69 protein-coding genes and 2 pseudogenes are annotated in these 54,679 nt (G+C 42.8%); 32 read left to right on the plus strand and 39 right to left on the minus strand.

The window, feature by feature from the left end:
* The first annotated feature begins 324 nt into the window (after positions 1-324).
* The 6 genes from V7K27_RS31685 (at position 325) to V7K27_RS31710 (ending at position 7,242) form a co-directional block, all read left to right on the plus strand.
* Positions 325-1,185, plus strand: a complete 861-nt coding sequence (locus V7K27_RS31685; RefSeq protein WP_334952588.1) for an alpha/beta fold hydrolase — start codon at positions 325-327, stop codon at positions 1,183-1,185.
* A gap of 446 nt (positions 1,186-1,631) precedes the next feature.
* Positions 1,632-2,735, plus strand: coding sequence for an LLM class flavin-dependent oxidoreductase (locus tag V7K27_RS31690; protein WP_334952590.1), 1,104 nt, complete (start codon positions 1,632-1,634; stop codon positions 2,733-2,735).
* A gap of 164 nt (positions 2,736-2,899) precedes the next feature.
* Positions 2,900-3,715, plus strand: a complete 816-nt coding sequence (locus V7K27_RS31695; RefSeq protein WP_334952592.1) for a hypothetical protein — start codon at positions 2,900-2,902, stop codon at positions 3,713-3,715.
* 593 nt (positions 3,716-4,308) lie between these two features.
* A complete protein-coding gene (locus V7K27_RS31700; protein ID WP_334952593.1) occupies positions 4,309-4,503 on the plus strand; it encodes a hypothetical protein in 195 nt (64 codons plus the stop codon).
* A gap of 126 nt (positions 4,504-4,629) precedes the next feature.
* Positions 4,630-5,976, plus strand: coding sequence for an LLM class flavin-dependent oxidoreductase (locus tag V7K27_RS31705; RefSeq protein WP_334952594.1), 1,347 nt, complete (start codon positions 4,630-4,632; stop codon positions 5,974-5,976).
* Positions 5,977-6,003: 27 nt separating this feature from the next.
* The gene (locus V7K27_RS31710) at positions 6,004-7,242 is read left to right on the plus strand and encodes an acyl-CoA dehydrogenase family protein (RefSeq protein WP_334952596.1); all 1,239 of its coding nucleotides are present in this window, start codon (positions 6,004-6,006) and stop codon (positions 7,240-7,242) included.
* Between the two features lie 355 nt (positions 7,243-7,597).
* Here the strand turns inward: V7K27_RS31710 and metX are convergent, their stop codons facing one another.
* Positions 7,598-8,698, minus strand: a complete 1,101-nt coding sequence (gene metX / locus V7K27_RS31715; RefSeq protein ID WP_334952598.1) for a homoserine O-acetyltransferase MetX — start codon at positions 8,696-8,698, stop codon at positions 7,598-7,600.
* Between the two features lie 127 nt (positions 8,699-8,825).
* On the minus strand, positions 8,826-10,130 hold the full coding sequence (locus V7K27_RS31720; protein ID WP_334952599.1) for an O-acetylhomoserine aminocarboxypropyltransferase/cysteine synthase family protein: 1,305 nt from the start codon (positions 10,128-10,130) through the stop codon (positions 8,826-8,828).
* 783 nt (positions 10,131-10,913) lie between these two features.
* Here V7K27_RS31720 and V7K27_RS31725 point away from each other — a divergent pair.
* Complete coding sequence (locus V7K27_RS31725; protein ID WP_334952601.1) at positions 10,914-11,390, plus strand: hypothetical protein; 477 nt, start codon at positions 10,914-10,916, stop codon at positions 11,388-11,390.
* Positions 11,391-11,495: 105 nt separating this feature from the next.
* Here the strand turns inward: V7K27_RS31725 and aroA are convergent, their stop codons facing one another.
* Positions 11,496-12,776: a 3-phosphoshikimate 1-carboxyvinyltransferase gene (gene aroA / locus V7K27_RS31730; RefSeq protein WP_334952603.1), complete on the minus strand. Its 1,281-nt coding sequence runs from the start codon at positions 12,774-12,776 to the stop codon at positions 11,496-11,498.
* Positions 12,777-13,390: 614 nt separating this feature from the next.
* Here aroA and V7K27_RS31735 point away from each other — a divergent pair.
* Both V7K27_RS31735 and V7K27_RS31740 read left to right on the plus strand, forming a co-directional pair.
* Positions 13,391-14,353, plus strand: coding sequence for a hydrogenase small subunit (locus V7K27_RS31735; protein ID WP_334952604.1), 963 nt, complete (start codon positions 13,391-13,393; stop codon positions 14,351-14,353).
* A gap of 222 nt (positions 14,354-14,575) precedes the next feature.
* The gene (locus V7K27_RS31740) at positions 14,576-16,171 is read left to right on the plus strand and encodes a nickel-dependent hydrogenase large subunit (protein ID WP_334952605.1); all 1,596 of its coding nucleotides are present in this window, start codon (positions 14,576-14,578) and stop codon (positions 16,169-16,171) included.
* Positions 16,172-16,664: 493 nt separating this feature from the next.
* Here V7K27_RS31740 and V7K27_RS31745 read toward each other — a convergent pair.
* The 4 genes and pseudogenes from V7K27_RS31745 to V7K27_RS31760 form a co-directional block, all read right to left on the minus strand.
* Positions 16,665-16,922: pseudogene (locus tag V7K27_RS31745) on the minus strand (ParE family toxin-like protein).
* The gene (locus V7K27_RS31750; protein ID WP_334952606.1) at positions 16,919-17,125 is read right to left on the minus strand and encodes a hypothetical protein; all 207 of its coding nucleotides are present in this window, start codon (positions 17,123-17,125) and stop codon (positions 16,919-16,921) included. Before V7K27_RS31750 ends, V7K27_RS31745 begins: the two are co-directional and overlap by 4 nt.
* A gap of 65 nt (positions 17,126-17,190) precedes the next feature.
* Positions 17,191-17,373, minus strand: coding sequence for a hypothetical protein (locus tag V7K27_RS31755; RefSeq protein ID WP_334952607.1), 183 nt, complete (start codon positions 17,371-17,373; stop codon positions 17,191-17,193).
* A 184-nt stretch (positions 17,374-17,557) separates the two neighbouring features.
* Positions 17,558-17,935 (minus strand): hypothetical protein, encoded by a 378-nt coding sequence (locus tag V7K27_RS31760; protein ID WP_334952609.1) that lies wholly within the window; start codon positions 17,933-17,935, stop codon positions 17,558-17,560.
* A gap of 121 nt (positions 17,936-18,056) precedes the next feature.
* Here V7K27_RS31760 and V7K27_RS31765 point away from each other — a divergent pair, with 121 nt between their 5' ends.
* Complete coding sequence (locus V7K27_RS31765) at positions 18,057-18,479, plus strand: hypothetical protein (protein WP_334952610.1); 423 nt, start codon at positions 18,057-18,059, stop codon at positions 18,477-18,479.
* 82 nt (positions 18,480-18,561) lie between these two features.
* On the opposite strand, the gene V7K27_RS31770 is transcribed toward V7K27_RS31765, so the two are convergent.
* Together V7K27_RS31770 and V7K27_RS31775 are read right to left on the minus strand one after the other, a co-directional pair.
* Positions 18,562-18,975 (minus strand): type II toxin-antitoxin system VapC family toxin, encoded by a 414-nt coding sequence (locus tag V7K27_RS31770; RefSeq protein WP_334952612.1) that lies wholly within the window; start codon positions 18,973-18,975, stop codon positions 18,562-18,564.
* The gene (locus V7K27_RS31775; RefSeq protein WP_334952614.1) at positions 18,972-19,247 is read right to left on the minus strand and encodes a hypothetical protein; all 276 of its coding nucleotides are present in this window, start codon (positions 19,245-19,247) and stop codon (positions 18,972-18,974) included. The genes V7K27_RS31770 and V7K27_RS31775 overlap by 4 nt, the downstream gene beginning before the upstream one ends.
* A gap of 302 nt (positions 19,248-19,549) precedes the next feature.
* Here V7K27_RS31775 and V7K27_RS31780 point away from each other — a divergent pair, with 302 nt between their 5' ends.
* The 5 genes and pseudogenes from V7K27_RS31780 (at position 19,550) to V7K27_RS31800 (ending at position 21,444) form a co-directional block, all read left to right on the plus strand.
* Positions 19,550-19,774: a DUF433 domain-containing protein gene (locus tag V7K27_RS31780; protein WP_334952616.1), complete on the plus strand. Its 225-nt coding sequence runs from the start codon at positions 19,550-19,552 to the stop codon at positions 19,772-19,774.
* A gap of 2 nt (positions 19,775-19,776) precedes the next feature.
* The gene (locus V7K27_RS31785) at positions 19,777-20,028 is read left to right on the plus strand and encodes a DUF5615 family PIN-like protein (RefSeq protein ID WP_334952618.1); all 252 of its coding nucleotides are present in this window, start codon (positions 19,777-19,779) and stop codon (positions 20,026-20,028) included.
* 160 nt (positions 20,029-20,188) lie between these two features.
* Positions 20,189-20,512, plus strand: a pseudogene (locus V7K27_RS31790) (XisH family protein).
* An 80-nt stretch (positions 20,513-20,592) separates the two neighbouring features.
* Positions 20,593-20,952 carry a XisI protein gene (locus V7K27_RS31795; RefSeq protein WP_334952620.1) on the plus strand — a complete coding sequence of 120 codons (360 nt, stop codon included), beginning with the start codon at positions 20,593-20,595 and terminating at the stop codon, positions 20,950-20,952.
* Between the two features lie 18 nt (positions 20,953-20,970).
* Entirely contained in the window at positions 20,971-21,444 is a 474-nt protein-coding gene (locus V7K27_RS31800; RefSeq protein ID WP_334952622.1) for a hydrogenase maturation protease, read from the plus strand.
* A gap of 83 nt (positions 21,445-21,527) precedes the next feature.
* Here the strand turns inward: V7K27_RS31800 and V7K27_RS31805 are convergent, their stop codons facing one another.
* Genes V7K27_RS31805 through V7K27_RS31815 form a run of 3 tightly spaced genes read right to left on the minus strand, consistent with a single transcriptional unit; the run spans position 21,528 to position 23,658 of the window.
* On the minus strand, positions 21,528-21,902 hold the full coding sequence (locus V7K27_RS31805; RefSeq protein ID WP_334952623.1) for a hypothetical protein: 375 nt from the start codon (positions 21,900-21,902) through the stop codon (positions 21,528-21,530).
* 18 nt (positions 21,903-21,920) lie between these two features.
* Positions 21,921-23,207 carry a nitroreductase family protein gene (locus V7K27_RS31810; protein ID WP_334952625.1) on the minus strand — a complete coding sequence of 429 codons (1,287 nt, stop codon included), beginning with the start codon at positions 23,205-23,207 and terminating at the stop codon, positions 21,921-21,923.
* Positions 23,170-23,658 carry an ankyrin repeat domain-containing protein gene (locus V7K27_RS31815; protein WP_334952626.1) on the minus strand — a complete coding sequence of 163 codons (489 nt, stop codon included), beginning with the start codon at positions 23,656-23,658 and terminating at the stop codon, positions 23,170-23,172. Before V7K27_RS31815 ends, V7K27_RS31810 begins: the two co-directional genes overlap by 38 nt.
* A 698-nt stretch (positions 23,659-24,356) precedes the next feature.
* Between V7K27_RS31815 and V7K27_RS31820 the strand changes: the two genes are divergently transcribed.
* Positions 24,357-24,566, plus strand: coding sequence for a TOBE domain-containing protein (locus V7K27_RS31820; RefSeq protein ID WP_334952627.1), 210 nt, complete (start codon positions 24,357-24,359; stop codon positions 24,564-24,566).
* Positions 24,567-24,701: 135 nt separating this feature from the next.
* Here the strand turns inward: V7K27_RS31820 and V7K27_RS31825 are convergent, their stop codons facing one another.
* From V7K27_RS31825 to nifB, 20 genes are all read right to left on the minus strand, one after another.
* On the minus strand, positions 24,702-24,962 hold the full coding sequence (locus tag V7K27_RS31825) for a FeoA family protein (protein WP_334952628.1): 261 nt from the start codon (positions 24,960-24,962) through the stop codon (positions 24,702-24,704).
* Positions 24,963-25,066: 104 nt separating this feature from the next.
* Positions 25,067-25,366, minus strand: coding sequence for a 2Fe-2S iron-sulfur cluster-binding protein (locus V7K27_RS31830; RefSeq protein WP_334952629.1), 300 nt, complete (start codon positions 25,364-25,366; stop codon positions 25,067-25,069).
* 266 nt (positions 25,367-25,632) lie between these two features.
* Complete coding sequence (locus V7K27_RS31835; RefSeq protein WP_334952630.1) at positions 25,633-26,004, minus strand: HesB/IscA family protein; 372 nt, start codon at positions 26,002-26,004, stop codon at positions 25,633-25,635.
* A gap of 134 nt (positions 26,005-26,138) precedes the next feature.
* A complete protein-coding gene (locus V7K27_RS31840; protein WP_334952631.1) occupies positions 26,139-26,945 on the minus strand; it encodes a HesA/MoeB/ThiF family protein in 807 nt (268 codons plus the stop codon).
* 10 nt (positions 26,946-26,955) lie between these two features.
* Positions 26,956-27,273, minus strand: a complete 318-nt coding sequence (gene nifW, locus V7K27_RS31845; protein ID WP_334952633.1) for a nitrogenase-stabilizing/protective protein NifW — start codon at positions 27,271-27,273, stop codon at positions 26,956-26,958.
* Complete coding sequence (locus V7K27_RS31850; protein WP_334952670.1) at positions 27,270-27,470, minus strand: CCE_0567 family metalloprotein; 201 nt, start codon at positions 27,468-27,470, stop codon at positions 27,270-27,272. The genes nifW and V7K27_RS31850 overlap by 4 nt, the downstream gene beginning before the upstream one ends.
* Before the next feature lie 84 nt (positions 27,471-27,554).
* The gene (locus V7K27_RS31855) at positions 27,555-28,031 is read right to left on the minus strand and encodes a NifX-associated nitrogen fixation protein (RefSeq protein WP_334952634.1); all 477 of its coding nucleotides are present in this window, start codon (positions 28,029-28,031) and stop codon (positions 27,555-27,557) included.
* The gene (gene nifX, locus V7K27_RS31860) at positions 28,028-28,441 is read right to left on the minus strand and encodes a nitrogen fixation protein NifX (RefSeq protein ID WP_334952635.1); all 414 of its coding nucleotides are present in this window, start codon (positions 28,439-28,441) and stop codon (positions 28,028-28,030) included. The genes V7K27_RS31855 and nifX overlap by 4 nt, the downstream gene beginning before the upstream one ends.
* Before the next feature lie 42 nt (positions 28,442-28,483).
* The gene (gene nifN / locus V7K27_RS31865) at positions 28,484-29,821 is read right to left on the minus strand and encodes a nitrogenase iron-molybdenum cofactor biosynthesis protein NifN (protein ID WP_334952636.1); all 1,338 of its coding nucleotides are present in this window, start codon (positions 29,819-29,821) and stop codon (positions 28,484-28,486) included.
* Positions 29,821-29,979 carry a hypothetical protein gene (locus V7K27_RS31870; RefSeq protein ID WP_334952637.1) on the minus strand — a complete coding sequence of 53 codons (159 nt, stop codon included), beginning with the start codon at positions 29,977-29,979 and terminating at the stop codon, positions 29,821-29,823. Before V7K27_RS31870 ends, nifN begins: the two co-directional genes overlap by 1 nt.
* The gene (gene nifE / locus V7K27_RS31875) at positions 29,979-31,358 is read right to left on the minus strand and encodes a nitrogenase iron-molybdenum cofactor biosynthesis protein NifE (protein WP_334952638.1); all 1,380 of its coding nucleotides are present in this window, start codon (positions 31,356-31,358) and stop codon (positions 29,979-29,981) included. Before nifE ends, V7K27_RS31870 begins: the two co-directional genes overlap by 1 nt.
* A gap of 129 nt (positions 31,359-31,487) precedes the next feature.
* Positions 31,488-31,835: a Mo-dependent nitrogenase C-terminal domain-containing protein gene (locus V7K27_RS31880; protein ID WP_334952639.1), complete on the minus strand. Its 348-nt coding sequence runs from the start codon at positions 31,833-31,835 to the stop codon at positions 31,488-31,490.
* 125 nt (positions 31,836-31,960) lie between these two features.
* The gene (gene nifK, locus V7K27_RS31885; protein ID WP_334952640.1) at positions 31,961-33,496 is read right to left on the minus strand and encodes a nitrogenase molybdenum-iron protein subunit beta; all 1,536 of its coding nucleotides are present in this window, start codon (positions 33,494-33,496) and stop codon (positions 31,961-31,963) included.
* Positions 33,497-33,720: 224 nt separating this feature from the next.
* A complete protein-coding gene (gene nifD / locus V7K27_RS31890) occupies positions 33,721-35,232 on the minus strand; it encodes a nitrogenase molybdenum-iron protein alpha chain (protein ID WP_334952641.1) in 1,512 nt (503 codons plus the stop codon).
* 150 nt (positions 35,233-35,382) lie between these two features.
* On the minus strand, positions 35,383-36,276 hold the full coding sequence (nifH, locus tag V7K27_RS31895; RefSeq protein WP_292793127.1) for a nitrogenase iron protein: 894 nt from the start codon (positions 36,274-36,276) through the stop codon (positions 35,383-35,385).
* A gap of 340 nt (positions 36,277-36,616) precedes the next feature.
* Positions 36,617-36,973 (minus strand): globin domain-containing protein, encoded by a 357-nt coding sequence (locus tag V7K27_RS31900; protein WP_334952642.1) that lies wholly within the window; start codon positions 36,971-36,973, stop codon positions 36,617-36,619.
* A gap of 257 nt (positions 36,974-37,230) precedes the next feature.
* Positions 37,231-38,130, minus strand: coding sequence for a Fe-S cluster assembly protein NifU (gene nifU, locus V7K27_RS31905; protein ID WP_334952643.1), 900 nt, complete (start codon positions 38,128-38,130; stop codon positions 37,231-37,233).
* Positions 38,131-38,258: 128 nt separating this feature from the next.
* Entirely contained in the window at positions 38,259-39,467 is a 1,209-nt protein-coding gene (nifS, locus tag V7K27_RS31910; RefSeq protein ID WP_334952644.1) for a cysteine desulfurase NifS, read from the minus strand.
* Positions 39,468-39,493: 26 nt separating this feature from the next.
* Positions 39,494-39,844, minus strand: coding sequence for a 4Fe-4S binding protein (locus V7K27_RS31915; protein WP_334952645.1), 351 nt, complete (start codon positions 39,842-39,844; stop codon positions 39,494-39,496).
* A gap of 126 nt (positions 39,845-39,970) precedes the next feature.
* Positions 39,971-41,422: a nitrogenase cofactor biosynthesis protein NifB gene (gene nifB / locus V7K27_RS31920; RefSeq protein ID WP_334952646.1), complete on the minus strand. Its 1,452-nt coding sequence runs from the start codon at positions 41,420-41,422 to the stop codon at positions 39,971-39,973.
* A gap of 1,162 nt (positions 41,423-42,584) precedes the next feature.
* Here nifB and V7K27_RS31925 point away from each other — a divergent pair.
* Complete coding sequence (locus V7K27_RS31925) at positions 42,585-43,163, plus strand: Uma2 family endonuclease (protein ID WP_334952671.1); 579 nt, start codon at positions 42,585-42,587, stop codon at positions 43,161-43,163.
* A gap of 33 nt (positions 43,164-43,196) precedes the next feature.
* Here the strand turns inward: V7K27_RS31925 and V7K27_RS31930 are convergent, their stop codons facing one another.
* Together V7K27_RS31930 and V7K27_RS31935 are read right to left on the minus strand one after the other, a co-directional pair.
* Positions 43,197-43,538: a XisI protein gene (locus V7K27_RS31930; protein WP_334952647.1), complete on the minus strand. Its 342-nt coding sequence runs from the start codon at positions 43,536-43,538 to the stop codon at positions 43,197-43,199.
* Positions 43,520-43,942: an element excision factor XisH family protein gene (locus tag V7K27_RS31935; RefSeq protein WP_334952648.1), complete on the minus strand. Its 423-nt coding sequence runs from the start codon at positions 43,940-43,942 to the stop codon at positions 43,520-43,522. The genes V7K27_RS31930 and V7K27_RS31935 overlap by 19 nt, the downstream gene beginning before the upstream one ends.
* A gap of 257 nt (positions 43,943-44,199) precedes the next feature.
* On the opposite strand from V7K27_RS31935, the gene V7K27_RS31940 reads away from it, so the two are divergent.
* The 3 genes from V7K27_RS31940 to V7K27_RS31945 are packed head-to-tail and all read left to right on the plus strand — an operon-like array spanning position 44,200 to position 45,515.
* The gene (locus V7K27_RS31940) at positions 44,200-45,159 is read left to right on the plus strand and encodes an NAD(P)-dependent alcohol dehydrogenase (protein WP_334952649.1); all 960 of its coding nucleotides are present in this window, start codon (positions 44,200-44,202) and stop codon (positions 45,157-45,159) included.
* A gap of 10 nt (positions 45,160-45,169) precedes the next feature.
* Positions 45,170-45,295 carry a DUF6888 family protein gene (locus V7K27_RS36625; protein ID WP_442947662.1) on the plus strand — a complete coding sequence of 42 codons (126 nt, stop codon included), beginning with the start codon at positions 45,170-45,172 and terminating at the stop codon, positions 45,293-45,295.
* Positions 45,285-45,515, plus strand: a complete 231-nt coding sequence (locus V7K27_RS31945) for a DUF6887 family protein (RefSeq protein WP_334952650.1) — start codon at positions 45,285-45,287, stop codon at positions 45,513-45,515. Before V7K27_RS36625 ends, V7K27_RS31945 begins: the two co-directional genes overlap by 11 nt.
* A 235-nt stretch (positions 45,516-45,750) precedes the next feature.
* Here V7K27_RS31945 and V7K27_RS31950 read toward each other — a convergent pair whose 3' ends face one another.
* The 4 genes from V7K27_RS31950 to V7K27_RS31965 form a co-directional block, all read right to left on the minus strand.
* Positions 45,751-46,335, minus strand: coding sequence for a Uma2 family endonuclease (locus V7K27_RS31950; protein ID WP_334952651.1), 585 nt, complete (start codon positions 46,333-46,335; stop codon positions 45,751-45,753).
* A 166-nt stretch (positions 46,336-46,501) separates the two neighbouring features.
* On the minus strand, positions 46,502-46,900 hold the full coding sequence (locus V7K27_RS31955) for a type II toxin-antitoxin system VapC family toxin (RefSeq protein ID WP_334952652.1): 399 nt from the start codon (positions 46,898-46,900) through the stop codon (positions 46,502-46,504).
* 1 nt (position 46,901) lies between these two features.
* Positions 46,902-47,180, minus strand: coding sequence for a prevent-host-death protein (locus V7K27_RS31960; RefSeq protein ID WP_334952654.1), 279 nt, complete (start codon positions 47,178-47,180; stop codon positions 46,902-46,904).
* A 59-nt stretch (positions 47,181-47,239) separates the two neighbouring features.
* The gene (locus tag V7K27_RS31965) at positions 47,240-47,344 is read right to left on the minus strand and encodes a 4-Cys prefix domain-containing protein (RefSeq protein WP_334952656.1); all 105 of its coding nucleotides are present in this window, start codon (positions 47,342-47,344) and stop codon (positions 47,240-47,242) included.
* A 163-nt stretch (positions 47,345-47,507) separates the two neighbouring features.
* Here V7K27_RS31965 and V7K27_RS36630 point away from each other — a divergent pair, with 163 nt between their 5' ends.
* The 9 genes from V7K27_RS36630 to V7K27_RS32005 all read left to right on the plus strand — a co-directional run bounded on the left by V7K27_RS36630 (position 47,508) and on the right by V7K27_RS32005 (position 50,799).
* Positions 47,508-47,699, plus strand: a complete 192-nt coding sequence (locus V7K27_RS36630; RefSeq protein ID WP_442947663.1) for a DUF6888 family protein — start codon at positions 47,508-47,510, stop codon at positions 47,697-47,699.
* Positions 47,683-47,928 (plus strand): DUF6887 family protein, encoded by a 246-nt coding sequence (locus V7K27_RS31970; protein ID WP_334952658.1) that lies wholly within the window; start codon positions 47,683-47,685, stop codon positions 47,926-47,928. Before V7K27_RS36630 ends, V7K27_RS31970 begins: the two co-directional genes overlap by 17 nt.
* A gap of 23 nt (positions 47,929-47,951) precedes the next feature.
* Entirely contained in the window at positions 47,952-48,182 is a 231-nt protein-coding gene (locus V7K27_RS31975; RefSeq protein WP_229464048.1) for a hypothetical protein, read from the plus strand.
* The gene (locus V7K27_RS31980; RefSeq protein WP_334952661.1) at positions 48,175-48,435 is read left to right on the plus strand and encodes a type II toxin-antitoxin system RelE family toxin; all 261 of its coding nucleotides are present in this window, start codon (positions 48,175-48,177) and stop codon (positions 48,433-48,435) included. Before V7K27_RS31975 ends, V7K27_RS31980 begins: the two co-directional genes overlap by 8 nt.
* A 2-nt stretch (positions 48,436-48,437) precedes the next feature.
* On the plus strand, positions 48,438-48,665 hold the full coding sequence (locus V7K27_RS31985) for a type II toxin-antitoxin system HicB family antitoxin (RefSeq protein ID WP_334952662.1): 228 nt from the start codon (positions 48,438-48,440) through the stop codon (positions 48,663-48,665).
* Positions 48,666-48,697: 32 nt separating this feature from the next.
* Entirely contained in the window at positions 48,698-48,952 is a 255-nt protein-coding gene (locus V7K27_RS31990) for a hypothetical protein (RefSeq protein WP_334952663.1), read from the plus strand.
* Between the two features lie 9 nt (positions 48,953-48,961).
* Positions 48,962-49,405 carry an HNH endonuclease gene (locus V7K27_RS31995; RefSeq protein ID WP_334952664.1) on the plus strand — a complete coding sequence of 148 codons (444 nt, stop codon included), beginning with the start codon at positions 48,962-48,964 and terminating at the stop codon, positions 49,403-49,405.
* Positions 49,406-49,495: 90 nt separating this feature from the next.
* Entirely contained in the window at positions 49,496-49,972 is a 477-nt protein-coding gene (locus V7K27_RS32000) for a hypothetical protein (RefSeq protein WP_334952665.1), read from the plus strand.
* Between the two features lie 605 nt (positions 49,973-50,577).
* Positions 50,578-50,799 carry a hypothetical protein gene (locus V7K27_RS32005; protein WP_334952666.1) on the plus strand — a complete coding sequence of 74 codons (222 nt, stop codon included), beginning with the start codon at positions 50,578-50,580 and terminating at the stop codon, positions 50,797-50,799.
* Positions 50,800-50,921: 122 nt separating this feature from the next.
* Here the strand turns inward: V7K27_RS32005 and V7K27_RS32010 are convergent, their stop codons facing one another.
* Positions 50,922-52,268: an NAD(P)/FAD-dependent oxidoreductase gene (locus V7K27_RS32010; protein ID WP_334952667.1), complete on the minus strand. Its 1,347-nt coding sequence runs from the start codon at positions 52,266-52,268 to the stop codon at positions 50,922-50,924.
* A gap of 682 nt (positions 52,269-52,950) precedes the next feature.
* Here V7K27_RS32010 and cysE point away from each other — a divergent pair.
* From cysE to V7K27_RS32025, 3 genes are all read left to right on the plus strand, one after another.
* Positions 52,951-53,691, plus strand: coding sequence for a serine O-acetyltransferase (gene cysE, locus V7K27_RS32015; protein ID WP_334952668.1), 741 nt, complete (start codon positions 52,951-52,953; stop codon positions 53,689-53,691).
* A 66-nt stretch (positions 53,692-53,757) separates the two neighbouring features.
* Complete coding sequence (locus V7K27_RS32020; RefSeq protein ID WP_334952669.1) at positions 53,758-54,003, plus strand: Asr1405/Asl0597 family protein; 246 nt, start codon at positions 53,758-53,760, stop codon at positions 54,001-54,003.
* Between the two features lie 275 nt (positions 54,004-54,278).
* On the plus strand, positions 54,279-54,476 hold the full coding sequence (locus tag V7K27_RS32025) for a DUF2949 domain-containing protein (RefSeq protein ID WP_292768755.1): 198 nt from the start codon (positions 54,279-54,281) through the stop codon (positions 54,474-54,476).
* The last annotated feature ends 203 nt before the right edge of the window (positions 54,477-54,679 follow it).

Consider the following 54,679-nt stretch of genomic DNA (forward strand, 5'->3'; position numbering starts at 1 on the left):
TTTACGAGTCAGAAACTTGATTTACGAGTCAGAAACTTGATTTACGAGTCAGAAACTTGATTTACGAGTCAGAAACTTGATTTACGAGTCAGAAATGCGATCGCATCGCCGCATCACCTAATAAACATATCTGTGACAAAATAATATTGTTATTTTATAGGCAATGTGATGCCTTCGGTGGTCACTAGCTACCAGAAAATAGGACTTTGGAATAGCGCTTCCAGAAGCGATGTCTGACGACAAGCCGAAAAAGCGTCTACGCGTCCTCTCAAAAGATAACGGGAAAAGTCAGATATATTAAAGTGATTTTATACAATCCCGAAAATGCGAGCGAAAATACGAGATACAGAGATTTTCTTTGATGTGGAAGGTTCTGCATTAGTGGTGGATGGCGCGAGCATCTGCTCTAAACCTGTCGCCTTTCTAATTCATGGGGGACCTGGTGCGGATCATACTTCCTTCAAACCAACCTTCTCGGCTTTAAGCCGAAAACTACAACTAGTCTATTTTGACCATCGCGGTCAAGGAAGGTCAGCTCGTGGACCTAAAGAAACCTATACTCTAGACAATAATGTTGAAGATATGGAAGCGTTGCGCCAACACCTTGGGCTGGACAAAATTGTTGTGATTGGCGGTTCTTATGGTGGTATGGTGGCTCTAACTTATGCAGTTCGCTATCCTCAGAATGTCTCTCATCTGATTGTGATTGCCACGACAGCCCATAGTGGCTTTTTAGAACGGGCTAAAGAAATCCTAGCATTAAAGGGAACTGAGGAACAAAAAGCAAGCGCTCAACGACTTTGGGATGGTAACTTTGAAAATGAGGAACAGCTAAGACAGTATTTTCAAGTGTTGGGACCAATGTATTCGCTAAGATATGATCCCACCACATCAGGCATTGCTTGGCAGAGGAATATTCTCTCAGTTGATGCGATTAATGTTGCTTTTGGCGGTTTCCTCCGCAACTACAATATTCTTGACCAGTTACACAAAATTACCGCACCCACTTTAGTTATTGCAGGTCGGTATGACTGGATTTGCGCCCCAGAATTTTCTGAAGAAATTGCTCAGGCAATTCCTAATGCCGATTTGAGAATTTTTGAGAATAGCAGTCATTTGATCCGCGCTGATGAGCCAGAAGCACTTTTGGATGTGATTACGGGTTTCTTGGTTTACAACTCGTGATGGGTAAAGCCCCTGTCATTTATGCCGGGGATATAAGCCAATACGGTTCAGTTAGGGGTAAAACTCTTTGTCAAAGTCAATTTTTTTAACGAACCGCAAAGGACGCAAAGGAGAGGCAGCGCGTTGCGGGGGTTCCCCCCGTTGTAGCGACTGCCGTCGCAAAGGACGCAAAGGAAGAGAAGGAAGAGAAGGAAGAGAAGGAAGAAATGCTTAACTGAACTGTATTGGGATATAAGCGAGTAACCGAATTTATTCGGTCAGCTTTTTACACCGATCGCCTGCGTTCATAACTAGCATCAATCGGTTCATCTGGCGTATTGAGAGGTTTTTTATCCTCACCTATGCAAATATCAGAATATACAGTCATAAATCTACCGATTTACCGTAGAATTATTCTAAGTGGAAAAATAAAGTTTTAGTGCCGACTACAAGGGTTCTAGAAAACTATGTCTGAACCACGCTATGGGATTTGGATTCCTGTTTACGGCAACTGCGGCGTGATGAATCATCCTCTTGAACCTCGTGATGCTAGTTACTCACGAGCCAAGAATTTAATCCAGTTGGCCCAAAGGTGCGGATTTACCACAACTTTAATCGCGCAACATATTATCAATCCCAGGAACCAAGAACTTGACCAGCTAGAAACCTGGACAGCAGCAGCAGCACTTGCAGAAGCAACAAACTCTATCGAGATTATTGCAGCTGTTAAGCCATTACTGTTTCATCCCGCCGTCTTAGCAAAGATGGCCTTAGGTATTGATGCAATCAGTGGTGGACGTTTTGCGATTAACTTAGTAAGTGCCTGGTTCAAGCCAGAAATGGAAAAAGCGGGGATAAATTTCCTTACCCATGATGAGCGTTATCGCTATTCGGATGAATGGATTAAGGTCGTAAAAAGTTTGTGGAGTGGAGAAAAAGTCAACTTCTACGGTGAATATTTTCAGATCAATGATTTGAAGTTCAATCCCCCACCTATAGCCAAACCACATCCGCGTGTATATATAGGAGGAGAATCAGAACCAGCCCAAGAACTAGCTGCAAAAGAAGCGCATACATTTTTCCTCAATGGTCGTCCGATTGAAGTCATCCGCGAAACCATTGCGGCTGTTGCTCAAAAAACTAAGTTTCGCTCTCAACCTCTGGGCTTCGCCATGTCAGCTTTTGTGATTGCTCGACCGACAGACGAAGAGGCGGAAGCGGAATATCAAAACCTCAGAGCAATGATACTAGCACAAGACGATCGCTCAGAATTACTCAAAGGAGTAGATTCTGAAGTAGTTATGTTCAAAAACATGGCTAAGTACCCTGGTGTGGGGAGCAATGGCGGTACAGCAGCAGGATTGGTTGGTAGCTATGAAACTGTAGCCCATCGGATTGCTGAATTTACCAAAGTAGGAATTGGTACTTTCATGCTGCAATTCCAGCCTTTTGCCACAGAAATGGAGCGTTTTGCTGCGGAAATTATACCAAGAGTGCAAGCATTAACGGTAGATAGTGAAGCGATGTCTGCGACGGTCACTGAGCTTGCCGAAGTGCGGGCTGTTCGGTGACGCCAACTTGAAAATAGGAGCTAGCTAAGAATTTTAGATTTTGGACTTCGGCTTCTCTCCGAGACGCTACGCGAACGCTCAGTCGAACGATTTTGGATTTTGGATTGTAGATTGAAGTTGAAACCAAAATTTTTCTCCACTTCCCACTAACCAAAGGAAACTTTATGACTACAACTCTAACTCGTCCAGCTTGGACTACTGATTTAGAACTGGAAATTTTTGAGAAACTGCTTGAGAAATATGCTCTCCATATTCCGAAAAAGCGATTGCAAGAACCTAGATCGCCGGAAACCGAAGAGGAAAGAGAGAATTTCTACCGCTTCCGTGTGGCTGGTGCAGCCCATGACCTGTTTATTGTGCAAGTCTGTGCTAAGATAATTGACTCCTTTGCTGACCCAGAATTACAGCTATTTTTGAGTAGACAAATCGGTGATGATGGCGCACACGCTCAAAATACTCGTTTAAGAGCGCAGGCTATATCGGGACGTGACCCAATTGAGGATATCCAAAAGCAGGTGCAGAAGCATTGGGATTATATGGGTGATTTACCCATTCGTAATTGGCAAGGCTTTTTAGCATTTGAGTTGCATTACGAACTTCATATTGTGGCTTTATTATTCATCAATAGCCGTACCAGCAAAATCAACGACCCAGACTCAGCCAAGTTTGCGGCAGAAATAATCCTGCCAGATGAAGCAGTTCACCGCCTGGGAGTTGTAGAGTGGTGGCAACGTAAATTTGATCTAGCTTCACCCGCAGAGAAAGAGGATTTGATCGCACAAGTCATAGAAGCAGATGAAGAAGGTCAACGCCGACGCAATCCTTACCTTCAGGATTATTGGCTGTTGAGTCAAAAAGCTATTGGTATTGAAATTGATGATTTGCCAGTACTTTATGATGCTTGGCGGCGAGAGGTTCTTTCTTACTTCTTGGATATCCCGATATCTAGATTGCCCAAACTTGTGAGTGTGAATGATTGATGATCAAAAAACCGCCCTTTGAGTTTTAATTTGAAACAAGCTCCCAAAAAGGAACGATTAACCTCTGGGGTTTACCGTGGTAATACATTGGTTTTTCATATTTTACCAGATTTTAAATGTTACTAATTTATTGATGATTAGTAACATTTCTGGTTAATGAATTAATTTAATAATATTTAATTTAGCCTTGTTAGCTATGATTAATTATTTATCGATTTTAGTCGTCAAAAACACTATAATTTTTAGGTTAAAGGTGTATGATATTTTATCGAACAGAATTCAGGGGTCAGGAGTCAGAACTCAGAATGAATTCTGAATTCTGGATTCTGCATTCTTCTTCAACTAATAACAGTAATGTTTTGGAAATAATTCGATATTAAATTTGAGCTATAGGTTTGTTTTGGGAGATATAACCCAATACGGTTCAGTTAAGGCTAGCACTCTTTGTCAAAGTCATTTTTTTTTACGAACCGCAGAGGCGCAGAGAACACAGAGAGAAGAAAGAGAAGGAAAAAATTTCTTAACTGAACTGTATTGAGATATAACCTCGATTTTAAATTCGGACTAAAAAATGCTAAAAGGCAAAAAAAAATATGTTAAATAGATTGATAAATCAGTTGTTAGTCGCTGTTAGCGATCGCATCTATTCTTTTCGCCAGTTGTACACCAAAACTATACAATCAAAAACGAATGATCCCAACATCCAAAAACTAAATCAATTAGTCGTTGATCCCGAATTGAAGGATTATATCAGAATTCAGAATTCAGGAGTCAGAATTCAGAAGTAAAACAGCTTTTACACCAGGGTTTGAGACTTTGGTTGTGTACCTCACTTTCCTTGAAATGCGCTGTATATCAACAACTATCTCAAGGGGGCGATCGCCCCTGCATTCTAAACATGATACGGAGGGCTAATGAGCAAATCGAAGCAATTAAAACTGGGTGCGATCATGCGCCCGGTAAGTATACATACAGGCGCTTGGCGCTATCCTGGGGCTTTGCCTGATGCTAATTTCAACTTCCCAGCGCTGAAAAGATTCATCCAGAAACTAGAGCAGGGCAAGTTCGACGCATTCTTTATGGCCGATCACTTAGCGGTGCTAAATATGCCAATCAACGCCCTCAAGCGCAGCCATACTGTCACATCCTTTGAACCATTCACCCTGCTTTCTGCCCTCGCGGCCGTCACCGAACATATCGGACTGGTAGCCACCGCTTCTACAACCTATGACCAGCCTTACCACATCGCTCGCCGCTTCGCCTCTCTCGATCATATCAGTGGCGGTCGCGCTGGCTGGAACATCGTCACCACAGCCAATCCAGACGCAGCGCTTAACTTTGGATTAGAAGAGGAAGTAGAACATGACGAACGCTACATGCGGGCTAGGGAATTCTATGATGTCGTCACGGGTCTTTGGGATTCCTTCGCTGACGATGCGTTCATTCGAGACGTGGAGTCAGGGATTTATTTTGATCCCGCAAAAATTCACGTTCTCGGTCATAAGGGAAAACATCTCTCGGTGCGGGGGCCATTGAACATCGCTAGACCTGTCCAGGGTTGGCCAGTGATTGTCCAGGCGGGAGCCTCTGAAGCCGGGCGGCAATTAGCTGCCGAAACCGCCGAGGTCGTATTTGCACCTGCTGGTAATCTGGAGGCAGGTAAGACCCTCTTTGCCGACATTAAGGGGCGGGCGCGGGCGATTGGACGTGACCCAGATAGCATCAAAATTCTTCCAGGTGTCTTGGTGATCGTGGGTGAAACCGTCGCCGAGGCGCGTGCCAAGCGTCTTCATTTGGATAGCCTAGTAGATTATGACAGTGCGATCGCCAGCCTGAATAGCGCACTTGGCTATGACGTTTCGCGCTTTGACCCGGACAGCCCCTTGCCGGAAATCCCGCATACTAACACCGGACAGTCCTCACGAGAACGAGTGATCGCGCTGGCGCAACGCGAGAAGCTGACCATTCGACAGCTAGCTCAACGCATCGGCAGTTACGGTGGGCTGGCCTTTGTCGGCACACCGCAAACGATCGCCGATGATATGGAACAATGGCTGACAGAGGAAGGGTCTGACGGCTTCAACGTCATGTTCCCTTTTGTTCCTGAAGGGCTGAATGACTTTGTGGACAAAGTTGTGCCAGAACTCCAACGGCGTGGGATTTTCCGCCACGACTATGAGGGCAAGACGCTGCGCGAAAATCTGGGATTGGCACGCCCCGCCAACCGCTTTTTCCAGACCACAACTGCTTCAGTCAGCTAAATACGGGTAAAAACAAAGAGAAAAACAATGACTCAAATTGAAGAAAAAGTTATAGATTCTACTTTCGAGTTCTCATCTCCTGTCACAGCGAAATCTCCCGAACTGCAAACTCTGTTTGATTTCATTGCTCTGGGAGCATCTGAGCGCGATCGCGATCGCATCCTTCCTTATAATGTGGTTGAATTGATCCGGCGTTCTAGATTAGGTGCATTGCGAATCCCCGTTGCCGAAGGTGGTGGTGGTAGTACCGCGCGCGAACTATTCGAGGTCGTGATTCGGCTGGGGGATGCTGACCCCAACGTGGCTCATATTGTACGGAATCATTTCTCTGTGACGGAGCGAATTTTGCGTTCTGAGCGCACCCAAAGGAATCGTCGCTGGCTGAAAGCCGTCGTCGATGGCGCGATTATTGGACTCGCTTCGACGGAACTAGAAGCCAAGCGATCAGGTGGTCGCCAAGTCGTGAATACAAAATTAACACCTGATGGCGACGGCTATCGTCTGAATGGAAGGAAATATTACAGCACTGGCAGCCTTTATGCAGACTTGATTTTTGTGCGTGTGTTAGCACCAGATGGCTCTATAGCGTTTATACTCATTCCTACTAACCGCGAGGGTCTTGAACTGGTGGACGACTGGGACGGCTTCGGACAAAGACTGACAGGTACGGGAACGACTACCTTCACCAATGTCCGTGTAGAAGCTGAAGAAGTAATTTTTGAGACAGATACAGACAAAGACGACCTGCCCTACAACATCGTCCCACAATTATTCCTGACTGCCATCAACGCCGGTATTATTCGCAGCGTTCTACGTGATGCGACAGCCCTCATCCGTAACAGACCCCGGACTTTCTACCATGCTGTATCGGAGCAAGCCTCAGAAGACCCAATGTTGCAACAGACTGTCGGGCAGATTGCCGCCAATGCCTTTGCTGCCGAAGCGATCGTTTTAGCGGCAGCTGATGCTCTCGATCGCCTCCCTGCTGCCCAAGCCCAGCGTGAAGAGGCAGAAACGGCTGCGGCGCTGGTAGCTTCTTTGAGTGCAGCCAAAGCTAAATTGATTGTCGATGACCTGGCTCTACGTTCAGCTACCTTGCTGTTTGAAGTTGGTGGGGCTTCTACAACGAAACAAAGTTCCAACTTTGATCGTCATTGGCGCAACGCCCGCACCTTGTCCTCACACAATCCAAATCATTTTAAGGCTCGTGCGATCGGGGACTACGAGATCAACGGTACACCATTGCCGCAACGAGGATTCTTCTAATTTTCAGGACTTACGCAAAAATCGCCAAAAAGCTTAATTTATCGAACTGCCATCCCTGCGAGACGCTACGCAATCGCGCAGCGTCTCGCAGAGAAGATTTCGTAGAGTGTGCGTAAGTCCTATAATTTTGGGGGTTTACAGCTATCTTCAGGTAAATAGACTACGCACTAGGGGCACAGAAAAAGCTCATGCGTGTCAACTTACAGCTATTTTCAGCTAAATAGACCACGCGGTAGGGGCACAGAAAAAGCTCATTGGTGTCAACTTAACGTGAAAGCCTTTTAAAACCTCGTTTCCAGCCTCTGGCTGGAAATGCTGCTCGTTGCGGCTCTGCCGCAAGTCTTGAGGCGGAGCCTCAATGAGGGGCATTCCCAGTCGGAGACTGGGAACGAGATAAGGAGACAATCTCTAAAGCTTGCCGAAAGTTAATTAGTAACTGATTAAGTGCTGCTGTATCAATCAAAAATGTATCGTGGCCGAAGGTTGACTTCAGCCAAACTAGTTGAGCATTAGGGATTAAATCTGCTAGTTCTTGTTGTTCTACTGGGGGATAAAGAATGTCAGAATCAATGGCGACAACTAAAGCAGGTTGTTTAATGCTTTGCAAAACAGATTCATAGTCTTGACCTTGGGCAATATCATGACTATCCATCGCTTGGGTGAGAGTGATGTAAGTATTGGCATCAAATCTCTCTACTAGCTTTTGACCATGATGTTGTAAGTAGCTAGCGATCGCAAATTGGTCAGCAGATGCATCATACTGTCGTCCAAAACGTTCTGTAAAGCTGTGCCAAGAACGGTAAGTACTCATCGCCATCATCCGCGCTACAGCTAATCCTTGGGTTGGCGGCTGTTCAACTGTGTAGTTACCCCCTAGCCAGTTGGGATCAGCATAGATAGCCTGTCTTTGGGCTTCACTTAATCCAATACACCAAGCTGAATGTCTGCCGTCCGTGGCAATGGGTGCGATCGCTTTGACGATTTCTGGATATAATAAAGCCCACTCTAGTACTTGCATCCCACCAAGTGACCCACCAATTACTAGTTGTAGAGATTTAATTCCTAGATATTGAATCAGTGCAGCTTGTAAGCGAACCATATCCCGAATTGTAATTGCGGGAAATGATGCACCGTAATGGATTCCAGTCTGTGGATTGATGCTAGTCGCTCCTGTAGTGCCGTAACAACTTCCCAAAATATTGCTACATACAATAAAATTGCGATCGCTATCCAGTGCTTTTTTTGAACCTAACAAACCTTCCCACCAGTCATCAGCATCAGCCGAACCAGTTAAAGCATGACAAATTAGCACTCCATTGTCGCCTTCTAAGTTTAACTTTCCCCAAGTTCGATAAGCGACCTGAACCCCAGTTAATACTTCGCCTCCTTCTAACTCAAACGGCTTCGAGAGATGGTAATACTGAGTTTCTGGTGAAATGAAGTGCTGATAATTCATCTAATACTAATTGAAGAAGAATGCAGAATCCAGAATCCAGAATTCAGAATTTTAGATTTGGGGAACATGAGCGAAAGACCAATGACAAATGACCAATGACAAATGACCAATGACCAATGACCAATGACTAATGACTAATATATTGAAATGCTTGCTCAAAATCTTCTTTGATATCGTCGATGTGTTCAATACCAACTGATACGCGCACTAAATCAGGTGTCACGCCTGCGGAAAGCTGTTCAACATCACTTAGCTGTTGATGAGTTGTGGAAGCAGGATGAATGACGAGAGTTTTAGCATCCCCAACGTTTGCTAGATGACTCGCCAATTTGACATGATTAATAAAGGCTTTACCTGCTTCTAGTCCGCCTTTGATGCCAAAGTTTAAGACTCCGCCAAATCCATGTCTGAGATATTTTTTGGCTCGCTGATGATGGGGGTGATGGGGAAGTCCTGGATAATTGACCCATGCTACTTGTGGTTGCTGTTCTAACCACTGGGCTAATTCTAAAGCATTGCTGACATGGCGCTCTACACGTAGAGAGAGAGTTTCTAAACCTTGTAATAACAGAAAGGCGTTAAATGGACTCAAACAGGGACCGAAATCCCTTAACCCTTCTACTCTGGCGCGGATAATGAAGGCAATATTGCCGAAGGGACTACCTACACCAAATACTTCTTGAAAAACCAGCCCATGATAACCAGGGGATGGTTCAGTAAAGACGGGAAATTTACCATTACCCCAGTCAAATTTACCAGAATCGACAATTACGCCGCCGATAGAGGTGCCGTGACCACCAATCCACTTAGTTGCAGATTCTACTACAATATCTGCACCGTGTTCAATCGGTCTAGCCAAATACCCGCCTGCCCCAAAGGTGTTATCCACAATTAGGGGAATCCCATTTTCGTGGGCAATGTGGGCTAGGGCAGCAAAGTCCGGGATATTGAATTGGGGATTACCAATGGTTTCAACATACAATGCTTTTGTGCGATCGTCGATCGCCTGACGGAAATTTTCTACTTCGTCTCCTTCGACAAATTTGACATTTATCCCTAAACGTGGTAAAGAAACTTTAAATTGGTTATAAGTTCCCCCATATAAAAAACTGGTAGAAACAATATTATCCCCAGCCTGAGCGATCGTAGTTAAAGTCAAGAATTGTGCAGCCTGACCACTAGCGGTTGCTAATGCTGCTATACCCCCCTCTAAAGCAGCAATTCGCTTTTCAAATACATCCGTTGTCGGATTCATGATCCGAGTGTAAATGTTGCCAAACTCTTGCAGCGCAAACAACCGCGCCCCATGATCCGCATCGTCAAAAACGTATGACGTTGTTTGATAAATTGGTACAGCGCGGGCATTAGTTCCGACAGCTGGTTCTTGCCCAGCATGGACTTGCAAAGTTTCAAAGCGATATTTTTCAGACATAGAAAATTGTGTGAATCAAATATATTTTTGAAGTAGTGCTGGCAGAGATTTACTCTAAGTCTATCGATTTTTAGTATTTTAACAAATTCCGTGGGTTTAATTCCCCCGCAACTAAGAGGATGTTTGAAAAGTCCTCTTGTCGGCATCAAAAGTTTTAGATCCCCCTAAATCCCCCTTAAAAAGGGGGACTTTGATTCTGGTTCCCCCCTTTTTAAGGGGGGCTAGGGGGGATCAATAAGTGCCTAAAATCACAGCAAACTACTTTTAAAACATCCTCTAAGGAATAAGAATTAAATAACATACAATTTATGTCCCTGGCTTACCTCACCCTCAATCCCTCTCCTTATAAAGGAGAGGGAAGCTAGAGACAGGATGAAGTTTTGCTTTTTATTTAATCCACGTTCCTAAGAAGCGGCAAGTTTTGTGTTGGGGTTAAATTCTATCGGGAGCATCTCAGTGAAAGCAAATACACTACACCATAGGAGAAAGAAGATTCCTGCTCCCTCTCCTTACTAAGGAGAGGGCTGGGGTGAGGTTTAGGCTTTCTACGAAAGTGAGATGCTCCCAATTCCATCGAACTCACCTTAAAATAATCAAGGGAATCAAAAGTACTAATCATTTCATATTTATTTGACGCACTTATGACAAACTTATAACAAAAGTATGACCGGAGATTTTGACTGAACAACCTGTTTAAAATCAGGAAATGAAAGAAACTTATCCAGATGAATAATGGTCATAAAATTTTGACAATCAAGACTCATAAATGAGGAAATTTATTATATGAATCGGCTTTTTTCTAAGAGCTTATTGGGGCTAGCAGGTATATCATTTTTACTTTGTTCGTCTCAATTAGCAATGGCACTTGTGCCCAATAACGTTGCGATTATCCTTAATAGTGGCTCTACCAATACGATTGGATACCGCATTTACGTATCACCATCTGGAGAAGTTAATTATGTTGATGGCAAAGGGTCTAATCAAGGCAAATTGTCCCAAAAGTTGACGGAAAACTTTTTCCGTGACCTGAAAATTGCTGAACCTTTATCTAGCTTGCCAAAACAAAGTTGCGTCAAATCTGTTTCTTTTGGTACAACTACTACTATTAGGTTAGCTGATCAGCAGTCGCCAGACATTAGCTGTCCTGGCAATGTTAAAGCTCAAAGCTTGGATAATGACATTATTGCAATTGCCAAAGCTTTAAACGTAGTTAATGTTCCTAAGAGCCAAGGAAAACCACTGCCACCCCAAAACTTTTAGTCGATTCACCGATTTGACTGTTTTTAGCTGGGGTTAGAGATTCTGTGCAAGATAAAGCTGCTCTGGATTTGCACCAGAGCAGTTTTAAAAAAAAGCATTTCAGTGTCAATGTTCTAACATTTGGAAGAATCGGGTAAAGTAATCTGGGAACGTCTTCGCTGTACAGCCAGGATCTTTAATTACAATCCCTGGAACCTTCAAGCCAGTGACAGCAAAAGCCATCGCCATTCGATGATCGTGATAGGTTTCAATCGCCGCCGGGGTAATGGGGCTAGGCTCAATCTTCAGTCCATCTGCAAATTCTTCAACTTTGACTCCCAGGCGACGCAACTCGGTGACAACGGCGCGAATGCGTTCGGTTTCTTTATATCGAATATGTTCTACGTTCCGAATGGTAATCGGTGAACTAGCAAAAGGCGCGATCGCTGCTAATGTTTGCACCAAATCTGATATATCATTCATATCAATGTCGATGCCTTGCAATTGCTTCGGCCCCGTCACTTCGGTGTAATCATCGGCGTGATTAATTTGGCAACCCATCTGTTCTAAAACATTCAGCCAGAGAATATCACCCTGACAAGATTGTTTGGTCAAATGTTTGACACGCACCCGTCCACCCGTGACGGCGGCGGCGGCAAAAAAGTAAGAAGCATTTGACGCATCGGGTTCTACTGTATAATGTCGAGCTTGGTAACGTTGACCCGCTTTGATCTGAAATTGATTATCGCCGATTTGAATCACCTGTACGCCAAAATCCGCCATTAGGCGACAGGTCATTTTGATGTAAGATTGAGAAACTAATGTCCCCTCAACTTCAAAAATCGTATCTTGTTGAGCATAAGGCGCAATCATCAGCAATGCCGAAAGTTGCTGACTTGTTTGGTTGGCTTTCAAGCGAAAATTTCCGCCAGCGAATCCCTGGCTATAGAGGGTGTAGGGCATAAACCCGGAGTTTCCCTCAAAGTTAATGGTTGTTCCACTCGCTTCCAGCACCGTCAACAAGTCGCCCATCGGTCGTTCTCGCATCCGGGGAACGCCATCTAGTCGATATTCGCCGTTCCCCAGTGCCACTAGCGCCGAAATAAACCGTGCTGTAGTACCTGATAAACCCACAAATAAATCTGCTTGTTTAGCTGGGATGTCGCCTCCCCTTCCCGCCACTTGGATTTGTGCTAGATGAGGATTCAGAGCGATCGCAATGCCCAATTGCTCTACGCATTTGGCAAAATACTCGCTGTCTTCACTAAATAAGGCATTTTCTAAAATGGAGTCACCTTGTGCTAAAGCAGCGACAAGCAACGCGCGATTGGTAAGACTTTTAGAACCGGGAATTTCTACCGTGGCATCCACTGGCCGATTTAAAGCAGGAATTGCAATGGTATCCACGTTAAACCTCTACGTAGGCGATCAGCTACAACCTTATATATTGCCATATGGTGAGCAAAAGAGGCAGAGGAGGCTGGGAAAAAGAACTATTGAATCCGCGTTACCCCACCCTAACCCTCCCCTTATAAAGGGGAGGGAACTGGATTTTCTTGTTTCCCCCCAATATATCGGGGGGATTAAGGGGGGTAAAACGCCTGTGGGATAAGCGTTTGGGCTTAAGTTGACACCAATGAGCTTTTTCTGTGCCCCTACAGCATGGTCTATTTACGATCGCAGGATAATTAATAAAAGCCTGAAACAAGCTATTTTAGCGAGTGCATATCATGATGCATTTGTACACTGCGTAAGTCCTAATTACATACAGCAGATTTCAAGGAAAGTGAAGTACACAACGATTCGTCCCAAGCCAAGTATAAACCCTGTTTTACTTCTGAATTCTGACTCCTGAATTCTGACTCCTGAATTCTTCTTCAATGATTAATTCTTTTTTAATGAAAGTGAATTAAACAAAAAAATATCTTACCATTGAAAAATAAATATTGATAAACAGGTGAGACTTTACAAGCATTATCACCTACATCATGCATGGGAAACAATAGAAAAACGCATAGCCGATGACTAACGTACTATGGCTACAGGGTGGTGCTTGTTCAGGCAACACCATGTCATTTCTCAACGCTGAAGAACCGACAGTCTGCGATTTGATTGCCGATTTTGGTATCAAATTACTTTGGCATCCTTCCTTGGGATTGGAATTAGGTAACAACTTGCAAACACTGCTACGAAATTGCATTTCTGGCACAATTCCCCTAGATATCTTGGTATTTGAAGGCAGTGTTGTCAACGCCCCTAACGGCACTGGCGAATGGAATCGTTTTGCCGATCGCGCCATGAAAGATTGGTTAGCAGACCTTGCCAAAGTTGCTAAATTTATCGTCGCGGTGGGAGATTGTGCCACATGGGGAGGAATTCCCGCCATGTCACCCAACCCCAGCGAATCGGAAGGTTTGCAATTTCTCAAGCGTCAAGAAGGCGGCTTTTTAGGTAAAGACTTTCTGTCGCAAGCCGGATTACCTGTAATTAATATACCTGGATGTCCCGCCCATCCCGACTGGATAACGCAGATATTAGTAGCGATCGCTACTGGACGCATAGCAGACATTGCTTTCGACGAACTAAATCGTCCCCAAACCTTCTTCAACACCTATACCCAAACAGGTTGTACCCGCAACGTCCACTTTGCCTACAAAGCCTCAACCGCCGAATTTGGTCAGCGTAAAGGCTGCCTATTTTATGACTTAGGTTGTCGCGGCCCCATGACCCATTCTTCCTGCAACCGCATCTTATGGAACCGCGTCTCTTCCAAAACCCGCGCCGGAATGCCTTGTTTAGGTTGCACCGAACCAGAATTTCCTTTCTTTGACCTCAAACCCGGAACCGTATTTAAAACCCAAACAGTGATGGGAGTTCCCAAAGAATTACCGCCAGGGGTGAACAAAAAAGACTACGCCTTACTCACAATGGTCGCCAAAGACGCCGCACCACCTTGGGCAGAAGAAGACTTTTTTACAGTTTAGTCATTGGTCATTAGTCATTAGTCATTAGTCATTAGTCCTTTGTGTTTCGCCAATGACCAATGATTGAATGGCACTGAGTTAAGATATAGCCCTTGATCAGAGGCAAAGCCTCTCGGAATATATTCCCAGCCTGGAGGCTGGGAACAAGGCAAATGACAAATGACAAATGACAAAGGACAAATGACCAAGGACAAATAACAAATGACAAAGGACAAATGACAAATGACAATTCAATCATTAGATATATCGCCCGTTGGTAGAGTTGAAGGCGATTTAGATGTTCGAGTTGATATTGAGAATGGGCGGGTAGTCAACGCCTGGACACACGCCGAATTATTTCGCGGATTTGAAGTTATTCTACGCGGTAAAGACCCCCAAGCCGGATTAATTGTCACGCCTCGGATTTGCGGCATTTGCGGCGGTTCTCACTTAACTTGTGCATCTTGGGCATTAGATACAGCTTGGGAAACAGAAGTTCCACGCAATGCGATTTTGGCGAGAAATCTCGGTCAGATTGTCGAGACAATCCAAAGTATACCCCGCTATTTTTATGGTTTGTTTGCCATTGATTTAACCAATAAAAAATACCGCCATAGTCGCTTTTATGACGAAGCAATTAAACGCTTTGCCGCATTCACTGGTAAATCTTACGAACTAGGCATCACAATTTCCGCTAAACCTGTAGAAATTTATGCCCTATTGGGCGGACAATGGCCTCATTCTAGCTACATGGTTCCCGGTGGCGTGATGTGCGCCCCAACTTTAACAGACATCACCCGCGCTTGGGCGATTCTAGAATATTTCCGCACCAATTGGTTAGAACCAGTTTGGTTGGGTTGTTCATTAGAACGCTACGAACAAATCCAAACTTATGATGACTTTAGAAATTGGTTAGATGAAGACCGAAATCATCGAGATTCAGACTTAGGTTTTTATTGGCGCATGGGTTTAGATATCGGTCTAGATAGATATGGCGCTGGTGTTGGTAAATATGTCACTTGGGGATATTTAGCCCATGAAGATAAATACCAAAAGCCGACTATCGAAGGACGAAATGCGGCGATGATTATGAAAAGTGGAGTGTATGACAGCTTCGCAGACACTCACACTTTAATGGATCAGTCATTTACCCGCGAGAATACAACTCACTCCTGGTACGATGAAGGAACAGCAGACATTCACCCTAGCGATCGCACCACTAAACCCACTGCAATTAATACCAAAGACTTCGATAACGCCTACTCTTGGTCGAGTGCAGTTCTTCACAAAGACTTCGGACGTTTAGAAACCGGCCCCTTAGCGCGTCAATTAGTTGCAGGTGGTAAACATGGCGAATCTTGGCAACACTACGACGGATTAATTCTCGATGTCTTCAAACAAATGGGTGGTGCTAGTATTCATGTGCGTCAGCTAGCACGAGTTCACGAACTTGTCAAGTTATATCGGCAAGCTGAACATTGTTTACGCGAATTCAAATTAAACGATCCTTGGTATATCAAACCCAAAGAAAGAGATGGACGCGGTTGGGGTGCAACAGAAGCAGCACGCGGTTCCTTATCTCACTGGGTAGAAGTGGAGGGCGGTAAGATTAAGAATTACCAAGTCATTGCACCAGGTACTTGGAATATCGGCCCTCGTGATGGTGAAGGTATTCGCGGCCCGATTGAAGAAGCTTTAATTGGGACACCCATTTATGATTCTAGCGATCCGGTGGAAGTTGGTCATGTGGCGCGATCGTTTGATTCATGTTTAGTTTGTACAGTCCACGCGCATGATGCTAAAACAGGTGAAGAGTTAGCGCGTTTTCGGACTGCGTAATTAGTTTAGGTGCGTTATTCGTAATTTAACGCTTCGCGGAAGTCCCCAGTGCCTGTTAGAGGATGTTTGAAAAGTCCTCTTGTCGGTATCAAAAGTTTTAGATCCCCCTAAATCCCCCGATAAATTGGGGGACTTTAAGAAGTTTCCCCCCCTTTTTAAGGGGGGCTAGGGGGGATCAAGAGGTGCTGAAAATCACAGCTAACCACTTTTCAAACAACCTGTTAGACACGATCGCACAAAATAACTACCACAAGCCAGGGCTATTTCATTCTAGACAGAAACCGCCCTGAACTGAAGTTCTTTGGCTTTTAGCTAAAGTCCGTTAAAACGGACTATAACCTATAATCTTTTCTTAGTCGTCTTTAGACGAATGAGTGCTATTAGACTCAGAATTCATTCTGAGGCGGACTAGATGAGAATGAAATAGCCCTCACAAGCGATCGCTTTGAGAAAACTAACAAGCGCGTAGGCGTAGCCAGCCGTAGGCATCGCCCTATTGTCCTAAAAGTTTGTCATATTCTGAATGTGAACCAATCCAGAACCAAACTATGTTGTTATCTTCTCGAACAGCTACTGCTCGATAGTGTAAGCCAATCCGTGCTGACCAAAACTACCCTACTTTCTTAAAATGCAGCGATGGATACCGAGGGTCTTGCTTCAGCAAACCATAACACTGATCAGAAAGTTCCTGAATATCGCGTGGTAATTGTCGATAGTGATACCAGAAGTCGGGCGTTGCTCTGTGTCTCAAAGATCAGTACAGCGTCCTTCCCGCAGATGTTGTAATGCCCTTTCTGCAAAGGCATTAAGCCGCCCCGCTTCTACATCTGCCTCAAATTGTTTATCCCAGTTAGCTGCATCAAATTCTGCAAACCAGACACGGAAAGCAGATAGTTCCTTTTCTGAAAGTTGACTAACAGCACGTTCAATTTCTTGCAAGGTATTCATATTCATAGACACCAGATTTTTGCTTATAGCAACTCAGCTTATAGTTATAGATTTTAAAGAAAAATATTTAATTATTCTACAATGGCATAGCGATCGCTTACGGTAATTTGAGGGAAGTAATTCCGAAAAGACTGGGGTGAGTGTGCGTCATTAAGGTAGTGCATGAATTGGTACAATGTGATGCGAGTACCTGCGATTGTGAGTCCTCGTTCTGTACGAATAATTTGCGATCGCTCATTTGATGCCAAAGCCATAGCCTCTTGGAAACTAATTTTATAGTACTCTACGAAAAAAGTAAGGTGAGCGCAAGCTACCCTACCTATTCAAACCCAAGGCTCTCCAGGAAAACCAGGGACATAGCCAATATAGAACTTAGTATCAGGATCTCTTTCAACGATCGCAGTAAAAGTTTTCATATCACAATCATGGACAACCCACTTACAGCTTACTGGAGCAGTTATCTACCTGTGCGACTCCATTAGTTACTTCGGCGACTCCATTAGTTACTTCGGCGACTCCATTAGTTACTTCAGCGACTCCATTTGTTACATCGGCGACTCCATTAGTTACTTCAGCGACTCCATTTGTTACATCGGCGACTCCATTTGTTACATCGGCGACTCCATTAGTTACATCGGCGAACCCATTTGTTATTTCGGCGAACCCATTTATTATTTCGGCGAACCCATTTATTATTTCGGCGAACCCATTTATTATTTCGGCGAACCCATTTATTATTTCGGCGATCGCGCCACCAACTATTTTAACTGGGGAGTGAAGAGTGGGGAAAATGAGGGAGAAATAACCTATTCCCAATGCCCTATTCCCAATGCCTCATATTCAAAACTCGTAGCGTAACACACTAAAACTTATAGAAACAGTGCGTTAGGCTTGCGTTAATGCACTTGCATAAAACAGAAATTTACACGGTAAGCTTGTGTCTGATTTAGCGCTACATGAATATCTCCCTCGCGTTCCCGATGCTGCATTGCAAGAATTCATCGAATGGTGTGTTTTAGAGCAGGCAAAAGCCGCAGAACTTAACTTTACTCCAGATAGAAGTAAGTTAGATAACTTGCCGCCAGCAGACTACATTCCGAAACTTGTTGATCAGTTCATGAAAGTTAAACCAGACCCAATTAAAGCTGGTTTGGTAGCAGCGATCGCTGGTAAGGAAGCAGACAAACATGCTTTATCTGGTTTAGCGATCGTAGCCGATTTTGTATCTCTTTATGTCAAGTATTTAATTCCTAAAGAGGGAAGTACTAGAGAACAGGCTGAAGAACTCTTGACTAAAGCATCACAACATCAGTCTGAGAAACTTACCGAAATTGCCAAGAAACATGGTGTTGAGTTATAGTTTCCGGCTGATAACTTAGTTATTCAGAGGCTTTGTCTGTATTATTAGTCAAAGCCTCTGGTGTAACCCTATATTTTGCAGATTACGGCAATAACTCGAAGTAATCACAGTGTCTCGGACGAACAAAACCAAAGTCACGACGGTCAAGCGTCAAGATGCGAGTGATGTTGTCTCTTTCTGCAAGTGCAACAATCGTTGCATCTGTAAAGTCAAGCTGACTATCAGCATACTGCTCCAGAATTTCATTAACTCGCTCCAAGTCTTCAGAGTGAAGTGATTCCAGTTGAATATCGCTAGTTGCAAGTTCAATTAAAAAATGACGCATGACCGGATGTCCGAGTCTAGACGAAATTAGGTAACAAATTTCGGGAAGGACAGAGGTTGGTAAAATTAAGGGTTCACTTAAAGTCTTTGCGACAGTAAAAACACGAGAGTGATTGCGGTCGCCTTTGTCAGTAAGTGCAAACAAGAAACTTGTATCCAGGATCGCTGTCATGTAGGATTATCTGCTTTCAGACCCCAACCACGCACAGGATCAATCTCATTTTTTAAGATATCTTCATCCAGTTCTGAAATGTTGCTTTCAGTAGAAGCTCCTAATCCTGCAATAGACATCAGAAAAGAAGATTTATGATTGTCTACCTCTTTTTGCCTTGTCGATTTATATTGAAGATATTCAACAAAGCTTGCCAGTTCAATTAATTTTTCATCTGGGAGAGCATTAATTACCTCAATTAATCTCTGCCTATCTGTAGTCAAAGTATCCATATGCTTGACAAAAGGAAAGAATTACCTTGACTTATTGTAATTCTTCTTGACAGCAGGTAGAAGCGTGATGATGAATTGTTCCTAGTCTTATACCTTTACTATCACGTTAAGTTTTAAAGTATGCTTCACTGCGTTTATAGATGCAGCGCGACTGATTATTTTATAATTTAGGAAACATATTATAGCGGTTCTCGTTTACGTGAGGTACACCCGTAGGGGCACGGCACTGCCGTGCCCCTACACCTCGTAATATAATGTTGTACCGCATCTGAGTGGGAACCGCTATATTAGTTTATAGTTATATGGACAGAATCGTAGTTAACTCTCACATTCATTTTGGTAAACCTTGTGTCGCAGGTACACGCATCACTGTACAAAGCATTCTTGAACTACTCAATGACGGACTTTCATTTGAAGAAATTATCCGAGACTACTATCCAGACCTACAAATTGAAGATATTCGTGCCTGCTTACGATATGCGATCGCTCTAGTAGCAGCTGAAGACATTCGCCTAGTATCTATTTAAGCATGAGATTTTTACTGGATCAAGATGTATATGCTGTGACAGCAAGATTTCTAGTTGATGCCGGACATGACGTAGTTCTTGATGCCCAGATTGGTCTTTCGCAAGCTAGTGATGAAGAAATTCTTAAAATAGCACAGGAACAAAACCGTATTCTCATCACGCGAGATAGAGACTACGGAAATCTTGTTTTTGTTAATGATGTTGGGTCTTATGCTTCGACCCAACCGACAAAATTAATTCCCGTTAATTGTTAAATTGCGATCGCTCCATAGACAAATTTACACTTAGACTCCAAGTAGAGGAATACGAGTTAAGTGCTGGAATGTCTTCACGACGCTCGTCTCACCAGCAACCTCACAATTACATGTCCACTGTAGTATTGCTAGAATATACTTACTATAATTTTGTGACTCTATGCCCGCTAGGGATTTCTACCATAATGCTGTAAAAGCAGCCCTCATCAAAGACGGTTGGATAATTACAGCTGACCCTTACATTATCAAGTATGAAGATACTAAGCTATTTGCTGACCTAGCGGCTGAGAGAACACTTGCAGCTGAACGCAACGGAAGTAAAATTATTGTTGAAGTTAAAAGCTTCTTGGGAAAATCGCCAATAAATGACTTTGAAAATGCTTTAGGTTAATATATTCTTTATCGTAATCTGATTAAGGTTACAGAACCTCAATATCAACTTTATTTAGCAATCAAGCAAAGCACTTATGAAAACTTTTTCTAGCTAAAAGCAATTACATTAGTAGTTCAGCAAAATCAACTATTATTAATGGTTGTAGATGTCGAAAGTGAGGTTATAATTCAATGGATAAACTAAGTCACTACAGAAATATTATTAAAAATATTCTCATAGAATATGACCGCCTCTGTAATAACTCACCTGATGATGACGTAGAGAGCCTTTTAGCACTTGATGGTGAACGGGATCAATATCTATGGTTTCAGATTGGCTGGCAAAAAAATCGCCGAATTAAAGGCATTACTGTACATATTCGGATTAAAAATCACAAAATTTGGATCGAAGAAGATTGGACTGAAGAAGGTATTGCCACTGAATTATTAAACGCAGGGGTTCCCCAAAGTGATATTGTGTTAGCTTTCCATCCTCCAAGCGATGCCTACGGCGGTAAACTACGCGCTTTGACTGAATTTGCAACTGCTTAAACAATTAAATCTCATCCGATGCTAACTATTATTGGTTGCGGTAATCTCAATCGCAATGACGACGCAGTAGGCGTAATCATCGCCCAACGCTTACAAAAATATCTCGCTGAAAACCCTCATCCTCATGTGCGCGTTTATGACTGTGGCACAGCCGGGATGGAAGTAATGTTTCAAGCTAGAGGTAGTAAACAATTAGTGATTATTGATGCAAGTTCAACTGGTTCTGAACCAGGTGCTGTGTTTAAAGTTCCAGGAAAAGAACTGGAAGCTTTGCCAGAACCTAGTTATAACTTGCACAATTTTCGCTGGGATAATGCTTTAGCCGCCGGACGAAAAATCTTTCAAAATGACTTTCCCAAAGAGGTGACAGTTTATTTAATTGAGGCGGCAAATCTTGATTTTGGACTGGAGTTAAGTCCTATTGTCAAGCATTCTGCTGATTTGGTCTTTGAAGAAATAACCGCACTTATCAGCCAGAATAATGAGTCGTAATTTTAAATTCTTAACTTTTGTACAGACGCGATTAATCGCGTCTCTCCAAACTCCTGTACAGACGCGATTAATCGCGTCTCTACTTAAGCCCAATCCCGATAAACCGAAAGTTCATCTACCCTCATTTCAAAAGGTACGCCTTGACTCTCTGGCGGACAAACACGGATTTTAGCACTGCTGACAATTTCATATAGCAATGTCCCCATTGGTACAATTTTTTGCAAAATACGCCAATTAGTAACTTGATCGGGACATTCAATTACTAATGTTAGAGCATTGGCATGGGTTGTGACATACCACCGACAATTAGATAGGAGATTTTGAATGCTGCGATCGCAAGCATCATAAAAGTATCTACTAATAGAATACTCTAGTTGTTGCCGCAATATAATATCCGCCGATGTCGGTTGCATAGGATGTGAGTCATCACTATTAAAGTAATACATCTTTCTAGCCATCTCTCTTTAGCTTACTGCTTATATTCCAATCACCATTGCATAAAGTACATCTTTATTTGTTTCTAATAATTCCTGGGTTTCTTCATCATAATAAGCACCGATTCCACTACACTGAATTCCCAAATAATTACTAGTTAAATAAAGTCTCTGTCCGATAAAACCAGCTATTTGCATAGCAGTTTGATAATTTAAATAATCTGACACAAAAAATAAAGTTACAGCGCTATCTTTAGCAATAGCCTGATTAATACATAAGTAACCCGTCTTTTCACTAAAATTACCCGTCTTAACCAGATATGTACCTTTATATAACCCTGATGTCATTCCCTCTACTCGATGTACCACTGAGTAAATTTCTATTTCCTCATAATTTTCTGTGGGTATTGGCTGCTGAAGTTGCTGCACTATATATAAATAATCTTCTTGAAAAATAGACTCTTTCCGGAAACGTCTAATAGAACGTCTATTCCAAACAGTTTGATAAAATTTATCCTTGTCAAAGTCAAATTGAGGATACTCTAATTTCTGCTGACGGCTCTTTTGTAGAGTAGTTGCTTGATAGGCATCTTCAATAAATTGATTAGATTCAAAGTAATCTGTACCGCAGACAAAAGGAACTTTCAGCCTTAAGTGTCTGATTTTCTTGTCTTGTAGTTCTCCTGACACCGCACAATTAGTGATAAACTCTTTATTCTCAAATCCCAAATCTGAATTGAGTGCGAGTTTATCAAAGTCGAAAATTAATTGTATATCTCGGTTGTGGAGAAAAGCTGAAGCTGCAACAGCACCTAAATGGTGTCCGCTATCTAATAAGCAATATCTCATGCTTCTATTTTGATATTTCCAGCTAGACCTATAATAAACACAACTAATTAAAAAGATGAATCCGTTGATACTTTTCCCTGGTATAATATAACTCTCTAACCCATCATCAATTAATTCATAGATGAGAGTTAGACAATTATTCTCAACTTCTAGATGATATATACCATCCACTATTCCCTCAATACCGCGAACCTGTACGTAAACTTCCGTGGGATACAGAGCGCCTGCTGATGGATTCACTCGCAGTTTATCCAGACCATCTTTATACACTTTCTCCAGGGTTATTGTACTGGTTAACGAGATAAAAGAATGAACAGGATTATTGAGATTTAATTTCACTCTCCGATAAAATTTTGGATAAACTTTAAATGGAGATGGCTGTGTTGAAGCATCTACATAATTTGGATCAATTTGTACCGATAAGTAAGAATGCTTGGTAGCTTCATGATAGGCTTTGCCCGATATTTGACTTTGTGGCATTTTTAAGTATCCTTAACACTTCTACATTGCTGGCAAAATCGATAGCTTTATAGTCGTCTAAGTTTTTCAAATCTAAGTTAGGATGATGTGGTAAAAGTAACTTGACGACTTCTGTCTTTCCAGATGAAGCTGCATACATTAAAACAGTTGCGCCGTTATCATTTTGATTGTCAATATTAATGTTGACAGCCAGCAGTAAATTAATTAAATCGTAGTGATTACCAAAACAAGCAAACCACAAAGCATTGTTGCGATCGCTATTTTGAGCATTAATATCCGCACCTGCATCAATCAGTTCTTTGACGACTGCATAAACTCCCTCTCTTGTAGCTTTCATCAAAGCTGTATCTCCATTTTCACCTAGCTGATTTAAATCCCCAGGATTATAGCCTTTTGCTATTAGCCATTGGGTTGTTGCTTCACTCAAATATTGCCTACTTACTTGACTCATAATTCTTCTTTAATTGTCACAAACGTAAGTTATTTATCAGCATAAACTTGCTTAGTTATATATTATCACTCTCATAAATTTAAATTATGAACCATTTATAAAGATCCCCAGACATATCTAATAAAAAATCTTGAAATACACTGAAAATGCAGTATATCTTGCAATTTTATTTCATCATCTAGACTAATAGCAAATAAGTGATATATAGCAATTCTGAATCATTCTTAAGAAACAAGATCCCCGACTTCTCAAATAAGTCAGGGATCTGCGCTTTATTTGATGTAACCTTTTGATTGAATCTTGTGTTTAATCAAACAGAAATATTATATAGGAATCATATTTGATTTCTGAACAAATCTCGGTAGTCTTGTAGTGGACCCTCTTGGCTAAAATGTTGCAAAAAAATTGTCGGTTGGGTGGAGGCTTTGCGTAACCCAACATCCTGATATATGTTGGGTTGCGCTCCGCTCCACCCAACCTACGTCTAATGCACTTCTCAAAGAAGTCGGGGATCTGCGCTTTGTTTGATGTAACGTTTTCATTGAATCTTGTATTTAATCAAACAGAAATATTACACTGAAATCTACTTTATGTCACTGAAAAATATTAAGAAATATCAACTAATTTACTTTCTTAACCAAAATGTGCTTCAAAGTGTGCTAGTTTATTTTAAGTATTAAGTAAAACAGAGACAAAAAATGGAAATTAGCGCTCGGAATTCTCTCAAAGGTACTGTCAAAAAAGTTGTGCATGGTTCAGTTAACACTGAGATAACTTTAGAAGTGGCACCAGGAGTAGAGTTAGTGTCAATCATCACAAAATCATCTGCGGAAAAGCTGGGACTTGTAGAAGGTAAGCAGGCTCATGCCGTGATTAAATCATCAGATGTGATAGTTGCTGTTGAATAAAAAATAGGCAAGTTGGCTTTTCTTGCAAGCGGCTCTATCTCTAATACCAAATTGTATTGATATCTATTAAATGACCTCACTCCTGAGATTAATTAGGAAAGGAGTGAGGTGAAGATGATATTATTTATATAGATGTTAACTAATTAAATTATCAATAATCCGAACATAAATAGCGCGAACACTTTCTATATCTAGTGCCAAATCTGTGTTCCCAATTTTGATAATTAAAGAGGGATAGTGTTGTTTTAAAGTGATAGTAGTTCCTGGTGTTACTCCTGTTAATATAAGTTTTTTTAAGATTCTTTCATCCTGACTTTTGCAGAAGGTGACGATTCCTCGCTCTCCCGTTCTCAATAATTCTAATGAACAGCCAGTCACACTAAAATCGGTAAACATTTGAATTATAAATTAGGAATTGTGAAGGGAAGAAGGAAGTATATTTTCATCCTTCATCCTTCATCTTTTATTTGGTCGCCAAAGGCAGCAAACAAAGCAATAGTTTAGACGAGATACGCTTCTTGATGAGTCTTAATTGTGCAATTAGAACGAGGATAAGTGACACAAAGTAGAGCGAATCCTTTAGAAATCTGCTCGTCATCTAGGAAGTTTTGATCTTCTTGATTAATTTCACCTTCAACAACCTTGCCAACACAGCTAGAGCAAGAACCTGCTTGACAAGAGGCTGGCAACTCAATACCATTTTCTTCTGCTGCATCTAAAATTGTGGTTTCTTCATCAACTTCAATTGTGGTGTCGAGGTCTTCTTTTTTGTTGATTAATCTAACTTGATAGGAAGCCATTTTCCGATTCTCCTCAAACGTTATACAGTTGGTCTAATTTCCGAAGTTTTTGAGCAACCTATCCTACTTTTTGCTTCCCTTCTTCTTACGGAGAAGCTACGCTTTAGCTAGTTTCTCTATAGGGGTAAGGAATACAACGCGAACGAGAAGCCACCTCAAAGCAGGGCGATAAGCCTGCGGCATGGCTTCTCTACGAGACGCTCCGCGAACGCTTACCGCATTTATAGAAAGCCTCTACAATCAGACTTGGCGCTAACAGAATGATGTTAGCTGCAAGGTACACCAGTAGGCGTACAGTCGCCTGCTTTGAAGGACTTTCCACAACCGCAGGTATCAGTTGCATTGGGGTTGATGAACTTAAAACCGCTTTCCATCACTCCCTCAACGAAGTCAACAATAACTCCGTCTAATAACGGCGCACTTTTGGCATCAACGTAAACTAGCACTTTGCCTTGCTGACTTACCAAATCATCTGGTTGGGGTTTGCTAGTGATATCGATCGCATATTCATAGCCACTGCAACCACCATCTTTTACAGAAATGCGGACACCTTTAGTTGCGCCATTAGCGTCAGGTGCGGAACCTTTGAGGAATGCCCGCAGACGAAATTCTGCTTTTTCTGAGAGAATAACGGCCATTAAGTCTCCTGATTTGTAGCGATTAGTTGTTCTGATTTCAGGTGTGGGTGTGGGTTGTCATTTGTCAGTTGTCCTTTGTCCTTTGTTTTTTGTCAATTGTTATTCACTAATGACCAATGACCAATGACCAATGACTAATGACTATTTTGTACAATACCCGTGGGTTCCATCGAATTGGATGGCGCGTGTCTCCAAGGCGCACTATTACCGCATACTGGACAAGAGCGATCGCGGTGAGAACGGCGTTTAGCAAATTCCATCCGATTCAAGTCCATTGTCAGCAATTGCGACAATAGCGGCTGACTAAACCCGGTGATCAGCTTGATTGCTTCCAAAGCCGTTAGACAAGCTAGTGTCCCAGAGACAGCGCCTAGAACTGAAAAGCCGCGCTGATCCCAATCAGGCTTTTCGGGAAACAGACAGGACAAACAAGGAGTCACACCAGGAATAATCGTCGTCAGGTAAGCCTCCATCCCATTCATTGCGGCTTCCACCATTGGCTTACGCGATCGCACACAGGCTTCATTTAACAAATTGCGCTCTGTAAAATTGTGGGCGCAATCAAGAGCCATATCAGCAGATTGCACTAACGAATCTACATTTTCCGGGGTGATGTAATCATGAACAGCTTCCACTTGAACATCAGGATTAATTGCATCCAGAGTTTCTTTAGCTTTGAATACCCTTGGCTTACCTACCCAATCATCAGTCATGAGAACCTGACGATTCATATCATCTAGCCGCAAGTCACCACCCCGGACTAGGATTAGCCGCCCAACGCCCGCTACTGCTAAGTAAAGCGCCGCCGTACCGCCTAATCCCCCCACACCTGTAACCAGAACCGTCGCTGACTTCAGGCGCTTCTGTGCTGTTTCGCCAAAATTCGGAAGCATCATTTGGCGACGATAGCGTTCTAATTCGGTAGGCGTCAGGTTAACCAATTTATACCTCCTAATCAGAAGTGATTTCTGTCAGTGTGACTACATTTTTCGGCTTGTCGTTAAACACTTTGAACAGCTTTTGTTCATGGGGTGTCGATTCGATAAATACCTGATAGGCTTTTTGCAAAGCCAAAGAATATTGATTTAATTTCTCTTCTTGACTCAAGTCAGGAGAATTATCATCAATTTCTTGGATGTATTGAGAAAACTTTTTCAGAATATGTAGACGATTTACATTCACAACTTCTAGATCGTAGGACATATTAAAGAATTTAAAAAATTCTTCTGCATCTACGAGCTGCTTGAATTGATCAATAGTTCCAGTCATTTAGCATTCTCCAATTTTTTCAGATGTTGCTTAAGTTCATCTAACTGGCGATAGATTTCATAAGTTGCAGCTGCAACATCCATAAGTTGTGTGTAATCTGTTGGTAGCCCTTCAGCTAAATCATGCAGATCCATTTTCATTTGACCCGCTTTGCTGTTAAGCCGTCTGATTTGTCCTTGTATTTCCTCAATTGTCATTTGTACTTTGTCCTTCGTCCTTTGTCCTTCGTCATTAGTCATTTGTCTTTTACTAATGACCAATGACCAATGACTAATGACTAATTAAACTTTGCCAACTTCAGGAAAGCGCTTCGCCAAATCAAGTCCTTTTTTGACGTAGTTTTCTCCCTCTTCTGCTAATTTATCCAGCGAGTCAAAGCCAAAGCGTTGAGCATCTCGCAAGGTTTTCACAGTTAGCAAAAGACGGCCAGAAAAAACTAGCGCCCAGCCAAATCCTTCATGACTCAAATCAACTACAACCTGAGATATCAAACCTGTTTCCTGTTCAATCCCAGCAGCTACGGCTCGAAAAAATGCCATAATCCGAGCTTGAGTTATCGGATCAACTTCGCCCTCAACGGAGATTTCCCGTTTCTTTTGTTTGGTGACAATAAAGGGTTTGAGAATCAACTCATCCGACCAACTCCGATAAACTCCATAACTGTCTTGACCACGGATTTGTTTAATTAATACCTTCAGGAAAGGTGAGTTCAAGACTTCAGTTGTAGCAGTTCCGTTAACACTATTATTTGTGGTCATACTGTTGCTTCGTCTTCAATTTCATCGGCAAAATTTGTGGATTTTGGCTGTAAAGCTTTACGCAACCAAGGTGGAGGATTACCTTTGAGGGTTTTCACAAGCTTATTTAGCACTTCACTAATTTCTTCTTCTTCCGATCGCGCCTTCACTGGGGTGACACCTTTCTTGATTAACCGAGCCGCGGCGCTACCACCAATTGCTATTACATAAATAATTGTGCAGTCCTCTAGAGCCTCAAGTTTTGGTGCGAGTCTACTCTCATTACTCTCTTCTTGAAGCTGATCATCAAAGTTAAGAGTCTCTAGGAATCTATATCCTTCATCCGAGACTTCATAAACATCAATTTCATCTGCCGCTCCAAAATGAGTATTAATATGAACTCGGTCGCTCGTCGTGAAGGCAATTTTCATTGTAATTCTCCTCTCTAAAGTTTTGAATTTTGAAGTGTTAATTCAAAACTCTGCGCTCACAATTCCTAACTCTTGCAACTGCTTAACTCTCGCTTCTTCTGCCTCTAAAAACAGGTTGCCGATGCCAAACACAAGTTCCATCGTGCCTCGATAGCCAACTTTGGTAAATTGACCATTACCTAAGCGGTCATAAATAGGCAACCCTAGACGATAAAGAGGAATCGAAAGTCGTTTTGCGATCGCACCGACATTCGAGTTACCAATCAGCAAATCAGAACCGTCTGCTAAACTCTCAAAGTCTTCCAAATCGCCGATGGTGACGCTTTTAACCGGGAGTTTTTCTAAGAGGTGCGATCGCGTGGTTGTCACCGCCGCATGAATTTGCGCTCCCATCGATTGCAGAAAATGCACTGTTGACCACAGCAAATCTGGTTCCAGCGCTAGGGAAACTCGTTTTGCACCGAAGTAAAAGTGGGTGTCCAGCATCGCATCTTGCAACTGACGACGTTGGCGGCGGTATTTTTCGGGTACACTGTTACCGCTCAGAATCGCCAATGCTTGGATAAATTCATCTACTGGTTCTAATCCCGTCAGTTCGCCAAACACCTCGTAAGGTGTGTCAAAGCGTTCCTCCAGAATCTTTGCAGCCCCCCGCATACTTTCACCCAATGCCAGGGTAAAAGCAGAACTACCTACTTCTCGTAGCTGTTTTAAGGTAGTCCCACTGACTGTAACTGCACTGTAGCTATCTTCTAAGTGTCCATCTAGAGAAGCGCCAAGGTCAGGTACAAAGATCGGCACTAGCCCGAAGTCCGTGACTATCTCTTTGATTTCTTGTACATCCCCTGGTGTGAAGGCAGAACCAGCCAAAATCGTCACTTGTTCAGTTCTGATTCCCCCTGGTTGAGGAATTTCCTGAACTATGCTTTCCACAGCAACAGCAAAGCCATCTTGCAACGCACCTTTAAAATCTGGGGTAGGTGCAAAAACGATCGCCAAATCATTCAATTCAGGATGGCGATCGCGGATTTCCTTAAGAAAACCCTCGATGTCATCTCCTCTAGTTTCAGTCAACCCAGTGCTACATAAACCAATAATTTCTGGGTTAGACTTTTCCACCAAAGTGAGAATTGCTTGCTCCACATTCTCTTCACCACCTAAGATAGTAGTGACTTCCGTCATCGCTGTGGTAGCTAGGGGAATCGCTTCCCGGAAATGCCGCACTAGCACAACTTTGGCGAAAGCAGTACAACCTTGAGAACCGTGGAATAAGGGCATTGTCCCTTTCAATCCCAAAAAGGCTAAGGTTGCACCCAAAGCTTGACTTTGTTTGAGGGGATTAACTGTCAGTGATTTATTAGAAACGGTAACGATCGCCATTAAACTACCTCCTCATTCCACAGGGCAGACTTTCTCGTTCCCTGGCTCCGCCGGGGAATGCTGACAGTGAGGCTCCGCCTCATCTGCTTTAAGAAGAAGGCAGAGCCTTCAGGAATGCGTTCCCAGCCGGAGTCTGGGAACGAGGGTACAGCCACCATTAAACTTCCTCCTCGTCCCAAGGAGCCGGTTTGCGTATTTGTTCCCAAATCGGGCTATACAGAGCTTCGTACAGTTCCCGCGCCATCTCAATCATTCCCACATAACCTGCATAAGGATGGTGGCGTTCTTGGTTGATATCAAGGAAAGGAATTCGAGCTTTCAAAGCTGTGTATTGGTTACGACCACCAGCAATCAGCATATCTGCGCGAGTGTCTTTAACCACTTGTAGCAATTCTTTAGCGTTGCCTTTCTCCAACATAATGCCATCGTTGCCGAGCAACTTCTTGATTTTGGCTTTATCTTCCTCAGTGCTTTTCCGAGTACTGGTAGCAACTACTTCAATGCCCAAGTCCCTTGCAGCCGAGATAATCGACCAACTCTTGACACCACCAGTATACAAAACAACCCGCTTACCTTTGAGTCGAGCGCGATAAGGAGCTAGTGCCAAATCTAAAGCAGCCGTTTCTTCTGCAATTAGCTTTTCTGTACGCTCCTGCAAATCAGGATCACCTAATTTAGCAGCGATATTTCGTAGACAACGATTCATATCATCGATGCCGTAGAAAGACTCTTCAATGTAGGGGATGTTGTAACGCTCCTCCATCTTTCTCGCCATATTGAGGAGCGCTCGTGAGCAGATCATCACGTTGAGCTTGGCGCGGTGGGCGTAGCGAATTTCATTGTAGCGAGCATCGCCCGTAATTTTAGACAAAATACGAATGCCTAATTTTTCTAACAGTGGTGTTACTCCCCACATTTCCCCGGCGATGTTGTATTCACCGATTAAGTTAATATCATAAGGCGTTGTCTGTTCCGGTTCTGCTGTGCCGACAACATATTCTAACAAAGCTTCACCGCCAAAACGGTTGCCCAGATTTTTACTGCCAATGAATCCTGGTGCAATAACGGGAATAACAGGAGTACCAATCTTTTCAGCAGCAGCTTTGCATACAGCATCAATATCATCACCAATTAAGGCTGTCACGCAAGTAGCGTACACGAATACAGCTGCTGGTTGGTAGCGCTCTTTGAGTTCCAGAATCGCTTTGTAGAGTTTCTTTTCGCCACCGAAGATGACATCATTTTCACCCAAGTCAGTCGTAAAGCCCATCTTGTAGAGTTGAGGGCCAGAGGAGAGACTACCACGACTACCCCAGGAATTACCAGCACAGGCGATCGGACCGTGGACTAGATGCGCTGCATCTGCGATCGGCACTAGAGCAATCATTGCACCATCAAAGGCACAGCCCCCTTGAGCCGCGCCAGGTTGTGCCTGTTGAGCGCATGACTTGTTTTTCTTTTCGGATTGTTTTTGCTGATTATGCTCGCATCCTGTCTCAGTCAGCAGCTCGTTGATTTTGCCTTGGGTGCTTTTCATCTCTCTTCTCGTACTTAATTGTTAATTGTCCTTTGTCATTTGTCATTTGGATTGACTATTGTACAGACGCGATTAATCGCGTCTCTACCAATGACTAATGACTAATGACCAATGACTAATGACTAATGACTAACAAATGTATTTTGTGACATCCTCTCCACATACATCAGCGAGGTAAGATAGAGCGCGAAAACGCAATCCTACAAATTCGTCATATAAAGGATTGAGTTTACATAGTGGTGGGATATCAATAGACTTCCCAAATAATTTAATTTGTCGCTCAAAGGGACAACAACAAGGAATTGTTTGGCAAATTAGATGAGCGATGCGATTATTTTTAACCTGAATTTCATCCACCACACGGCGCAACGGATTAAGAAGATTGTGGAACCACCCTGGTTTTTTATGGTTAGGTGGATGGTAGTTAGGATGAGGATGAGTGTGAGTGTGTTCGTGAGTGTGATTGATGGTTTCCATTTATAGATACCTTGGGTAAATGCTAGAAAGAAAAAGGGGAAAATAATTCATAATTACGAATTACGAATTACGAATTACGAATTATTTTCCGCCCTTAATTAACACGTTGTGTTTCTACGCAATTTCTAACGAATCAAGTCGTAGGAAATATCTGTCTTAGAAGGAATGTTGGTGTTGCGATCGATTTCTTCAAACAGGGTATTTACAACCCAATTGAGCAGGTTGATTATACCTTGATAACCAATGGTGGAGTAGCGGTGTAAGTGGTGACGATCCATAATGGGGTAGCCAATTCTCACTAAGGGAGTCTTGGTGTCGCGCCACAGGTACTTACCGTAGGTGTTACCAACCAGGAAGTCTACGGGTTCGGTGAACATCAAAGAACGCAGATGCCACAAGTCTTTACCAGGCCAAACAGTTGCATTCTTACCGAAGGGGCTAGAAGCAAGCAGTTCTTTCATTTCTGCTTCAAATACTTCGTTGCTGTTGTGAACCAAGATATGCACAGGTTCAGCACCCATTTCTAGCATAAAGCCAACTACGCTGTATACTAAATCTGGTTCGCCGTAGATAGCGAAGCGCTTGCCGTGAATCCATGAGTGAGAGTCAGTCATGGCATCAACTGCGCGACCGCGTTCAATTTCCAATTCTTGAGGAATGGGTATACCACTCAGTTCGCTGAGTTTCATCAAGAACTCATCAGTACCTTTGATACCCCAAGGACGGGAAACTGAGGTTGGTTGCTTCCACTCTTTTTCAATATACTCGCGGGTTTTGAGGGTAGAGTGTGATTGCAGAGCGATCGTCGCTTTCGCATTGATTGAATCTTCTGCATCTTCCAGCTTTGTACCACCTGGGTACATATCGAACTCACCTGTGTTTGGTGAATCCAAGTAGTCGCTGTTGTCGGCTAGAATTGTGTAGTCAAAACCGAACAAGGAAGCAATCCGCTTGATTTCGCGGTTGTTGCCTACATAGGTGTCAAAACCTGGGATGAAGTTGATTTTACCATTGCTGGTTTCTTTCTTATGACCTGCTGTCAGGTTAGAAAGAATTCCCTTCATCATGTTGTCGTAACCGGTGATGTGGGAACCAACAAAGCTAGGGGTGTGAGCGTAGGGTACTGGGAAATCTTGAGGAACTGAACCAGCTTCCTTGGCGTTGTTGATGAAAGATTGCAAGTCATCACCAATTACTTCTGCCATACAGGTGGTGCAGACAGCAATCATCTTAGGCTTGTAGAGTTGGTAAGAGTTCGCCAAGCCGTCAATCATGTTTTGCAGACCACCAAACACGGCTGCATCTTCAGTCATTGAAGAAGATACACCAGAGAATGGTTCTTTGTAGTGACGGGTTAAGTGGGTGCGGAAATAAGCAACGCAACCTTGAGAACCTTGAACAAAAGGTAGAGTACCTTCAAAACCAACAGCAGCAAAGATTGCTCCTAATGGTTGACAACCTTTAGCAGGGTTGACGGTTAAAGCTTCACGAGCGAAGTTCTTTTCACGATAATCCCAACCCTTCGTCCACTCTGCAACCCGTGTTACTTCTTCGGGGTCGTGACCGTTTTCAAACTGCTTTTTGTTTTCAAATAGCTGTTGGTACTCAGGTTGGTGGAATAACTCGACGTGATCTTGAATTTTTTCTGGATTCTGAGGCATTTCTGGATCTCCAAGCTTACTGAATTCTTTAATAATTGAAATGGGAGTGGGTAGAGAGACGCGATTAATCGCGTCTGTACAAGGGAGTGGGAATATGATTCAAAATTCAAAATGCAAAAATCAAAAGAAATTTTTAATTTTTCAGTTTTGAATTTTGGATTCCCAACTCCCCCCTGGGGTTTTAGCCCCAGGCTTATCCCTACTTATCGCTCTCTCCCATTTCCCTAGACCGCAGCCTTAGCCTTAGCTTCAGCCTTCTTAGCCTGAGCTTTTTCATTCCAAGGAGCGCCAATTAATGACCAGGTTGGGCTGTTAAGTGCCAAGTCCATGTCGCGTGCGAAGATGGCGAAGCCGTCATAACCGTGATAAGGACCGGAGTAATCCCAAGAGTGCATTTGACGGAAAGGAAGACCCATCTTTTGGAAGACGTACTTCTCTTTCACACCAGAGGCTACAAGGTCGGGCTTGAGGGCTTTGATAAATTCCTCGAATTCGTAAGCGGTAACGTCGTCATAAACGATGGTGCCGTTTTCGATGTAGCCAGTGGTACGTTTGTAGTCGTCATTATGAGCGAACTCATAACCAGTACCGATCATCTTCATGCCCAAGTCTTGGAAAGCTGGGACAACGTGGCGAGGACGTAGACCACCAACCATGATGGCAACGGTCTTACCTTCCAAGCGGGGGCGATACTTCTCAAGAATCGTATCCATTGTGGGCTGATACTTGGCGATGACTTTCTCAGCATTTGCTTGGATTGTCTCGTCAAACTTAGAAGCGATTTCCCGTAAAGATTCAGCAATCTTGGTGGGGCCGAAGAAATTGTACTCAAGCCAGGGTATACCATAAGCTTCTTCCATGTGACGGCTGATGTAGTTCATCGACCGGTAGCAGTGGATGAGGTTCATCTTCACATTGGGGGTCATCAACATTTCGTTGATGGTGCCATCACCTGACCACTGAGCGACTACGCGCAAGCCGAGTTCTTCTAACAGGATGCGGCTAGCCCAAGCATCACCACCAATGTTATAGTCACCGATAATGGCTACATCATAAGGAGTACCTTCAAACTGAAGTGTACCGTCTTTCTTAGCTTGGTCGGATCTGGTGAATACCCAGTCACGAACCATGTCGTTAGCAATGTGGTGTCCCAAAGATTGGGAAACACCCCGGAAGCCTTCGCAACGCACAGGTACAACTGGCTTGCCAATTTCTTTCGATGTCTTCCTAGCAACAGCTTCGATGTCATCCCCAATTAGACCGATGGGGCATTCAGATTGAATGGAAACACCACGGTTGAGGGGGAAAAGTACATCAAGTTCTTGGATGAGCTTGGTAAGTTTCTTGTCTCCACCAAAAACGATATCTCGTTCTTGGAAGTCGGAGGTGAAGTGCATGGTACCAAAGGTATCAATACCTGTGGTGCCGATGTAGTAGTTACGACGACCAGACCAAGACCAGTAACCGCAACCTACAGGCCCGTGGCTGATGTGGATCATGTCCTTAATAGGACCCCAAACCACACCTTTAGAACCGGCGTAAGCACAACCACGAGCGGTCATTACCCCAGGAAGGGATTTGATGTTAGACTTAACGCCGCAATCGGACTTACCTTCTTCGTATACGTTTAAATGCTTTTCGCGCTTTTTAGCAGCTTTTTCAGGATAAGCACTGAGAACTTCTTTAATTAGTTCTTTTCTTTCTTCGATGATGTTTTTGTTTTCTGGAGGAGTCATACTTAGCCTCTGTGACTTGTAAGGATCGGGGCATAGGGGGACTAGGAGTCCCCTCTAAGGTTAGGGGGGAGATGTAGGGGAGAGGGTAAAAGGGAAGATATGGAACTCTTCCTTTTTCCTTGTGCTAAAGCGTTATTTATTAGCAGCGAATTATACTACAGGAGCTTCAGCAGCACTCTTACCAACCAGCATTGCAGTATTTTCGTCGCTTTCGAGAATACCGAATTCAATCAACAATTCTTCTAGTTCTTCCATTTCGATGGGTGTAGGAATAGCTAGATTTTTGTTGTCGATAATTTTCTGAGCCAATGTCCGATATTCGTTAGCTTGGTTGCTTTCAGGTGCGTATTCGTTAACAGTCATCCGGCGTAATTCTGCGTGTTGAACGATGTTGTCACGGGGTACGAAGTGAATCATTTGGGTGTTCAACCGTTTTGCCAAGGTTTCGATTAGTTCGATTTCCCGGTCAGTGTTACGGCTATTACAAATCAAACCACCCAAACGCACGCCACCAGTGTGAGCATACTTAAGAACACCACGAGCGATGTTGTTAGCAGCATACATCGCCATCATTTCACCTGATGTAACGATGTAGATTTCTTGGGCTTTACCTTCACGAATAGGCATTGCGAAACCACCGCACACAACGTCACCTAATACGTCGTAAGATACGAAGTCTAGGTTTTGGTAAGCACCGTTTTCTTCTAAGAAGTTGATGGCGGTGATAATACCACGACCGGCGCAACCTACACCGGGTTCTGGCCCACCAGATTCTACGCAACGAACGTCACGGAAACCGGTTAGCATTACTTCTTCGAGTTCGATATCTTCTACTGCACCACGTTCTGCGGCGAGGTGAAGAACGGTTGTTTGAGCTTTGCTGTGCAGCATCAAACGGGTGGAGTCAGCTTTGGGGTCGCAACCAACGATAAGGATGCGTTGACCCATTTCTGCCATAGCTGCTAAGGTGTTTTGGGAAGTGGTAGATTTACCAATACCGCCCTTACCGTAGAAAGCTATCTGTCTAATCTTTTCTTCAGTCATGATCCGTGTTTCCCTGCAATTGGTTGGTTGGTGGGTATGCGCGTTTGTCAGTTGCGTTCACGCCAGTTGAGCGACAGTAGTGAGCGCGTGTAGAGCATCGTTGGTACCGTTGGCATAAATGCCTGCCGGGGGCGATCGCTCCACAGCTAAAATGATCGAAAGTAAGTACATATATTTCCTGGCTAAATTTTTTTTCTTTTGTCCCTAGTCATTAATCATTTATTCTGACTAATGACTAGGAGATTACGCAATTTACAAATACGCCATAATGTGTTTCAGGTTGAAAGACTCAATAGGACTTGATGTTGCTATTTGTCAACAATCAATACCATTCGTCCTATTACTTGTTCAAAATAGCGCCCTTCATATTTGTGACGCGCTCTAGTGCAGCTTTGGTGTCTTCTGGCGACTCTCCACGCACAGCCATTGCTTCACCGAGATGCTTGGCGATCGCATCGAAGTGTGGTTGCTGTAGATTCATTCCGGCGTGGGTTTTGTCCATTGGACGACCGGCGTATTGCTTTGGCCCCTCAAATATCTGAGATAAGAAAGCAACTAGATGATTACGTTGCTTGGGCATATCTGTACCAGCAAAAATGGGATTGAGGAGGCTGTCTGTCGCAATGCGTTTGTGGAGTTCATCTACTATTTGTTCAATAGCTGGTTGTCCGCCAAGTTTGTCGTACAATGTACTCATATTCTGTTCCTTTGAAGCGAGTTAGATGATGAAAGAAAGCAAGTAGGCGCTTAATCTATGAAGCCTATATGCTGTTAGCCGTAATAGTGGTAGGATTGATACCAATTCGTAATTCGTAATTCGTAATTCGTAATTAAGAAAGAATTGGTATGAAGCATTGAGTGGAGACAATGATTCGGTTCAAATCCTACTTTCTGTTTCTGGCTGAATGCATATTAGGGCGTATTTGTAGAGTACGTTAAGTCCTACAGCAATTCCTAAACTGCTTCGACTACAAGGCTCTTGCTGACACGATCTTGTAATCTGGCTTCGATCGCAATTTTCAGGGTTGCTGTACTACTAGAACAGGAACCGCAAGCACCTTGCAGCACAACTTTCACGCGATCGCCTTCGACATCATAGAGTTCTACGTCTCCCCCGTCAGCGATGAGTACGGGTCTGACTTCTTCATCGAGAACCTTTTGAATTAGAGCAATCTTTTGGACGTTGGTTAGCGATCGCTCTTTAGACGTAACAATTTCTGTGGCAACTTTTACGCCGTAATCGTTGAGAGCAGGTGAGGCGTATTCCTGTTGAACTGATTTGATTATATCATCAATGTTCGCCAAACAGGAACCGCATCCGCCACCAGCTTTCACATAATTTGTTACTTGTTCAGCACCAGTGAGATGATTTTCTAGAACCACGCGACGAATTTTAGATTCGCTGATCCCAAAGCAACTGCAAATTAACGCACCTTCGTCATCATCATCATGGGTAGCTAGAGGAATGCCACGATAATTATAGATAGCGGCTTCTAGCGCTTCTTGTCCCATGACAGAGCAGTGCATTTTAGCTTCTGGTAAACCACCCAGGTAATCTGCAATGTCTTTGTTGGACACTTTTAAGGCTTCATCTAAAGTTAAACCTTTGATCATTTCGGTTAATGCACTAGAAGATGCGATCGCACTAGTACAACCAAAGGTTTGAAAACGAGCATCTAGAATCTTATCAGATTCTACTTCAACTTTCAGGTGCAATCTCAGAGCATCACCGCAAGCAATGCTACCGATTTCTCCCGTTGCAACCTTAACCCCAGGTTCGCTCGTTTCTTCAATTGCTCCCTGATTTTTGGGGTCGTAAAACAGTTCTAATACTTTATCAGTGTAGTCCCACATAATGAATTTTAGATTTTAGATTTTGGATTTTAGATTGGGGGAGTGGGGAGTGGGGAGTGGGGAGTGGGGAGTAGTAAATTCTTTATTCCCTATTCCCTATTCCCTATTCCCTACTCCCTATTCCCTAATTAGCGATGCGCCAGTGCTTGTTCTTGTTCTTGCAGCCAACCTGCATCATCATTTTTGAAGGGTGAGAGGGCGCGTAAACGTTCTACAATACTGGGCATTACCTCTATCACTTGATCGATTTCGGCTTCTGTGGTGTAACGACAAAGGCTGAAGCGAATGGAACCATGCAAAGTTGTGTAGGGTAAGCCCATCGCCCGGAGGACGTGGGAAGGTTCCAGTGAGCCGGAGGTGCAAGCAGAACCGGATGATGCACAGATACCGTATTTATTCAAGGATAGTAAGATAGCTTCACCTTCAATATACTTGAAGCCGATATTTGTGGTGTTGGGCAATCTCTGCGTAACGTCACCGTTAACGACACAATCGGGAATTTTAGCGAGTAAAGTATGTTCGAGGCGATCGCGCAGCTTTCTTTCTCTTGCGATCGCTTCTTCTAAGTGTAACAGTTCCAGTTCGGCAGCTTTGCCCAAAGCAATAATTGCTGGAACATTCTCAGTTCCCGCCCGACGTCCGCGTTCTTGGTGTCCGCCAATCATGAAGGGACGGAAGCGAACCCCGCGCCGAATATATAAAGCGCCAATTCCTTTCGGACCGTGCAGCTTGTGACCAGACACGGTTAACATATCCACGGTGCTAGTCTTCATATTCAAGGGGATTTTTCCCACTGCTTGCACCGCATCTACATGGAAGATAGCACCAGATTCTTTGACGCGCAACCCAATTTGCTCAATCGGGAAAATCGTGCCAGTTTCGTTATTAGCATACATAATAGTCACCAGGGCGGTGTTACCCGTCAAGGAAGCTTCTAGTTCATCTAGATCCAACTGCCCTTGATGGTTTACTGATAGATAGGTAACAGTGTAACCTTGGGTTTCTAATTGTTTGCAGACATTGAGTACTGCTGGATGTTCAACTTGGGTGGTGATGATGTGTCGCTTTTCCGGTTGCGCCAACAGTGCGGCTCGAATCGCCGCGTTATCTCCTTCAGTACCACAACTTGTGTAGACAATTTCTGACTCATCGGCTCCCAGGATGGCTGCAAGTTGTTCTCTTGCTGTTCTCACTGCTTTACCGACTTGCCCACCAAAGGTATGCATACTGGAGGGATTGCCGTAATATTCCGTCAGGTAAGGCAGCATTACCTCTATAACTTCCGGGTCTACCTTAGTGGTAGCATTATTATCAAGATAGATGCAGTTCTTTTGCATTGTTGTTTTCAATTACGAATTACGAATTACGAATTACGAATTATTTGGGGTTGACGCTTTTGCAACTGTTCAGAGTATTTCTGGGAATAGCAGTTAAACCAACGTTCCCAGTAATCTTGTTTATTTGTTAATTTAGCAACTACGTGGTTGTAATTGGTAAACCAGCCTTCCCAATAATCGCTAGGCTGCTTAACGCAACCGTAGCAAGTGGGACAACCAGCTTCACACTGAGGCACGGTATGAATACTACCAACGCAGTTTGTACAAAGTTCAGGGTCAATCCAGTGCTGTCCGTCAACCACTTTAACTGCATTTGTGGGACATACAGATAGACAGAGATTGCAGGAAATACACTGGCTAGTAATTTTGTAAGCCATGATTATTGTCCTTTTGGGGAGTGGGGAGTGGGGAATGGGGAGTGGTGAGTGGGAGAGACGCGATTAATCGCGTCTGTACTGGGGAGTGGTAAATATTGAAATTCCCTACTCCCTACTCCCTACTCCCTATTCCCTAATTTCTAATTCCTTAACGTATTGCTCGTAGAACTCTAAAGCAACCTTCTCAATCACGTCGTAAGCTTCAACAGCCTGTATTCCAGCTTTTTGCAATTTCTCTTGAGGACTGTTACCAATCTTGGAAACTAAAACTGCTTTGCAATCTGCGATCGCTTTCATAATATACTCAAAGGAAGCTTCCTCGCCGTATCCACCTTGGCAGTATTGGTCAATTTTGCGATGACCGACAAAGCGAACTTCGTTTCCATCCACTTCGTAAATTTGGAATTCTTTCGCATGACCGAAGTGTTGGTTAACTAATCCGCCGCCTTTGGTTGCTACTGCAACGAGAACTTTAGGACTGTTGGCAAATTTCTTGCCCGCTAGCGCCTTGTCTTTGGCTACTTTCAGTTCTTCTTTAAACTTCTCAATCCCGTCGTGAACTTCTTGACGTTTGTCCATGTCATAGTCTGGAGCCATTTCCAAGAATTTCTCTTTGGAAAATTCCTGGCTGCGGTCTTCTCCCAATAATCCGACTGCATCGGCGCGGCACTGGCGACAGTGACGCATCATTTTCATGTTACCAGAGCAGTTGTCTTGAACTTCTTTGAGTTCTTTAGGTGTGGGTCCGCGTTGACCGGTTAAACCGAAGTGTGTGCCATGTTCTGGTGCAGAAATCAATGGCATGATGTTGTGCAAGAATGCACCTTTCTCACGAATGACTCGATTCACTTCGACTAAGTGATGGTCATTAATTCCGGGAATCATCACGGAGTTGACTTTGCACAAGATATCAGCATCTTTCAGGGCTTGCAATCCTTCCATCTGTCTTTCGTGGAGAATTCTCGCGCCTTCAATGCCTCTATAACGCTTGCGGTTGTAGTGAACCCAAGGATAAATCTTAGCACCAATCTCAGGATCTACCATGTTAATGGTGATCGTAACGTGATCTATATTTAATTGTTTAATGCGATCGATGTAGTCGGGCAACATTAAACCATTGGTTGATAAACACAGCTTGATGTCTGGTGCTTGCGCTGCAATCAACTCAAATGTGCGGAAAGTCTTTTCTGGGTTTGCCAATGGGTCGCCAGGACCGGCAATTCCCACAACTGTCATTTGAGGAATCTTGCCGCCAATGACCAAAGCTTTGTGTGCAGCTTCTTCTGGGGTTAGCAATTCGCTAACTACTCCAGGACGGCTTTCGTTAGCGCAATCATATTTGCGGTTGCAATAGTTGCATTGAATGTTGCAAGCTGGAGCAACTGCAACGTGCATCCGGGCATAGTGGTGATGGGCATCTTCGCTGTAGCAGGGATGTTTCGCAATGCGTTCTTGGAGCTTTTCGTCCCTTTCCACTGTGGCGCTGCTGGTGCTGTCGCAGCCGCAACCACCTGATTTTGCTTGGGTTGGCGATTCCGTGGCGGGGGAGTTGAGGAGTCGTGTAGACGGTGATGTCATTGAGTTTCGCAAAAGGTCGGTGGACTTGGCTGCCACTGTGGGAGATGCTGTTGCTACTCTTTATGCCCAGGAATTGAAGTCGCGTCTTCCACACTGCCTGCAAACCCTCGGATTTGGGTGACTTGTTTTCAAGTAGGGCAGGCGATGAATCTTTAGATGTTCGGCTGGTGTGTGTCAACGTTCGGTTCTTGGGTAGAATTTGTGCTTACAGCCGCGACTTCTATTCACTTTTGGCATGGTGCTATGTCATCCCTCCACTCACTTTTCGCTTCGTTTTGTTTTGGAGCGTTAAGTGATTGGCGATATAAGATTTATAGCAGCCATCTCCCAGCCAGATGTTGCGTCTCTCTAGGATAGAATTTATTGGATTTATTACGTTTGTACTCAAGTAATAAAAACCCTAATTCTGCAAGCATTACAAGGATTAAAAATTTATTTTTCGGGTAGGGGTTCTAGTATTTTTTGGTTGGGGTTCTAGTGTTTATAGATAGGGGTTCAGGATTTCTTTGTACTCAGCCACAACCCAATCCCAGCAAGGACTTTAACTAACTTAAAACTGGGTTTGGGTTATTTAAATGTGTACTCAGGTTGCCCTCAAATTCCGTCAAAAGCAATAAATGCCAAGGATTTGAGGGTGAAAAACTGGAATAGTCTATATTGTTCTACTCCAGAAAAAAAGCGAAATTCAATTCTGTATCTAACATATCATTTTTTTGAGGGTAAAAATGCACTTCATATTTTTTTAATTTTTGCTTTGACAATGATATTCAATTGTGGTTCTAAGTCTTATCTGGTAAGCCATCTGAGTTACGGTAAATAGATGTGTTGCTGCACATAATTTTCAAAAAACTTAACTTTTAACTCCTTTTTTTTCATTCCCACAATGAGGTGATGGGTAGGAAGCTGTCAGATTTTGTGTTTGAGAGAAACAACAAACTATAATCTAACATGATTGTGCGATCGCAATGAATTTTCTTTATTGCTCGTTACGAACCTTAGCGAAAAACCTAACCCCCTAACCCCCAACTCGTCGCGGGAAGGGGGAAAATTCAAAGTCTCTCTCCTTCTAGGAGAGAGAAATAGAAGTGAGGTTTTACCGATACCGTGAAAAGTCAGAGTGCCATTTAGCTACAATGAAACCAAGCGTAAAAAAATCTTAGTTATGATCGCCATCCCCCAACAGCCGCCAGAAATGACCGTTGAGGAATATCTCGAATGGGAACCTCAGCAAGACCTTCGCTACGAATATGCCAATGGCGAAGTATTTGCCATGACAGGCGGTACAATTCCCCATAACGATATTGCACTAAATCTCTACAGAGCTTTGTACCCCCATTTGCGTTTCAGGGGTTGCCGAGTGAACGTGTCAGACGTGAAAATGCAACTCACTCCCCAGAGCCGCTACTATTATCCTGATGTTATTGTCAGTTGCGACCCTGAAGACCTCAATGCCCGCAACTTTATTCAACATCCCAAGCTGATTGTCGAAGTTCTTTCCCCAGGTACAAGCGCTAAAGATCGGGGTGAAAAATTTACTTATTATCTGACAATTCCCAGTTTGCAAGAATATATCTTGATTGACTCGGAAAAAATCTCCGTCGAGCGTTTCTGTCGGGGTGAGGGTAGAATGTGGCTTTACTATCCCTACACGGCTGGAGATATGGTAACTCTATCGAGTATTGAATTTGAATGTCCGATTGAATTGCTATATGAAAGTGTTGTATTTACCACTGAAGAATAAAGAGAATATGTTTTTTCACACAATGATCGCTCTTTAAGCAACTGCATAGCCTGTGTAGGGTCTTAACTCCGGTGGACGAAAGCCAAGGACGATATGTTCTTTAGGAATTCCAGCCCGTTCTAAATCGGCGGCAATGCCTTCTTCAGTGCCATCCCGTTGAATCCAGATTTTGCCATCAATCAGGTCAATATGAACCAGACAGCCATGAATGCGGCGATCGCTATCCCAACCTACATCCATCCACAAATAGCGATCGCGGGTTCGATCAAACACCACTTCTGATTGAATATTGGCATAAGAATAGGGTAGTGAAGCATATTCACTGAGGATAGTTTCAATCACCTGGCGATAGTGGTCTAACTTGGTGTAATCCATTGTTTAATAACCTCCTGTTTTGGATCAAAGGTAATCAGCTTTAAACGATGATTTCTTAGTAACAGTTTGCCGATAGGTTCTTCAAACAAATCATCAAAAACTCTGTTAGGCACTGCAAGATATAACATTCGCTCCGGCTCCAACTCCGTCAATATGTCCTGATATAAAATATACTGACCCAACGCTTTTTCTAAATCATCAACATCTGATCTGCCGGTAAAACTTTTAATCTCAACTGCAATTTTGGATTCTGCTTTTTGCGCCGCCAACAATTGCCTAGCACCTAAATCAACATACAAATCTTTTTTACCAAACTTCAGGGTCAGTGGGTCATGAGTAATTATCCATTTGTCTTTAATCAAAGCATTTTTGACATTGTTGTGATAGATGTCTCTAGCTGGCATACAGGTGCAGTTTTAGACTGATATTTCTATTTTAGGAAATCTCTGAGAGTCAGGGCGAATGGAATTCGCGGCTACACAAACGAAGTCCACCTCCGTGGACTAAGAGAAAATCAAGAGTTTGAAACCCACGGAGGTGGGTTTTGCCTGTATAGCCGCGATTTCTAATCGCCTGAACTACGCGATCGCTATACTGTAGTCATAACGAAAAATAAGCTCTCTGAGTTCATTCAGCAAAACAAGGTAGCAGGAGGAATGCGATGAAAGCAGTCGTTATCCGTGGGTATGGCGCGGCTGAGGTGTTGCACTATGAAGACGTAGAGCAGCCGAAAATTGAGCCAACGCAGTTACTTGTGAAAGTTCGTGCGACTAGCGTTAATCCCATTGATTGGAAAATCCGCCAAGGGATGTTGAGTTTAATTACTGGTAGCAAATTTCCGAAGATTCTGGGGTTTGATGTGGCGGGAGAAGTCGTGGCGGTTGGCTCTGGTGTCACCCGCTTTAAACCCGGAGATGCTATCTATGGTAGTACTAGCTTCCCTGGAGGAGGTTACGCCGAATTTGCAGCCGTCCCAGAAAACTTGGTGGCTTTCAAACCAACAAACCTTTCTTATGAAGAAGCTGCGGCTGTTCCTTTAGCAGCACTTACGGCTTTGCAAGCACTGCGAGATCAAGGGAATATTCAAACAGGACAAACTGTGCTGATTAATGGTGCTGCGGGCGGTGTAGGCAGTTTTGCAGTGCAAATTGCTAAAGCTTTAGGGGCAGTGGTCACGGGAGTTAGCAGTACTAAAAATTTGGATTTGGTGAAATCTTTGGGGGCAGACCGCGTGATTGATTATACGCAGCAGGATTTTACCCAAGATACAGCGCAGTATGACATTATTTTTGATGCAGTGGGTAAGCGATCGCTCTCTCAAACTAAAAGAGTTCTCAAACCCAACGGAATTTATATCACCACGGTACCCAGCCCCGAAGTCTTCTTAGAGATCGTCTTAACAGCGTTCCTTCCGGGTCAAAAAGCCAAATTGGTGTTTGAAAAGCCTAACGCGAAGGATTTGGTTTATCTGAAAGAATTGATTGAAGCGGGTAAAATTCGTGTGGTGATTGATCGCACATATCCCTTACAAGAACTCGCGGCGGCTCATAGTTATAGCGAAACGGGGCGGGCTGTGGGGAAAATTGCGTTGGTGCAACCCGTCGTAGACATCGCTATTTAGGGCAACTGAGATATTTTACCCTGTAAGGCTTAATATTATTTGTGACACAATTGGCAATGTGTTTATTTTGGCAGGTGATGAACTGCAAATCCTTGTATTTCGTGATGGAACTTGGAGATTTGTCAATGAAACCTAATTTTGCAGAAATGTCCACAAAAGAGTTGAGGGCGTATGTGCTTGCTAATCGGGAAGATATAGAAGCGCTAGAAATCCTATTTAATCGCCGTACTCCTGACTCAGAAGCAATTATATATCCATCGATGTTTACTGAAGATGGTAAACCTATAGAAGAGAATAATCGGATAATTGCAGAAGCGATCGCTCAAAGAATCCAGCAAGATAATAATATTAAATAAAATGCAAAACTTCATCCTGTATCTAGCTTCCCTCTCCTTTATAAGGAGAGGGATTGAGGGTGAGGTAAGCCAGGGACATTAATTGTATGTTATTTAATTCTTATTCCTTAGTTATAGGACTCGTATTTGATTTTTGAAAAAATCAGTACACCCCGAAAAGGCTTCTTCCCCACTCCCTACTCCCTACTCCCTACTCACTATATACGCAAATAATTTCAAAAATAAAAGCAGACTGCTATATTATCTGACTATATTCAGTCACAGCATCATATTGGTCAGCCATTCTCGCATATTTTGCTAATAAATCCAAATTTAAATCAGGCAATAAAGTACTTCTAGTAACTTTTATATAGCTGTCACCTTGCAAACAATAAACTGATAATAAGCCATCTTCCCAAAACCAAACTTCGGGTATTCGCAAACGTTGATAAATTTCTAGCTTATTAATTCCGCCACTGGTGACAGTTATTTCCAAAATTAAATCGGGAATAGGTTTTTTTGTGCCTAAATTATAGGAGTCATCGGGTTCTCGTCGCGTTTTGTCTTCCTTTTTACCAATGGTTGCACTTCCCCGTCCATAAAACCGGATATTCTTCGCCCGCATATAGACTTCCAGCAACATCGCCAGAGTTTTTTTATTGTCCTCATGATCGTCAGAAAGTGGGGACATAATTTCGAGAATACTATCTAAATAAGTTAGTCGTGCGCTTGTCCCTACAAGGGCGACATCAAGCTGTTCTAGCTGTTCCCAACTGACATTGTACAGAAGAACGTAGGAAGTCTCAGAATTCGTAGGTTTTTCCAGAACAGGGGAAGACATAAGTTAAACCTAATTAGTGGCTTGTTTCTATCATAAAACTGAGATGAGATAGATTCAGATAATCTTGTTTAATCTGCGATGCCTTCTCTTTCACAAGACGCTACCGCGAATGGCGAGGCTTCTCTACCAGAGGCTACGCCAACGCCAACGCCAACGCACTCAAAACTCAAGTAAATGGATTAAGTATGGTAATAGCGCATCCCTCGAAGTCCTTTGTATTTCTTGTTACTAATGTGATTTGGTGGATTTCGGCGGTTGCAGCAATGATTATGTCCGCTTGAGTGCGAGGTTTTCCTTGAGTTTGTAAGTATCCTCTTAATTCACCCGCACGTTTAGCAATTTCTGGGCTAACAGGGATAATCTGACAGTAAGTTACCAAAAAATTATCAAACCAAGTTTTAATTCTGGGGTTGGGTTTTGCTGCTAAACCATAGCAAATTTCTTCCAATGTCATAGCACTCATAAAAATTGATGAGATGCTTTTACTCCAGGCAATGACTCCAGGATTTGGTACTGGACGAGCTAATTCACTGATAATATTATTAGTATCGCAGAGAAAGCTCATACTATTCCTCAGCAAATGGGATATGGCGATCATCGCCACATCGTGGAGGAGTTTCTAAAATGTAATTCTCCTCAGCACAGAGTTGACGTAGTTCGACAAAAGCATCTGCGAGGGAAGAGACTTTTTGTTGCTGATGCCAAGCAAGGAAGTCTTGAAAAAGTTTAGGTTCTACAATCGCAGCAACTAATTTGTCCTGCTTGAAGATTAATTGAGGTTCTGATGCGATCGCATCAATTACCTCTGGCAGTTTTTGTTGTGCTTCGTCAAGTTTCCAGTTCATTTGTTTTCAGATTTAATAGCAGGTTATTGTGATTTTAGTTTAGGTTACTTTTTCTGTTTCTAGCGGTTTCTCAACACCACCAATCCTGTACCGCAGTTAGAGCAAAACATTGTGCGATCGCTATTGGGCGGATTGTGGCAATCTGGATTAAGGCAGCAGATCATAACTATGCTTTTATTGGCAAATGTAATTATTATCACTTAACTATAAGCTATTCATTTGAGAAATCGCAGAATAGTAGATAAATTGAGTTATTCGCAGCAAGCAAGTTGCAAACCAGTCGCCATCTAGGTTTATATTATCTATGTCACAATTGAGGAACAGACGATCAACCCAACTAACGAACAAGCCTTAGCCTGTGTCCGTGTCTGCCAGATGTTGTCTAACACCTATCGGAGTATTGAGCTATTTCGCTTTGATGACCAAACCGGAGTTGTATTTATTTTTGTCAATGAAGAACTCCAAATCATTGTACCCGCTAATGGAAACTGGAGGTTTTTAAATGCGACCGAATTTTGAAGCAATGACTAACAAAGAACTAATAGTTTACGCACTTGCACACCGGGAAGATGTAGAGCCTTTGCGTGTTTTGTATGGCCGGCGCACTCCTGATTCAGAAGCAACTTGGTACGGACCAATGGTAGCTGAAGATGGTACGCCAATAGAAGAAAATATTCGCATTGCAGAAGAAGCAATTAGGCAACGCATTGAGCAAGCAAATCAAAGCAAGCAAGATTCTGAAAGTTAAAAATAAAAGATAGGCTAAAAATTATGAACAACACAGAAGTTCGTCAGCAAATCAACCAATATCTAGATGTATTATCTTCAGAACGCCTACAACTGGTTGCTGACTTTTTAGCATATCTAGCAGATAAAGAGAGCGAAGACGCTACCCAAGAGTTGCTTGATATCCCTGGATTTATTGAATCCTTTGAAAGAGGTAAAAAAGATATTGCTGAAGGTCGGGTAAAAAACTGGAGAACAATTCGATCTGATGTATAACGTTGTGTTATCCGCTAAAGCCGAGGAGATTTATGCTACAGCAGACCAAGCTTTAGCCAAAAAGGTTGCTAGGTGCTTTGAGCAACTAGAACAAAATCCTCGGTTTCATCCTAATGTTAAACCTCTCAAAGGTGACTTTGCAGGTTATTATCGCTATCGCATTGGTGACTATCGAGTAATCTATCAAGTTGATGATGGAACAAATCAAGTTATGGTAACTAATATTGCTCATCGACGAGAAGCTTATGAATAAATATGAAATATACAATCGTGATTCAATGGTCAGAAACAGACCATTGTTATGTGGTTTCGCTACCTGAGTTTACGGATATAATGCAGCCTTGCACTCACGGAGAGACTTACGAAGACACTCTTAAAAATGCTCAGGAAGTTTTAGAAATGCTGATTGAATCATCTTTGGCTGACGGTGAACCTCTACCAGAGCCAAAAACATTAGGAATGTCATTAAAAGTGGCGTTGTAAATTAGTAAAATTAAATAAAAAGAGGTAATCTCATGACTACATCTGTAAATACAGCCAAAGTCTACGATGAAATTATAGAGTTTATTGCTGCTGGCACCACTCCCCAAAGCGTTATCGATTTCAAACTCTCGGATGCAGCCAAAGACCGTTTAGAGGATCTCGTTTACCGCGCAAAAACTGAAGGTCTTACAGGAAGTGACGAGCGAGAGTTAAATCATTTCCTCACGCTAGAGCATATTATGCTACTAGCAAAAGCAAAAGCTCATCAGTACATCAGCGCGGAGTAAGTATTCAAAATGTCTCGTCCATATATTAATGTAGAATTGCGGCGTTTAGTTGCCGATCGCGCCGATCATATTTGCGAGTATTGTCTTGTCTCTGAAGTAGATAGATCATCGGGTTGTCAAGTTGACCATATAATCAGTGTCAAACACGGCGGCGCTACAACAGCAGATAATCTCTCTTATGCCTGTATTTTCTGTAACCTCCAAAAAGGGACGGATTTGGGGTCAATTAATTGGCAAACTGGCGAACTTGTGCGGTTTTTTAACCCACGCAGAGACTTTTGGGGTGAGCATTTCCGGCTAGATGAGGCTGTGATTCAGGATCAAACAGACATCGGTGAAGTCACCGCACGTATCCTAGATTTTAATGGCGATGAAAGGCTTCTAGAACGACAAGCTTTAATGGCATCTGGGCAATATCCATCAGCATCGGCGCTAAAACAGATAAATAAATAGGTTATCATGTGCGATCGCGTTTACAAATGGGAACTCTATACTTAGCAACTATTGCTACTTCACCATTAAAACTACCAAGTTAAAAACATAATGTCCTATCAAAATATGGCCGCAGCCCTTACGCCACAAGATATCCAAGAAATTAAAGTCGCGCTACAGACAGTCCAAAAGAAACTGCCCTTTCTGATTACTCTCAGCACACAAGAACGGCGCAAGTTAGTAAAAATGGGTGATAAAAGCCTAGCTTTTGTAAACAATAGTGTCACTGCTGCTCAATCTAACCGCGAAATTCTTCCAGCCACTTTTGATGTTGAAGAACTGGTTCGGGATTATCAATTAGCCACTACGCTGACTGAACTTTTAATCTCAATGCAGCAAATCACCGAACAGGTAGATGATACTCTACTTGCAGTCGGTAGTGAAGCTATGACTGGCAGTTTGACAGTTTATGATTATGTCAAGACAGCATCAAAAAAGACTCCAGGCTTAAAAATTGTCGCTGAACAGTTGGGCGAACGTTTTAAAGCTATCAAAGGTAGACCAACTAAAGCTGCATCTGGTTCTTGAGGCTTTGATACTCATTAATGAGTCTTTGAACTCCATTAATGAGTCTTTGAACTCCATTAATGAGTCTTTGAACTCCATTAAAGAAGCTTTGAACTCCATTAATGAGTCTTTGAACTCCATTAAAGAAGCTTTGAACTCCATTAATGAGTCTTTGAACTCCATTAATGAGTCTTTGAACTCCATTAATGAGGCTTTGAACTCCATTAATGAGGCTTTGAACTCCATTAATGAGTCTTTGAACTCCATTAATTGGCTCAGAAGCAATTAATTATAGAGTTTCTTTGTTACAGCTATTTTCAGGTAAATAGACCACGCGGTAGGGGCACAGCATTGCTGTGCCCCTACGACAGATGTGGTTCAAATACATGATTTCTGCTGTAAGTACAATACAGACCTAACCCCCAGCCCCTTCCCTACAAGGGAAGGGGAGTAAAATTCAAAGCCTCTCTCCTTTTAGGAGAGAGGTTTGGAGAGAGGTCAAAGTGTATTGCATCAAAATGAAAACCGCTATATTTGGTTTTGTTGATTTCTAGCCAGTTGCAGAGCGGGAACTGAACTCTGTTGAGCGCTGTATCAATTATGTAGAGCTATTCTACAGCACTCATTTGACAACTGGCATAGCTGGGACACCAGAAGCGGGAAGTTTTGCCATATCCCTTATACAACTTCTTTACTGTCCCTTTGTGTTGATATCTCCATTAAAACTGCAACTCGAAGTCATAAGGTGCCAAATTGCCAAAATTGCTGAGGGCGGTATCTCATCCCCATATTCTTTTTCTGGAACAGCTAATCTTCGCCCAAGATTTGCCACCACACACGTTAACTAATACCAATTCTCTAAAATAAGGCAACAGATGTAAGCCGGGAAAGCCTTGCTGCATCTAAATTTCTCAATTGCGAATGGGCGAAAAAGCGAATTGCGAATTGGTATAAGCTGTGATACCTGAAGTTACAGAGGTGTCACAGAAGGCTGTTGCACCCTATCGTTAACAGTTTTTGGTTCTACAAAAGCTTCTCGACCTGTAATCAATCTAGAGCGACGATTACGAGTGATATAATTCCACGCCCACTGAAATACCACTAGTAATTTAGTGTCAAACTCGATTAAGAAGTAGATGTGAACTAATAGCCAAAATGCCCAAGCAAGGAAACCTGTGAGTTTGATTAAGCCTAAATCTACAACAGCTAAATTTTGCCCAATCATCGCTAAACTACCCACATCGTTGTAATGAAATTGTGGCAAAGTCTTACCTTGAAGCCGTCGTTGAATTAGTTTACCTACATACTCTCCTTGTTGTTTAGCTACGGGTGCAACACCAGGTAAAGGTTTAGCATCTTGATGGGAGAAGTTGGCTAAATCTCCAATTACGAAAATGTTGTCATAACCCTCGATAGACAAGTCAGGTTCTACAATTACACGCCCAGAGTAATCGCGCTCTACACCTGTAGTTTCTGCTAAGACTTTCCCCATTGGCGAACCTTGGACACCTGCTGCCCACAATATAGTTTTTGAGGCAATTTCTGTAAATTCATCCCCTTTCTTGAAAGTAACAATATCACCTTCAATATTTGTCACTCTGGTGTGAGTGTGGAGTTCTATACCCAACTTTTGCAAAGATACTGCTGCTGATGCCGATAACTCTGGCGCCATGTGTGGGAGGATGCGAGGGCCTCCTTGTAATAGTAAAATTTTCGTTTCTGAAGTGTCGATGCTGCGGAAATCTTCTTTGAGAGTTTTGTATGCCAATTCTGCGATCGCACCTGCTAATTCTACACCAGTTGGGCCACCCCCTACAATCACAAAACTCAACCAAGCACGGCGTTTTTCAGGATCAGTTTCTTTTTCTGCTGCTTCAAATGCGCCAAATATCCGGCGACGCATTTCTATCGCATCTTCCACAGTTTTCAAGCCAGGAGCAACTTCTTCCCAGTGATCCTTACCAAAATAGGAATGGTTAGCACCTGTGGCGACAATTAATGTATCATAAGGTACTACTTCATCACCTAAAATAACTTGTTGCGCTTTTGGATCAATCTCACTTACTTCTCCCAACAACACCTTTGTATTCTTGCTTTTGCTGAATACAGATCGCAATGGTGCAGAGATATCAGAAGGTGATAGTGTACCTGTGGCAACTTGATATAAAAGCGGCTGAAATAGGTGAAAGTTGCGTTTATCAATGAGAGTAACATTTACATTCGCTGCATTCAGACCCTTTGCTGCATACAGTCCACCAAAACCACCACCAACGATAACAACCTGATGTGGTGCATTCTTATTAATTCCTACTGCCATAAGAAATATTCCCTTGTGTTAAGAAGCTGTAACTATTCTTAACAAAGATGTAACAGCATTATGATAAAGGTTGCTGCTTATTTAGAACAATTGAAAAAATAATAAAAGTATTCAAAGTTACTTCTTACCCCCAACTAGCAAGCAGGTAGATTTACACTCATTGCAATGATTTTCTTCAACACATCTATATAATAAGATAGTCACTATGAGCGATAACTATATTTTAAAACGTATGCATACATACAGACAGCAAATCCTAAAAGAAAATAAAGAAACTTGTTATTCGCCTAACCAAATAATAAGATAATAATAGTAGTAGCGGATACAAAAATTTGATTTTTATTCTCATCTAACTCATATTTGAGTGCATCTGAGTACAGCTTAATATATTGCAAAATATCTTGATTAAATGTTTGCAAAGGCTTACAGGTAAAGTTTCTTGTAGCGAGTACAGAAATTCTTAAACCCTGCCCCAAAAATACTAGTACCCCCATCATTAAATACTAGCGCCCCTACCCCAAGACTAATTTTAAATTTATGTTAAGTCGGGGTTTTGGCGTTTGAGTACAACCTTAATCAATCCAATAAATCCAATCAGCATTGGGTTTCCTATCCAGTTGGAAGTCGCCTGATATAAGCATAAAAATAGCAGATAGCTCTTTCTACTAGATAGACATTACCGATGCAACAGTCTTTAGACAGTATTAGCGATTGCCAGACTACCAAAACGCAGAATTATGCCCATACATCCATGCTGAAAAATTTACTCTCTGGCGTTTTTTTTGAGCCATTATTGAGTGATTTTCGCATTATTTTTGAGCGCGATCCAGCAGCACGTAATTGGCTAGAAGTGGTGTTTTGCTATCCTGGATTGCACGCGCTATGTTTGCATCGTCTGGCTCACTGGTTACATTGTCGAGGAGTGGGTTTTATCCCCCGTTTAATTTCTCATTTGGGGCGATTTTTGACCGGAATTGAAATTCACCCAGGTGCAGAGATTGGTCAGGGCGTGTTTATCGACCACGGAATGGGTGTTGTCATTGGCGAAACTGCGATCGTCGGCGATTATACATTAATTTATCAGGGCGTCACCCTTGGCGGAACTGGTAAAGAAACTGGTAAGCGTCATCCCACAGTGGGTAAAAATGCAGTGATTGGGGCGGGTGCGAAAGTTTTAGGTAATCTGCAAATTGGCGATCGCGTCCGTATTGGTGCAGGTTCGGTTGTCTTGCGGAATGTCCCCAGCGATCGCACAGTTGTAGGAGTTCCCGGTCGAATTATTTCTCGAAACGAAAGCGCCAGCCTTTCTCCTTTAGAACATGGAAAGCTACCCGATGTGGAAGCAACCGTAATTCGTTCTTTACTCTCGCGTATAGAACAACTCGAAAAACAACTGCAAACTTTAGGCGTTAAGAGTCATTAGTCATTGGTCATTAGCAAAGGACAAATGACAAAGGACAACTGACAAATGACAAAGGACAAATGACAAATGACAAATAACACTTTAGGCGATCAAGTTTTGCAGATTCCTTTGAGCGATCGCTGGCGAATCTGTCACCGTTTGCAAGAGTTAAAAATTAAGAGCTACTGTCCCCCCGATGGTTCTTTACGAGTGCAAGTGAACAATTTGCTAGAAGTAATTTTAATTCGTAGTACAGTTATGCAATTTCTTGCTTCTCGTCACGAATTATTAGAGTGGCTAGAGCGTTGCTGGCATTACAATAATGAGTCCTAAAGTTTTTCATACCCCACTCCCCACTCCCCACTCCCCACTCCCCCTTTGTTCATCAATGCACAAAGCTCAAATAGGTTTAGAAGTTGAAGCTACTGTATGCTAGCAGAATTTGTTGCAAACTGAGATGGATTAGACGGGTTTTAGATTTTGTTCAGTCTACTAAATCTGAAATTTCCCTGACATATAGCAACAATTAAAAAGATGAAATTTCCAAATAAAAATTGGAATTTCTAATTTTTAACTTTTTCCCAAATTAAGAAATTGAAAGTTCGATTATGGCGACTCGTAACAGAAATATAAAACTCCTGAATTTTTTGCACAATGAACTTGAACTTTCAAATGCTGATATTGCTGTAGCTCTGCGACACCGGGAATTAGAAAATGGCCCACTACCGATGCTCCTTTGGCAGTATGGTTTAGTTGACTTGGAGCAGCTAGGAAAGATTTTTGATTGGCTAGCAGAACACAGTTAGCTAATTTTCACCCTTTAGCTTGGAATACCATTACCAGTCTAAATTACATCTATTTTGACAACCATAGTTTTAAAAGTAGTGGGAGCATCTTGCTCCCTGCCCATAGTAGAGCATCTTGCTCCCTGCCCATAGTAGAGCATCTTGCTCCCTGCCCATAGTAGAGCATCTTGCTCCCTGCCCATAGTAGAGCATCTTGCTCCCTG

It is taken from the genome of Nostoc sp., from assembly GCF_036919575.1.
Classification (GTDB): Bacteria; Cyanobacteriota; Cyanobacteriia; order Cyanobacteriales; family Nostocaceae; genus Nostoc.

Bases quoted from the DNA above. Each gene is read 5' to 3' on its own strand.
- V7K27_RS31685 (WP_334952588.1), top strand. From the start codon at position 325: ATGCGAGCGAAAATACGAGATACAGAGATTTTCTTTGATGTGGAAGGT.
- V7K27_RS31690 (WP_334952590.1), top strand. From the start codon at position 1,632: ATGTCTGAACCACGCTATGGGATTTGGATTCCTGTTTACGGCAACTGC.
- V7K27_RS31695 (WP_334952592.1), top strand. From the start codon at position 2,900: ATGACTACAACTCTAACTCGTCCAGCTTGGACTACTGATTTAGAACTG.
- V7K27_RS31700 (WP_334952593.1), top strand. From the start codon at position 4,309: ATGTTAAATAGATTGATAAATCAGTTGTTAGTCGCTGTTAGCGATCGC.
- V7K27_RS31705 (WP_334952594.1), top strand. From the start codon at position 4,630: ATGAGCAAATCGAAGCAATTAAAACTGGGTGCGATCATGCGCCCGGTA.
- V7K27_RS31710 (WP_334952596.1), top strand. From the start codon at position 6,004: ATGACTCAAATTGAAGAAAAAGTTATAGATTCTACTTTCGAGTTCTCA.
- metX (WP_334952598.1), bottom strand. From the start codon at position 8,698: ATGAATTATCAGCACTTCATTTCACCAGAAACTCAGTATTACCATCTC.
- V7K27_RS31720 (WP_334952599.1), bottom strand. From the start codon at position 10,130: ATGTCTGAAAAATATCGCTTTGAAACTTTGCAAGTCCATGCTGGGCAA.
- V7K27_RS31725 (WP_334952601.1), top strand. From the start codon at position 10,914: ATGAATCGGCTTTTTTCTAAGAGCTTATTGGGGCTAGCAGGTATATCA.
- V7K27_RS31735 (WP_334952604.1), top strand. From the start codon at position 13,391: ATGACTAACGTACTATGGCTACAGGGTGGTGCTTGTTCAGGCAACACC.
- V7K27_RS31740 (WP_334952605.1), top strand. From the start codon at position 14,576: ATGACAATTCAATCATTAGATATATCGCCCGTTGGTAGAGTTGAAGGC.
- V7K27_RS31750 (WP_334952606.1), bottom strand. From the start codon at position 17,125: ATGAATATGAATACCTTGCAAGAAATTGAACGTGCTGTTAGTCAACTT.
- V7K27_RS31755 (WP_334952607.1), bottom strand. From the start codon at position 17,373: ATGGCTTTGGCATCAAATGAGCGATCGCAAATTATTCGTACAGAACGA.
- V7K27_RS31770 (WP_334952612.1), bottom strand. From the start codon at position 18,975: ATGACAGCGATCCTGGATACAAGTTTCTTGTTTGCACTTACTGACAAA.
- V7K27_RS31775 (WP_334952614.1), bottom strand. From the start codon at position 19,247: ATGGATACTTTGACTACAGATAGGCAGAGATTAATTGAGGTAATTAAT.
- V7K27_RS31780 (WP_334952616.1), top strand. From the start codon at position 19,550: ATGGACAGAATCGTAGTTAACTCTCACATTCATTTTGGTAAACCTTGT.
- V7K27_RS31785 (WP_334952618.1), top strand. From the start codon at position 19,777: ATGAGATTTTTACTGGATCAAGATGTATATGCTGTGACAGCAAGATTT.
- V7K27_RS31795 (WP_334952620.1), top strand. From the start codon at position 20,593: ATGGATAAACTAAGTCACTACAGAAATATTATTAAAAATATTCTCATA.
- V7K27_RS31800 (WP_334952622.1), top strand. From the start codon at position 20,971: ATGCTAACTATTATTGGTTGCGGTAATCTCAATCGCAATGACGACGCA.
- V7K27_RS31805 (WP_334952623.1), bottom strand. From the start codon at position 21,902: ATGGCTAGAAAGATGTATTACTTTAATAGTGATGACTCACATCCTATG.
- V7K27_RS31810 (WP_334952625.1), bottom strand. From the start codon at position 23,207: ATGCCACAAAGTCAAATATCGGGCAAAGCCTATCATGAAGCTACCAAG.
- V7K27_RS31815 (WP_334952626.1), bottom strand. From the start codon at position 23,658: ATGAGTCAAGTAAGTAGGCAATATTTGAGTGAAGCAACAACCCAATGG.
- V7K27_RS31820 (WP_334952627.1), top strand. From the start codon at position 24,357: ATGGAAATTAGCGCTCGGAATTCTCTCAAAGGTACTGTCAAAAAAGTT.
- V7K27_RS31825 (WP_334952628.1), bottom strand. From the start codon at position 24,962: ATGTTTACCGATTTTAGTGTGACTGGCTGTTCATTAGAATTATTGAGA.
- V7K27_RS31830 (WP_334952629.1), bottom strand. From the start codon at position 25,366: ATGGCTTCCTATCAAGTTAGATTAATCAACAAAAAAGAAGACCTCGAC.
- V7K27_RS31835 (WP_334952630.1), bottom strand. From the start codon at position 26,004: ATGGCCGTTATTCTCTCAGAAAAAGCAGAATTTCGTCTGCGGGCATTC.
- nifW (WP_334952633.1), bottom strand. From the start codon at position 27,273: ATGACTGGAACTATTGATCAATTCAAGCAGCTCGTAGATGCAGAAGAA.
- V7K27_RS31850 (WP_334952670.1), bottom strand. From the start codon at position 27,470: ATGACAATTGAGGAAATACAAGGACAAATCAGACGGCTTAACAGCAAA.
- V7K27_RS31855 (WP_334952634.1), bottom strand. From the start codon at position 28,031: ATGACCACAAATAATAGTGTTAACGGAACTGCTACAACTGAAGTCTTG.
- nifX (WP_334952635.1), bottom strand. From the start codon at position 28,441: ATGAAAATTGCCTTCACGACGAGCGACCGAGTTCATATTAATACTCAT.
- nifN (WP_334952636.1), bottom strand. From the start codon at position 29,821: ATGGCGATCGTTACCGTTTCTAATAAATCACTGACAGTTAATCCCCTC.
- V7K27_RS31870 (WP_334952637.1), bottom strand. From the start codon at position 29,979: ATGGTGGCTGTACCCTCGTTCCCAGACTCCGGCTGGGAACGCATTCCT.
- nifE (WP_334952638.1), bottom strand. From the start codon at position 31,358: ATGAAAAGCACCCAAGGCAAAATCAACGAGCTGCTGACTGAGACAGGA.
- V7K27_RS31880 (WP_334952639.1), bottom strand. From the start codon at position 31,835: ATGGAAACCATCAATCACACTCACGAACACACTCACACTCATCCTCAT.
- nifK (WP_334952640.1), bottom strand. From the start codon at position 33,496: ATGCCTCAGAATCCAGAAAAAATTCAAGATCACGTCGAGTTATTCCAC.
- nifD (WP_334952641.1), bottom strand. From the start codon at position 35,232: ATGACTCCTCCAGAAAACAAAAACATCATCGAAGAAAGAAAAGAACTA.
- nifH (WP_292793127.1), bottom strand. From the start codon at position 36,276: ATGACTGAAGAAAAGATTAGACAGATAGCTTTCTACGGTAAGGGCGGT.
- V7K27_RS31900 (WP_334952642.1), bottom strand. From the start codon at position 36,973: ATGAGTACATTGTACGACAAACTTGGCGGACAACCAGCTATTGAACAA.
- nifU (WP_334952643.1), bottom strand. From the start codon at position 38,130: ATGTGGGACTACACTGATAAAGTATTAGAACTGTTTTACGACCCCAAA.
- nifS (WP_334952644.1), bottom strand. From the start codon at position 39,467: ATGCAAAAGAACTGCATCTATCTTGATAATAATGCTACCACTAAGGTA.
- V7K27_RS31915 (WP_334952645.1), bottom strand. From the start codon at position 39,844: ATGGCTTACAAAATTACTAGCCAGTGTATTTCCTGCAATCTCTGTCTA.
- nifB (WP_334952646.1), bottom strand. From the start codon at position 41,422: ATGACATCACCGTCTACACGACTCCTCAACTCCCCCGCCACGGAATCG.
- V7K27_RS31925 (WP_334952671.1), top strand. From the start codon at position 42,585: ATGATCGCCATCCCCCAACAGCCGCCAGAAATGACCGTTGAGGAATAT.
- V7K27_RS31930 (WP_334952647.1), bottom strand. From the start codon at position 43,538: ATGGATTACACCAAGTTAGACCACTATCGCCAGGTGATTGAAACTATC.
- V7K27_RS31935 (WP_334952648.1), bottom strand. From the start codon at position 43,942: ATGCCAGCTAGAGACATCTATCACAACAATGTCAAAAATGCTTTGATT.
- V7K27_RS31940 (WP_334952649.1), top strand. From the start codon at position 44,200: ATGAAAGCAGTCGTTATCCGTGGGTATGGCGCGGCTGAGGTGTTGCAC.
- V7K27_RS31945 (WP_334952650.1), top strand. From the start codon at position 45,285: ATGAAACCTAATTTTGCAGAAATGTCCACAAAAGAGTTGAGGGCGTAT.
- V7K27_RS31950 (WP_334952651.1), bottom strand. From the start codon at position 46,335: ATGTCTTCCCCTGTTCTGGAAAAACCTACGAATTCTGAGACTTCCTAC.
- V7K27_RS31955 (WP_334952652.1), bottom strand. From the start codon at position 46,900: ATGAGCTTTCTCTGCGATACTAATAATATTATCAGTGAATTAGCTCGT.
- V7K27_RS31960 (WP_334952654.1), bottom strand. From the start codon at position 47,180: ATGAACTGGAAACTTGACGAAGCACAACAAAAACTGCCAGAGGTAATT.
- V7K27_RS31965 (WP_334952656.1), bottom strand. From the start codon at position 47,344: ATGATCTGCTGCCTTAATCCAGATTGCCACAATCCGCCCAATAGCGAT.
- V7K27_RS31970 (WP_334952658.1), top strand. From the start codon at position 47,683: ATGCGACCGAATTTTGAAGCAATGACTAACAAAGAACTAATAGTTTAC.
- V7K27_RS31975 (WP_229464048.1), top strand. From the start codon at position 47,952: ATGAACAACACAGAAGTTCGTCAGCAAATCAACCAATATCTAGATGTA.
- V7K27_RS31980 (WP_334952661.1), top strand. From the start codon at position 48,175: ATGTATAACGTTGTGTTATCCGCTAAAGCCGAGGAGATTTATGCTACA.
- V7K27_RS31985 (WP_334952662.1), top strand. From the start codon at position 48,438: ATGAAATATACAATCGTGATTCAATGGTCAGAAACAGACCATTGTTAT.
- V7K27_RS31990 (WP_334952663.1), top strand. From the start codon at position 48,698: ATGACTACATCTGTAAATACAGCCAAAGTCTACGATGAAATTATAGAG.
- V7K27_RS31995 (WP_334952664.1), top strand. From the start codon at position 48,962: ATGTCTCGTCCATATATTAATGTAGAATTGCGGCGTTTAGTTGCCGAT.
- V7K27_RS32000 (WP_334952665.1), top strand. From the start codon at position 49,496: ATGTCCTATCAAAATATGGCCGCAGCCCTTACGCCACAAGATATCCAA.
- V7K27_RS32010 (WP_334952667.1), bottom strand. From the start codon at position 52,268: ATGGCAGTAGGAATTAATAAGAATGCACCACATCAGGTTGTTATCGTT.
- cysE (WP_334952668.1), top strand. From the start codon at position 52,951: ATGCAACAGTCTTTAGACAGTATTAGCGATTGCCAGACTACCAAAACG.
- V7K27_RS32020 (WP_334952669.1), top strand. From the start codon at position 53,758: ATGACAAATAACACTTTAGGCGATCAAGTTTTGCAGATTCCTTTGAGC.
- V7K27_RS32025 (WP_292768755.1), top strand. From the start codon at position 54,279: ATGGCGACTCGTAACAGAAATATAAAACTCCTGAATTTTTTGCACAAT.